Consider the following 56,438-nt stretch of genomic DNA (forward strand, 5'->3'; position numbering starts at 1 on the left):
GGGTGGATCGCCCACCAGCTCACCGTCCAGGCCGGGCCGGACGCCCCGGCGACGGTGGAGAAGGTCGTCGCCCTGCACACGTCCGGCGACGGGGGTGCCGCCGAGGCGGCGCGCGCCGAGGCCGCGGGCGCCGGGTGCTACGGCGAGCTGCGCGAGCGCCACGTCGCCGCGTGGGCGCGGCTCTGGGAGCACGGCCGCCTCGACGTCGGGGGCGGGCCGCCGCAGCGTGCCGTCAACCTGCACCTGTTCCACCTGCTCCAGACGGTCTCGCCGAACACGGCCGGCCTGGACGTCGGCGTGTCGGCGCGCGGCCTGCACGGCGAGGCGTACCGCGGCCACGTGTTCTGGGACGAGCTGTTCGTGCTGCCCTTCCTCAGCCTGCGCCTGCCGGAGGTCGTACGGTCCCTGCTGCTGTACCGCTGGCGGAGGCTGCCGGCGGCGCGCGAGGCGGCGCGGGAGGCCGGGTACGCGGGCGCGATGTTCCCCTGGCAGAGCGGGAGCGATGGCAGCGAGGAGACCCAGCTCCTCCACCTCAACCCCCGGTCGGGCCGGTGGCTGCCGGACAACTCGCGTCTCCAGCGGCACGTCGGCCTGGCGATCGCCTACAACGTCTGGCATCACTACCAGGCGACCGGCGACCTGGACTTCCTGTCCGAGTACGGCGCGGAGCTGCTGCTGGAGATCGCGCGGTTCTGGGCGAGCATCGCCACGCTTCGCGACGGCCGGTACGACATCGGCGGTGTGATGGGGCCCGATGAGTACCACGACGCGTATCCGGGGGCGTCCGGGCCGGGCCTGGACAACAACGCCTACACCAACGTCATGGCGGTCTGGACGCTGTGCCGCGCCCTCGACACGCTGGAGGCGCTGCCGGCCGAGCGGCGCGCCGAGCTGCTCGAGCGGCTGGCGCTGACCGAGGACGAACTGGCGCGCTTCGAGGACGTCAGCCGGCGCATGCGGGTGATCTTCCACGCCGACGGAGTGATCAGCCAGTTCGAGGGTTACGAGGGTCTCTCCGAGCTCGACTGGGCGGCTTATAGGAGCAAATATGGCGACATCCGCCGTCTCGACCGGATCCTGGAGGCCGAGGGCGACAGCCCGAACCGCTACAAGGCGTCCAAGCAGGCCGACGTCCTCATGCTGTTCTACCTGCTGTCCGCCGACGAGGTGTACGCGCTGTTCGAGCGCCTCGGCTGTCCGGTCGACCGGGAGACGATCCCGAAGACCGTGGCGTACTACCTGGCCCGCACCTCACACGGCTCGACGCTGAGCGCGGTCGTGCACGCGTGGGTCCTGGCCCGCTCGGACCGCCCCGCGTCGTGGAGGTTCTTCCTGGAGGCCCTCGACGGCGACCTGTACGACGTCCAGGGCGGGACGACGGGCGAGGGCATCCATCTCGGCGCGATGGCGGGCACCCTCGACCTGGCCCAGCGCTGTTACACCGGGCTCGAACTCCGCGGCGGCGTGCTGCGGCTGGACCCCGTCCTGCCGGAGGGCCTGCCGGTCCTGTCGATGGAGCTGTGGTACCGCGGCGACGGGGGACTGCGGCTGCGCGCCGGCCCGGACGGCGTGGAGGTCGGCCTGCCCGCGTCGGCCCGGCAGCCGATCGAGGTCGTCGTGGACGACGGGCGCGCCACCACACTGCCGCCCGGCCGGTCGCTCCGCTTCGGCCACCGGACCTGAGCTCAGGGGCCGGCGGCCGAAGCGATCGTCTCTCCCAACGACCGCTGGGCGCCCTTCCGCAATGGAAGAACGCCCAGGATCGGTGGAGAAGGAAAAGTCAGCCGTGAGGCTTTCAGCCACGGCGGAGCAGAAGAATCACGAGCACGACAACGAGGATGAGTACGACGGTGCCGATGCCGATATACATGAAATGTGCCTCCGATGTGCTGTTTTGTCTGCCGCCCGGTCCTGCAGCGGCAGGTGTACGACCCGATCTCTACCCTCACGAATAAGTACAAACATCTTTGTTCGCGGCATGCCACGCGGTTTCCGCACATCTCTCGGGGCCGGTTAGGAAGCGGCATCGAGGGCAGGGGGACATCTCGACCAACTCGAGAGAGGACGCCGATGAGCACAGGCGACAAGATTAATAACAAGGTCGAAGAGACCAAGGGCGAGGTCAAGGAGACGACCGGCCGGGCCGTGGGCAACGAAGAGCTCCAGGCCGAGGGCGAGGCCGACCAGGCCAAGGGCAACCTCAAGCAGGCCGGCGAGAAGATCAAGGACGTCTTCAAGAAGAAGTGACCCGCGGGTCTCCGGTGCCGGCGGCGGCCGCGTGTCGCCGCCGGCACCGTTCGTCTGCGCGGCCGCACCGGCTACGGTGCTGACTCCCGGCCCGTACGCACGTAGGATCCGCACCCGTGCCCGACCTCGATGGGCTCGTCGACGTCCACGCGCACTTCACCACCGGCCGTTACGTCGAGGCGGCCGAGGCCGCCGGCCACCGCGAGCCGGACGGCATGCCCGAGGCCCACTGGCCCCGCTGGAACGCGGCCGAGCACCTCGAACTCATGGAGCGCGTCGGCGGCGCGACCGCGATGCTGTCGATCTCCTCGCCGGGCGTCCACTCCGGCGACCTCGGCGCGGCCGGCGTGGTGCTCATGAGCAACAGCCGCGGCGCGTACCTCGGCGACGAGCGGCTGGCCCCGATGCCGGCCGAGCTCGACCGCCGCCGCGCGGCCGTCTTCCTGCACCCCACCTCGGCCGTGGGACACGAGCACGTCGACTGCGGGCGCCCCCGGCCGATGATGGAGTTCCTCTTCGACACCGCGCGCAGCGTCGTGGACTTCGTCCTGTCCGGGCACGCCGAGCGCTATCCGGGCCTGCGGCCGATCGTTCCGCACATGGGCGGGGTCCTGCCCCTTCTCGCCGTACGGGCCGAGCTCTTCCGGCCGCTCCTCGGCGACACCGGGGACGGCCCGTCCGTGACCGAGACCCTGCGCCGCTTCCACTACGACCTCGCCGGGGCGCCGAACGCCGAGCAGCTGGCCGCGCTGGCCTCGATCGCCCCGCCGGAGCACCTGCTCTACGGCAGCGACTACGCCTGGACCCCCGCCGAACTCCTGCCGTACGCGGCTTCGGCGCTGGACTCCCTGATCCCCGGCGGCACGTGGCGGGAGCGGACCGCCCGCAACGCCCGCGCGCTCTTCGGGCGATAAGCGAACCCTGAAGGGGTCCGGGCCGTACGCGGTTGGGAGAATGGGAGCGTCCGTCAACGGCCTGCCGGGCGCGGAGGTGACCTGCATGATCATCGATCTCGCGAACACCGACACGCGGACGATCCAGGACGCGCTGACCGCCGCCCGGCACAGGGTCGGCCAGCCCGCCACCGGCAAGGTGCTGACGCTGGTCATCGTGACGAGCGAGGCGTCGCAGTACGACGCCCTGCGCGCGTCGACCGAGGCGGCGCGGGAGCACCCGTGCCGGATCCTCGGCGTCATCCCGCGCGGCGGCAGGGAGGAGCCCCGGCTCGACGCCGAGGTGCGCATGGGCGAGGGCGGACCCGGCGAGATCGTGCTGCTCCGGCTGTACGGCGAGGTCGCCGAGCACGCCGACTCGGTCGTGCTGCCGCTGCTGGTCCCCGACACTCCCGTCGTCGTTTTGTGGCCCGACACGGCGCCACGACGGCCGAGCGTCGACCCGCCGGGCGCCCTGGCCCAGCGCCGGGTCACCGACACGGCCGCCACCGCGAACCCGCTCGCCGCGCTGAAGCGTCTCGCGACCGCGTACATGCCGGGCGACACCGACCTCGCCTGGACGCGCATCACACCGTGGCGTTCGCTGCTCGCCGCGACGCTCGACCAGCCCCACACCGAGATCACCGCCGGCCGGATCGAGGCCTCGCCGGACAACCCGAGCGCGGCGCTGCTCGCCGGTTGGCTCGCCGTGCGGCTGGCCGTGCCGTGCGAGGTGTGCGACTCCTTCGGCCCCGGCATCACCGCCGTACGGCTGACCACCGATTCCGGGCAGATCGCGGTGACCCGTCCGGACGGCCGGTGCGCGACCCTGTCCGAGCCCGGCGTGCCGGACCGCGAGGTCGCCCTGCACCGGCGGCCGGCCGCCGAACTGATCGCCGAGGAACTCCGCCACCTCGACCCCGACGAGGTGTACGAGGAGGCCGTCACCCGCTACGCCCAGGGCCTGAACGGTGCGCCCCGGCGCGTGAAGGCGGGCAGGCCGTGACGGCTTAGGATGGTGGCCGGTTTCGTCGGTCTCGCGGGGGAGTGTTGGGCCATGTCCGGTCGGCGGATGGTCGGGTTAGCCGTATTCCTGGCGGCCGTGTCCGGATGCTCCTCCGCAGGCGCTCCGGTACGTGCCACCCCCCCGCTTGTGGCCCCGTCCGCGACGGTGCAGTCGCCGGCGGAAGGTGGCCGCGTATGCGTCACCGGCCGTACCTCCTCCGAAGGGAAGAGCCACGGGCTGGTCACCGTCGGAGGGCATCCCACCGCCGTCGTCGCGGTGTGGCTTCCGTCGCTGGAGCAGAGCCCCTGCCGTACGGCGCTCACCCGCGGGGACGCGTCCACCGCACGGCGTCTCGCGAAAGACGTCAGGAAGGCGCCGAAGCCCCCGAGTGGGACGTTCAACTGCCCGAATGACAACGGCCGCGGCGCACGGCTGTACTTCGCGCATGACGGCACCGCGGACCTGGTCGAACTGCGCCTCGCGGGGTGCCGGGGCGTCTCCGCGCCGGGCCGGGGGACCCGTACGCTGACCGACCGGCTGGCCCGCGACCTGGCGCCGATCGCGCCGAGCCCCTGGCACGACGGCCTCGCCCACTGAGTACTCCTACTCATCCGCACCACAGGGGCCGGCTGCCACGATCGCGAGGTGGCTGATCTCAGGACGGATTCCCGGCGGTACGCGCCGGTGACGGGTCGCGTGGCGCTGGCCGCGTGCACGGGCGGCGCGCTGGCGGTCGCGGCGCTCGCGGGGGCGGTCGCGACGGCCGCGCTGGTGCCGTGCCGTGCGCAGGGGCTGGGATGCCTGGGGTACCTCCTGCTCGCCATCGCCGGGGCCCTGTCCGTCGCCGCGATCGCCGCGTGGCCGATCCTGCACGCGCTCAAGGTACGGCCCGCGCTGCCCGTGGCGGTCCTCGGACCGTCCACGGCCCTCGCGATCGGCTGGTTCTGCGCCAAGACGCGCGGGGGCGGCGGGTTCGCGGCGAGCGGAGTCCTCCTGGAGGCCGCGCTCGGGTACGGGATCGCCGCGTTCGCCACCGCCGGTGCCGTCCACTGGTGGTGGCGAGTCGCGGCCGTGGCGGCCGTGGCCGCGCTGGTACCCCTCGCGGGCTGGATCGGCACCCATCGGGCCGACCGCGCGTACGACCGCGAGATCACCGGGGCCGGCGTCCCGCTCCTCGCGCCGGACCTGCCGGGCTACGCGATCGAGAACGCCCACGCCGACCCGTACGCGCGCACCCTGGGCTACGAGCTGACGCCCCGGAGCCTGCCCACGACCGCGCCGGACTACGAACGCGCCGGCCGGACGATCACCGTCCTGGTCACGCCCGTCCCCGCGCGGTTCGCGCCCCCCGCCCGCTGTAACTTCAGTGACGCGTACCGCCCCGACCAGCCCTGCGCCGCCGCCGGCCCGGAGCTGTGGCGCCGTACGACGGCCGGTCCCGAGGTCGACTACCTGACCCGCCGGGGGACCGTCCTGGTCAACGTCTCCCAGGGCGGCGACCTCATCGACGAGCCCCTGCTCCGCCGCGTCGTCACCGGGCTGTCACCGCGCCCCGCGGCCGACTTCCGTCCGCGCTGAGCGCCTACTCGATGCCCTCTTCAAGCGCGTAGCGTACGAGCTGCGCCTTGTTGTGGAGCCGCAGCTTGCCGAGGGTGTTCTGCACGTGGTTCTGGACGGTCCGGTGCGACAGCACGAGACGCTCGGCGATCTCCGGATAGGTCAGGCCCTTGGCGATGAGACGCAGGATCTCGATCTCCCGGGCCGTGAGCCGGGGCACGTCCGGCTCCGCGGAGGTGTCCAGGCGGCGATACTCGCCCAGGACCAGCCCGGCCAGGCCGGGGCTGAAGACCGCCCGGCCGGCCGCCGCGGACCGGATCGCCGCCGTCACCTCCTCGAGCCGCGCGGACTTCAGCAGGTAGCCGGTGGCGCCCGCGGCCACCGCGTCGAGCAGGCCCTGCCGCTCGTCGCTCGCCGACAGGATGAGCACGCGGATCGACGCGTCCGCGGCCAGCAGCCGGCGGGTGACCTCGGCGCCCGGCAGGTCGGGCAGGTGAAGGTCGAGCAGGACGACGTCCGGGCGGGTGGCGCGGAGGAGCCGCAGCGCCTGCGCCCCGTCCTCGGCGGTGCCGGCGAGCGTGAAGCCTCGTTCGGCGAGCTTGTCGGCGAGGCCGTCGCGCCAGATCGGGTGGTCGTCGACGACCAGCACCCGCAGCGGTTCGTCAGTCGCGGGGCACACGGAGCTCCACCTCGGTCCCTCGTCCCGGCGCGGAGACCACGCAGGCCTCCCCGCCCACCTGGTTCATCCGGCCCACGATCGACTGCGCGACCCCGATCCGGCCGGCCTGCGCCGCCCGTGCGAGCCGGTCCCCGGCGAACCCGGGGCCGTCGTCGCGCACGCTCACCGTGACCGTCTCGCCCTCGTCCTCCAGCAGGATCCAGGCCCGCGCCTCCGGACCGGCGTGGCGGCGCACGTTGTCCAGCGCCTCGCGGACCGCGCCCGCGAGCGCCGCGGCGGCCGCCTCCGGCAACGGCACCGCGCCCGCCGGGCAGGAGACCGTGACCCGCTCCCGCGCGAGCGGCTCCAGCAGCGTCCGCAGGTCGACCTGGCCTCCGCCCGCCGGCGGCGGCGCCGCCACCAGCGACCGGAGCGCCGTCTCCTGCTCCCCGGCCAGCCTGCCGAGCTCCGCGGCCTCGCCGCCGATCTCCTTGCCACGCCGGCCCACGAGCGCCAGGACCTGGAGCACGGAGTCGTGGATGTCGCGGGCGATCCGCTCCCGCTCGGCCGTCGCCGCCTCCCGCCGGGCGGCCCGGTCCAGCGTGTCCTCGGCGCGGACCAGGAGCCGTACGACGAGCCCGCCGACGACTCCGGTTATCAGGAGCAGCACGATCCCGTTGAAGGTGTTCTGCGGCAGATCCTGGCGTTCGAGCAGGTCCGCGGCCGAGACCGCGGCGGCGCCGGCCAGCCCCGCCCAGGGCCCGCCCGCGACCGCGCACGCCAGCACGGAGGCCGCCACCCAGGAGACCGGCAGGGTCGCCGCGCCGTGCTCGATGTGGGCCGCCGTGTCGATCCACCGGGTGCTGAGGACCGCCGCGACCGCGACCGCCACGTCCGCGGCGACCAGCGGTGTCCTCCGCGACCGCGGGTAGGCCAGAGCCGTCAGCACGGACCAGCCGCTCATGACCGCGAGGACGAGAATCCCGCCGGCGGGCCGCGCGTAGTCCCCGAAGTCGCGCAGGATCAGCGCCCCGGCGTAGGCGAGCGCGACGAAGCGGAACACCGCAACCGCCCGCCACATCTGCTCGACCACACCAGTGACAGTAAGGCCTCGCCGGCCGGTCTCCCGGCGCGGCCGTCCGCCACGTTACGATCGTGAACGGCGGTGCCGGCCGCCTCTGGGTCCGCGGGCAGAGCTGCAAGCTCACCGGCCTTCGCCTGACGATCGACGGCAGCTCTTTCCAGCCCGGCGTCGCGGACCCGCGGGCGCGGAAGGACTGCCATGCCCGATTCGCCACGCCGGCTTCCCGGCCGGCCGAACCTCCGCCACCTCAAGCTCGAGGCGAAGCGCCGCCTGGCCGCCGGAGAGTTCACCGCACTTCACCAGGCCCAGCTGGCCATCGCCCGTGAGCACGGGCTGCCGAGCTGGACCGCTCTCAAAGAGCTCGTGCTCACGGGCGAAGGCCGGCACGCGTTCGCGCAGGTGATGTGGGTGATCGCGCGGTTCCGCGACGCCGGTTCCGCGGGCTGGGCGGCGCCGGCCGAGGACGAGCTCCGCGAGCACTTCGACGACGGTTACCTGCGCCGCGTCCCGCCGCAGGCGATGGCCGGCGGGCTCGGCCGCGCGGCCGGCCGGCTGGGCGGGGAGCTCGTCATCGCCGGCGAGACGCCGACGCGGATCCGCGCGCAGGTCGCCGACCTGCGCATCGAGGCGGCGGTCGAGCCCTCTCCTCCGCACCGGATGACCGTGCTGCGCGTCTATCCCGGGGGCGAACGTGTCACGGACGCCCGCGTCGCGTCGCCGTCCAGCCGCACGTCCGGGGCGGTGCCGCCGACGGCGGCCGAGGCCGCCGAGGCCTCGTTCGCCGGTCTCGGGCTGGCCGGCCTCGTCGTGGCGGGCGAGGACTGGACCCTCGCCCGGGGGTGGGCCGACCTGTCGCGGAACGAGCCTCTGCGCCCCGGCCACCTGTTCCCGGCGTACGGGGTCACCAAGCTCATCACCGCGGCCGTCGTGCTCCGCCTCGTCGCCGCCGGCCGCGTGGGACTGGACGACCCGGCCGGCGCGTACCTGCGTACGGTCCGGCCGGCCGACGCGTCGGTGACCGTGCGGGAACTCCTCGCCCACATCGGCGGTGTGGACGACCCGGAGGAGATGTTCGCCGACGTCGTGCCCGACGTGCGGTCGCTGTTCGGCCCGGTCGCGGCGTGCGGCGGTCCGCGCGGTGTGTTCGGCCCGGGCAACGGCGGCTACGCCCTGCTCGGGCAGCTGATCGCCGACGTCACCGCGTCGCCGTATCCGGAGGCGGCCAGGCGCCTCGTGCTGGAGCCGCTGGGGATGGACCGTTCGTGGTTCCCCGGCGCCCTGCCGCCGGACCGTGCCGTGGCGGGCCACCGCCTGCGCGACGGCGTGCTGGAACCGGACCCGGTCCGGCTGTGCGTCGTCCCGGCCGCCGGGGGCCTGTGGACGACCGCGTCGGACCTCGTGCGGTTCGGCGCGCGGTGGCGGACCCTGCTCCCCGGCGACCTGGCCCGGGAGGCGCTGCGGCCCCAGGACGCGGACGCGCGGATCGGCCTGGGCTGGCTGCTCGCCGAGGGCGCCGCGGGCCATCCGGGCGGCGGCCCCGGAGCGTCGGTGTCCCTGCTCATCCGCCCGGACGGCGGCCCGGTGACGGTGGCCCTGACGAACCGCCTGATCCCGATCGAGCGCCTGAACGCCCGCGTGCTCTCCGGCCTTCAGCGTCCGAGGTAGCCCTCGGCCACCGCGGCCGGCGCGCACGCGAGCCAGCCGTCGACGACCGCCTCGCGCAGGGCGGTCTCGGCGGCGGCTCCCAGCTCGATGAGCACGGCCGCGTAGCCGTCGAAGTGCGGAATGGTGAAGAACCCGTCATGCCCGGCGGCGAGCACGGCCTCCTTGCCACTGAGATCCTCGACGCGTACGGCGAGAATGGGCCCGTCCGGCGGCGTCGCGTCCCCGAACCGCTTCAGATCCGCCTTGCTGAACGGCCGTACCCACGCGAACGCCTTCCCCCCGACGGACCACGTCCGGTTCCCGTACCGCTCACCCTCGACGACCTCGGGCAACCCCGAAACGATCCGCGCCACGTCCTCCACCGTCACCACACCCGTACCGTACTGCCGAGCGGCGGCGACCCCGCCCGCGCTCAGGTCTGGCGTTTGAGTTTGCGCCAGCCGCCGGCGCGGTTGTCGGCGATGATCTGTTTCAGCATGGCGGTGAGGGCCGGGGCGTTGACCGGGTCGTCGCGGCGGAAGGCCACCGTGCGGGCGGTCTTGTTGTCGTGGCCTCCCGTGATGATGCCCTCCGGGTCGGGGACGATGGCGCCGTCGTACAGGAAGACGTTGACGTGGTCCTTCGCCGCCAGCAGCGCGCAGACGTTGCCCCGCAGCACGAAGTACGGGCGGTCGGTCCGTTTGATCGTCTCGGTGATCTCCTCGTCCGCGGCGTGGACGAGGTCGCGTACCTCGCGGCAGATGGCCTGCTGCCAGTCCGGCAGGCGCTCGATGTAGGCGTCGACGCGCGGGTCGGTAACGTAGGTCATGAGTGGTTCGCCTCTCCGCCGGATCCGGTCACCTTAGACGCCGGCGCATCTGATGGGATTGGCGGCATGAGCACACGAGGACATGACATCGAGGTCGCACCCGCGTCGGATCAGGTCGTGGTGCGGGTCGGGGACGTGGTCGTCGCGACCTCCTCCCGGCCGGTCGTACTCACCGAGACGGGCTGCCCGCCGCGCTACTACCTGCCGGCCGAGGACGTGAAGACCGACCTGCTCCGGTCGTCCGACACGACCTCGCACTGCCCGTTCAAGGGTGACGCCGTCTACTTCTCCGTGGAGACCGACGGCGGTGTGGCCGAGGACGTGATCTGGTCCTACCCGGAGCCGTTCCCGCGCGTCGAGCAGGTCAAGGACCTGTACGCCTTCTGGTCCGAGAAGCCGGGCGTCACCCTCGAGGTGAACGGGCAGGCATAGGCGCCCCTCTCAGTACTCCGCCAGGCGCCCCTCGGACAGCCGCAGCCGGCGCGTCACGTTGATCTCGGCGAGGAACCGTTCGTCGTGGCTGACCACCACGAAGGCCCCCTCGTACGCCGCCAGCGCGCTCTCCAGCTGCGCGACGCTGACCAGGTCGAGGTTGTTGGTCGGCTCGTCCAGCAGCAGGAGCTGCGGGGCCGGTTCGGCGCACAGGACGCAGGCGAGCGTGGCGCGCAGGCGTTCGCCGCCGGACAGGACGCCGACCGGCAGGTGCGCGCGCGCCCCGCGGAACAGGAAGCGGGCCAGGAGGTTCATCCGGTCCGGTTCCAGCATGCCGGGCGCGAACGCGGCGAGGCTCTCGGCCACCGTACGGTCGGCGTCCAGCAGATCCAGGCGCTGGGAGAGGTAGGCGACCCGGCCGTCGGCCCGCCTGGTCTCACCGCCCTCCGGTGCCAGCTCGCCGCCGACCACGCGCAGCAGCGTGGACTTGCCGGCGCCGTTGGGGCCGGTCAGCGCGATGCGTTCGGGGCCGCGGATGACCAGGTCGACGCCGTCGAACAGCGCCCTCTCGCCGTACCGGACCCGCATCCGCTCGCCGAGGAAGACCGTACGCCCGGCCGGGACGTTCGTCCCGGGAAGCTCGAGTGCGATCTTCTGCTCCTCGCGCAGGGCGCGGCCGGCCTCGTCGAGCCGGGCCTTCGCGCCGGCGACGCGGGAGCCGTGCGTCTCGTCGGCCTTGCCCGCCGACTCCTGGGCGCGCCGCTGCATCGCCCCGGCGACGATCTTCGGCAGCCCGGCGCTCTTGATGTTGCGCGCGGCGTTGCCCGCCCGCTTCGCCGCCCGTTCGCGGGCCTGCTGCATCTCCCGCTTCTCCCGCTTGACCTCCTGCTCGGCGTTGCGGATGTTCTTCTCGGCGACCTCGCGCGCACCGCGTACGGCCTCCTCGTACGCGGTGAAACCGCCGCCGTACGAGTGGATCTCGCCCTGGTCGAGCTCGGCGATGCGGTCCATGCGGTCGAGCAGCGCCCGGTCGTGGCTGACGAGCAGCAGGCAGCCGTTCCAGTCGTCGAGCACCGTGTAGAGGTGCCGGCGCGCGTCGAGGTCGAGGTTGTTGGTCGGCTCGTCGAGCAGGAGGACGTCCGGGCGCTTGAGGAGCTGGGCCGCGAGGCCGAGGGAGACGACCTGGCCGCCGCTGAGGGTGTCCAGGCGCCGGGAGAGGGAGAGGTCCCCGAGTCCGAGCCGGTCGAGCTGGGCGCGGGTGCGCTCCTCGATGTCCCAGTCGTTGCCGATCGTGGTGAAGTGCTCCTCGCTCGCGTCGCCGGCCTCGATGGCGTCGAGCGCCGTGATCACCGGAGCGATCCCGAGGACCTCGGCCACGGTCAGTCGTCCGGTGAAGGGCAGGCTCTGGGGGAGGTAACCGAGCACCCCGTCGACGGACACCGACCCGCCGCCGGGCCGGTACTCACCGGCGATGAGTTTGAGCAGCGTGCTCTTCCCGGCCCCGTTCGGCGCGACGAGGCCCGTACGGCCGCCGCCGACGGTGAAGGACAGGTCCTCGAACACGGGGGTGTCGTCGGGCCAGGAGAAGGTGAGACCGGAACAGATGATGAACGCGTCGGACATGTGAGAGCCCTCGAGTGTGAGCCGGGACGCCCGGCAGGGGGGTTCGGTGGGACGACAAGACGGCCACGGCCGCGCGCTCAGGCGCCTGCCAGTGGCCGATCACTTCCGGTATCACCCGGAAATGTCGTCGTCACCTACCACGATCTGATCTCCCTCGTATCCGAACACTCGCGTTTCACCGTAGCAGGAGCCGCCGTCCACGCAAGCCGCAGCGGCACGGGCCAGGTGGTATCACTGGTCGCATGGCCTCTCCCGGTCCGTCCCTTCCCCTCGGCGCCGCTCCGGACTGGGTGCCCGCGGACGTACGTTCGTGGAACGACACGACTCAGGTCAGAAAAGCGGCAGGAAGCCTCAGGGCCAAGGAGAAGTACGACTTCCAGCGGGCGTGCCTTCCGTACCTTCAGACCGTCCTCGACGGCGACGCGATCGAGGTTCCGGAGATGGGCGGATGGGACGCCGCCGGCATCGATCATCTGGCGTGGGCCGAGGACGGCCGGAGACTGAGAGCCGTCGTCCAGTGCAAGGGCTTCGGCGTCGCGCAACACGAGATCGGCGGGGCCCAGGCCGCCCAGTGCGTGAGGAGCATCAGACGATTCCAGGAGTCGGGCCTCACCACGGACGCCTATGTGCTGCTGCACAACCGGGAGAACAAGGACACCGGTTTCCACGACGCGGTGACCTCGGCGCTGATCGCGCTTCAGCGGAGCGGCGCCGCCGGATGGGTGGACCTGTGGGACCGCAAGCGTCTGCTCGGCATGGTCTGCGCGCGTCTTTCGGAACTGGTCGAGAGAGCTTGGCGGAGGCAGAGCGATGACCTCCGGGGCCGGATGAACGCGCTCCTCGGCGAGGACCACCTGACGGAGGTGCCGCTGTCCGCAGGCACCTACCACTTCTCCGGCAACGATCTGGTCGGCGCGTTCGAGGCGACGACGAAGCTCGCGGACCCCGCCCACGAACTCATGAGCGGCGGCGGCGGCAAAGGCCTCCGTCTGCTGCTGGGCGGGTTCGGGTACGGGAAGACGGCGGCCGCGCTGCGGATCTCACAGATACTCGGGCGAGAGGCTCTCTATATTCCGGCGGCACTGCTCCGCGCGGATCACAGCGGCGGCCGTGCCCTCCTGAGGCAGGTGATCGATCCGGTGGCGCTGCTCGAACAGATCCCGGACGCCGACATGCAGGCGATCGAGCCGCTGGCGGAGGTCGTGTCGGAGAAGCTGCTCCGCAGACCACGCGGAGACATCCTGCTCGTGGTCGACGGCCTGGACGAGGCGCCGCTGGCCCATCGTCGCAACGGCGTGGCCCAGATCCTCAACGAGGTCTCCGACGTGCGCGTCCCCGTCCTGCTCACCATGCGCACCGAGTTCTGGCATGCGAAGCACGAGGAACTGGCGGGCGCGCTCAGCCCCCATCCGTACGCCGGTGCCAGGATGTCCGCGGTGGAGCTGCGCCCATGGGCCGATCCGGAGATCCGCTCCCTGATCGCCCGCGCGCGGAGCAGGGCCGGTGAGACCGGTGAGGTGGAGGCCGGGCACAACCTGTCCGAATTGCTCGACCTCATCGGTAGAGAGCCGTTCGCCGCGCTCTATGAGGACATCCCACGCCGGCCCCTCTTCCTCCAACTGCTGATCTCCGATGTCGCGGCCGAGGGCGTCCGCCGTCTCGACCCGGTGACGCTCATGGACAGCTGGGTCGCCCGGAAACTCCGCCGCGACCTGCTGAATCCGGAACTGATCTCTCCCGGAGGCGACCACCGTCCGCCGCTCGTTTCCGCGGGTGAGAGCCTGGACACCGCGCTGGCGCGCTCGTGGGACCTGATGGACACGGCCGCGGGCCAGACCCTGCCCGCCGAGCCGGTCGCCGGCACCGAGCCGGACCTGGGATCGAGCGTTCGATGGGATTCGCTCGTCGCGGTGCTCCCGTGGCTGGAGACCCGTCGCGACCTCGGGGCGGTCTCCACCCAGACGCTCCTCCTTCCGCTCGGGCCGCACAAGGCGGGGCGTGCTCCGCGGCTGGTGTTCGCGCACCGCGCGTTTCAGGAGTTCTTCGCCGCCCGTCACGTGCTGATCGAGGGCCGTCCCCTCGACGGCACGATCCCCCCTGCCGTCAGAGAGTGGACCGGGCGCATGAGCGCGATCGGGTACCCCTGACGCGCCGCCGTACGGGGCCGGCTCGCCGAGGTGGAGGGCGCCGCCGACCAGGCCTGACCGTGCTGGACCGGCGTTTTTCCGGGTAGAGAACGCGATCATGGGCGCGTCATCGCTGTTCGTCCTCGGCCTGGCCATCACGGTCGTGGTCCTGCTCTCGCAGGCCCTGGCCGGGCGGATCGGCATGCCCGAGGCGATCCTGCTCGTGCTGCTGGGCACGGCGGCGGGGTTTCTGCCCGGCGTGCCGGAGACGCATCTGCCGCCGGAGATCGTGCTGTTCGGGTTCCTGCCGCCGCTGGTCTACCACGCGGCGTTCTTCACCGCGCCCCGTGAGGCACGGGCCGACGTGGTCCCGATCACGACGCTCGCCGTCGGCCTCACGCTCGTGACGACCTTCGCCGCCGCAGCGGCGGCCCACTGGGCGATGCCCGCGCTGAGCTGGGCGCTCGCCATCGCGTTCGGCGCGGCGGTGGCCCCGACCGACGCCGTCTCGGCGACCGCGATCCTGCAGCGGCTCGGCGCCCCGCTGCGGCTCGTGACCATCGTGGAGAGCGAGAGCCTCATCAACGACGGCGTCGCGCTCACCGCCTTCGGCCTGGCGATCGAGGCGCTCACGACGAACTACACCCCGGGCCACGTCCTGGTCCGTACGGGTGAGGTGGCGGCCGGCGGGGTGGCGTACGGCCTGCTCGTGGGCTTCGTCCTGGCCCGCGTACGGCGCCGGATCCGCGATCCCCGCAGCCAGCTGGTGGTGTCGCTGCTGACGCCGTACCTGGCGTACGTGCCGGCCGAACGCCTCGGCTTCTCGGGCGTGCTGGCCACGGTCACGGCCGGGTTCTACTTCGGTACGCGCGGGGAGGGCATGCTCCAGCCGGCGACGCGGGTGCCCGGGCAGCTGTTCTGGCGGATGCTGGTCTTCCTGCTGGAGTCGGCGCTGTTCGTGCTGCTCGGCCTGCAGGTCCGCGGCATCGTCGGTGAGGTCGCCGGGCACACCTGGTCGCGGGTGGCCCTCGCCGTGCTGGCCGTCGCCGCGGTGATCGTGTCGCTGCGCCTGCTGTGGGTGTTCCTGGTCTTCCCGCTCGCCCGCTTCCTGCCGGGCCGCCACCTCGGCTTCGACCACCTGCCGTGGCGGGAACGGGTCGTCATCGGCTGGAGTGGCATGCGCGGCGCGATCTCGCTGGCCCTGGTGCTGTCGCTGCCGGTGAGCGTGCACGGCCACGCGCTCGCGGGCCGGGGCGAGCTCATCTTCCTGGCGGCGGCGATCGTCTTCGTGACGCTGATCGGCCAGGCCACGACACTGCCGCTCGCACTCCGCCGGTTCGGCCTGGGCGAGGCGGACCGCGCGCGGATGGAGCAGATGCGCACACACCGGGCGATCATCGAGACGGCCCTGTCCCGGATCGACGAACTCGCCGGGCGGGGCGAGGTGGACGACCGCACCGCGCGGACGTTCCGGCAGCTGTACGAGGACCGCCTGGAGCGGGTCCGCGCCGCCCTGGACGACGAGCCGGAGGAGGAGGGCCTGACCGACGCCCTCATGGTCCGGCGGGAGATCCTGCGGGCCCAGCGGGACAGACTGCGCTCGCTCTATCGCAAGGGCAAGATCGGCATGGACACGAGACGGGCCGTGAGCCGCCGCCTCGACCTGGAGGACCGCGAGGTCCGCCGCGACGTTCACTGACGTGCGCGAGACCCGGGGCGGTACCACAGGCCCGTCATCGCGTCCGACCGGCCGCTGATCGCCAAGTGTACCGGCATCGACCGCGACTACCGGGTACGCGCCCTCGCCGAAGGCGGCTGCGAACGGCTGCTCGACAGCTTCCGCCCGATGATGCGGTGGAACCCACCCGTGCTGGAGGCCGATTATCCGGTCCATCGGGACCAGGTGCCGGCCGGCCGCGGTCTCCTCCTCGTCCCCGGATTCTTCTGCTGGCGTAGACCCATCACACTGGTCGGCCCGGCCCTCCCACCGGTGCCCGTCGACCCGATCGCCCGTGACTGCCGCGTCGTCGAGGAGGACCCGCAGCGCGACCGCTCGCTGGCCGACCTCCTGGGCCGTACGCGCGCCGCCGTGCTGGACGCCGTCGCCGGCGGAGCGCCGGCCTCTTATCGTCATTACGGGCTTGGTGCTGCCTTTCCCGTCGTTTATTTCTCGGCTATATTCTCGCGCCATGGCGACTGGTGTGTACATCGATGTCCCTCAGGATCTGGCCGATCTTCTCGCGGAAGACGGCTTTCGCCGGGCCGGGGTCAAGCGTGGGGTGGAGGTCGTCGACGCCGTCCAGATAGGGGTCGGTCTCGGCGCCAATCTCGTCACCATCCTGCTCGCGAAATATCAGATTCCACAATTCGTCAAACATTGGTGGAATTTCGCGCGCGGAGGTGGACCGGCCGAGCGCCGTAGTGTCAAAATCACCTTTGAGGCCGACGGCGAGCCCGCGGCGCTCACGTTCGAGCACGAGCACGACGGTCCTCCGCCCGAAGTGGTGGTACGAGCGATGATCGCCTGCCTGGAGTCGCTGATCCGGCCCCCCGAGAGCGGTCCCGAGTGAGGGACCGCCGCGAGCCGCCGGGAGCGCCGGGGACGATCAACCTCGACACCGGACGCCTCAAGAAATTGCTCATCGAGAGGAACACGCTCGAATTACGCCACGTCCGAGCAGACGCCGAAGTCGGTCGGCTGACGCAGGAGCAGAACGTCTTGGTAGGGCGGTCGAACGCCACTACCGACCGTCTCCAGCGAGCCAAGCTCGACGCGGAGTACAAGAAACGTACTAAGGATGTCGATAAAAGTCGCGCCGAGCGCGAGAAGATCCTCAAGGAATTCCACCGAAAGGAACTCGAGATCGCCGACGTCGTAGCGGCGCTCTGGGAGGCCGCGCAGGCATTCATCGCGGCGAGTACCAGGAGTGCGGCTCACTCCGACTCCGCCGCGGCCGACGAGCTGGTTCGCCTGGCGGCCACGCTGCACGCTGTTGAAGGCGCGACCACGAAGAACACCAGTGCGATCGCGACGGCCGAAGCCGCCGCCCGCAGCGCCGCCGAGGGCGTCGAGCGCCTGTCCCGGTCGGTCCACGACATCGAGCGGGGCCTCTCCGGTCAGCCGCCACCCGGGCGGAGGCGGATCCTCCAGATCGGCGGAAGGCCGGACGTACCCGCCACCCCGGAGCTCTCGGAGGAGGAGAAGGCGACGCTGCCGGAGAACACCACGGTGTTGCTGTTCGCCTCCGAGCCCCGTGATCTTCCCCGGCCCGACCTGGCTCAGGAGATCACGGAGATCCTGAGGCGGATCGACGAGGCGGAGTTCGGCGACCGCATCGACCTGCGGCCGTGGCCCGCCACGCAGCCGTTCGACCTGCTGCCGAATCTCAACCGGCACAAACCGCACATGGTCCAGTTCAGCGGGCACGGCCGGGAGGACGGGATCCTGCTGATGGGACCGAACGACAGATCCGAGCCGATCGAGGCGGACCAGCTGATCCAGATGCTCCGGTGGACCAACGTCAACCTGCGCATCGTGTTCTTCAACCTCTGTGACTCCGAAGCCCACGCGCGCCTCGCCGCCGAGTTCGTCGACGCGGCCATCGGCCTGCGCGGCGCCTTCTCCGACGCGCCCGCCAGGGAGTTCGCGGCGGCCCTCTACTCGGCGCTCGCCTTCGGCAAGTCCGTCGAACACGCCTTCCACCAGGCGTGCGCGAAGGTCCAGGGCTGGCCGGACGGCGCCTCGCCGCAGCTGTTCTTCCGCGAGGACGCCGACCCGTCCAGAATCGTCCTCGTGAAGCCGTAGCCCGCGGATCATCCGTACCTGAAGCGGCTCGTCACCTCGGACGGCGTGCCCGCCGCGGAGGCGCGGCGGGCAGCGACATCGGCGCGCTACGGCCCGGTCGTACGCGCCATGACCGGCGGTCTCAGCCCATCAGGTGGTCGACGTCGACGGCACCCGGGGGAGCGACGACGTTGAGCGGTGCGTTGTAGTCGAGCAGGTCGAGACCCTGGCCGGGCTTCGGCGGGTCGGGCTCGATGCGCATCGGATACGGAGTCCCGGTCGTCGCGACGTACATCGACGATCCGTCGTTCAGAAGCTGGAGCACCGGGACGCCGCCCAGGGTCGTCTTCTTGCCCTTCGTCACCGTCCCGTCGGCGGTCAGGCTCTCGGCGAAGTCCGCCGGCTTGGTCAGGCCCGCGAGCGGGCCGGAGCGGGTCTTCGACGAGTAGAACCAATGGTCGCCGATCACTCGCGCCACGGCCGCGCCGCCCTCGGCGCGGATCAGCTCAGGACTGCGCATGTACGTTCGCTTGCCGACGCAGCGGACATAAACGCGGGCGTTCGTTCCGTTCGACGGTGATTTTATGCTCCCGTCGCAGGCGTTCTGTCCCATCCGCAAGTCCATCTCGGTGCGTTTGCCGCTCTCGGTGAACGCGCCTTTGATGTGCACGGACCGGGCGTGCGCCAAGGCGTCCTGAGCGGCCTTGACGATGTCGGCCTCGGACTTGGCGGCGATGCCGTTGTCGGCCGGCTGCGCCGATGCCGCCGCGGACGGCGAACCGGCCGCGGACCTGCCGGAAGGCTTACTCGCATCGTTGCAGGCGGTCGTCCCGCCCAGACTTGCGATCACCGCAATGACGGCGATCCCCCGTATTTTCCCCATGAATACCAGACGTTTACCATTCCTTGCCGGTTTACCGGAGATATAGGGACCTGACCCGGCGACGGGCGCGGCGGCGAGGGGCCGCCGCGCCCGCGATACGCCGGGGGTTCAGCTCGTGCTGCAGGAGACCGTCGGCCAGGTCCACGTCCCGTTGGTCTGGACGGTGACGCCCCAGTTGTTGCCGCTGCCGTTGGGCCTGGCGGTGAGCACCTGGGCGCTGGGATAGCTCGCGCTGATGTTCCAGGTCGAAATGATCTTCTCGGGGGAGGGGACGTTCATGGTGACGGTCCAGTTGCTGGAGCCGGTGACCGCGACGTTGAGGTTGTACCGGTCGTTCCACTGCTGACCCGCCGACAGCGTCGCCGAACACGAGCCGCCGCCACCGCCACCGCCGCCACCGCCGTCGGGGGCCACGGCACGGCCGGTCTGCGGGGAGATCATGCCGGCGCACAGGCCGCGAGAGGCCAGCCCCTGCGCGATGCGCGGGATCGCGGCGAGCGTGTTGGCGGGCCACTCGTGCATCAAGATGATCTGGCCGTTGGTGAGCCGGGCGTTGGCCTGCACGATCGCGTCGGTGCTCGCGCCGTTCCAGTCCTGCGAGTCGACGTCCCAGATGATCTGCGTCAGGCCGTACTTCGCCTCGACCGACTGCAGCGTCGCGTTGGTCTCACCGTACGGCGGGCGGAACAGCTTCGGCGTGCCGCCGCCCGCGCCGGCGATGGCCTGTTGCGTACGGGAGATCTCCGAGTCGATCTGCGCCTGGCTCTCCTGCGTCAGGTGCGGGTGGGTGTAGCTGTGGTTGCCCACCCACATGCCGGCGTTGACCTCGGCCTGGACCTGGGAGGGGTACGAGGCGGCGAACTGGCCCTCGTTGAACATCGTGGCCCGCAGCCCGTTCTGCCGGAGCGCGTTGAGCAGGCCCGGGGTGTGGTCGTTGGACGGGCCGTCGTCGAAGGTGAGCCCGACGTACCCGTTGCAGGTGGCGGCGTGTGTCGGAGGCGCGCCGACGGTGACGGCGCTCGCCAGGGCCAGCGCGGCGCCGGCCAGTCCTGCGGCCAGGAGGCGTTTCGTCGGACGTGGTGCGGTTCGCATGCGAGAGGGTCCTCTCCGTGAATGGCCGGGGCTCAGTTCGTGCTGCAGGAGACCGTCGGCCAGGTCCACGTCCCGTTGGTCTGGACGGTGACGCCCCAGTTGTTGCCGCTGCCGTTGGGCCTGGCGGTGAGCACCTGGGCGCTGGGATAGCTCGCGCTGATGTTCCAGGTCGAAATGATCTTCTCGGGGGAGGGGACGTTCATGGTGACGGTCCAGTTGCTGGAGCCGGTGACCGCGACGTTGAGGTTGTACCGGTCGTTCCACTGCTGACCCGCCGACAGCGTCGCCGAACACGAACCGCCACCACCGCCGCCGCCTCCACCGGAGTCGCCCAGCGTGATGTTCGAGCTCCCGCTGCTCTGATAGCCCTCGGTCGCGAGGATCATGTAGTAATTGAAACTGCCGAGGTTCATCCCGTAACGGGCCCACGCGTCGAAATGGTTGCCCGTGGTGATCGTCCCGCCCGTCCTCTTCGACTGCCGGACGCTCCAGTACTGATTGAACGTCCGCGTGCCCTCGACCGAAGGGGCGTTGACGCGCGTCGTCTCGTAGATGTCGTACGTGCCGCCGTCACTGGTGACCGTGCCCTTGTACGTCCCCGTGGGCCGGTAGGTGCCCCAGTTGTCGACGATGTAGTACTCCACGAGCGGATTCGACGTCCACCCGTAGAGGGACAGATATCCGTTGCCGCTCGGATTGAAGGTGCCCGAGTAACTCACGGCCCGGCGTGAGCCGTTGCTCCAGCCCTTACCGGCGACGAAGTTCCCGGTGTTTCTCCACGAGGTGCCGTAATTGCCGGCCGCTCCCAGGTTCATGGAGACCGACCCGGGACTGTCGGTCCAGAACGAGTAGTAGTAGCCGTTGTCGGTGCCGGTCTGGTTCGAGGTGATGGTCGTGTCGGCGACGGCGGCGCCGGGCAGGATCGCCGCGGCGACGACCACCACGACCGTGCAGGCCGCGCGGATGAGCAGCCTGGTGCCGCCGCGCCGGCGGCTCTTGGGGCGGGCTTCGTTCATGTGCGTGCCTCCTCGGACGGCCGATCGCTGGGGCGAGTGTGAGCCGGGCACGCAACAACGTCAACGATAGGTTTCGAAATATTTCGAAAAGGCTGGTCATCGCCTGCTGCAGGAACCGCCTTCTGGCGTGCGTAGTGAAGGTGTCCGTCGGCGAGACACGGCAATGAAAACAGCATGAAAGTCACGCGTGATCACGGCGGAAGCGAAATGTTTCGGGGTGTCTAGCTCGTACGGCGCAGCGGCTTCCGCAGGACGAACCGGTCGAGTTCCCGGTAGTCGGGAGAGCCGAGACCGGCGCCGTAGTGCGTGACCGCGATCTGGGTGAAACCGCCCGGAACCCGGGGCTCGAAGTCGAACGCGGCGAACCCGTACGGCCGCCGCAGGTCGCGGTACGCGGACCACGGCGCGGGCTCGGTGGTGGTGAGAGGCTCGTGGCGGCGCAGCGGGTCGCCGGGGGCGACGTCGTACAGCACGACACCGTCATGCGGGCTGTCGAAGGCGTACCGCGGGGTGGTGTTGGGCTGCCCACCGCCGCCGATGGTCATGTGCACGGTGCCGTGGGAGGTGTCCATGACGGCGCGGTCGGTTCCGCGCGGCGCGGGCGTGAGCAGCGAGGCGCCCGGCAGGACGCCCCTCACGGGGAAGGTCCGCTCGAAGTGGTGTTCGTGGCCGGCGACGACGAGGTCGACCCCGTACCGGTCGAACAGCGGGACGAACTCACGGCGTACGCCGAGGTCGGCGCCGTTGTAGTGCGCGGAGGACATCGCGACCTGGTGCATGCAGACGACGATCCAGTCGACCGCGTCGTCGTCGGCGGCGTCGCGGAGCGTGCGTTCGAGCCAGGCCTTCTGCGCGCCGCCGCTGTAGCCGCGGATGTACGGGTCATAGCCCTTCGACCGGTAGCCGGGCAGGTTGTCGCGCAAGTACGTGTTGAAGCCGCCGTCCTGCAGGCACACGTCGTCGTTGCTGATGGAGATCACCCGGATGGGCCCGGCGGTGAAGGCGTACCAGTTCCCGGCGAACTCGCGCGAGCCGTTGCCGGGCAGGGCGAACCGGGTCCGGTACGACAGGAAGCCCTGCGGGCCGTTGCCGATCTCGTTCTCGTGGTTCCCCAGGCAGGGCATCCACGGGCGGTCGCGGGCCGAGCGCTGGTTGTTGAGGAAGAAGGCGCGCCAGGTGGCCGGCGGGTCGTCGCTGACATTGGCGTAACACAGGTCGCCGTTGAGCAGGTGGAACAGCGGATCGAGGCCGTTGACCGCGTCGACGACGTACCCGGCGTTGGGCGTGACGGGCCCGCGCCCCCGGCCGACCCTGGCCGGGATGCACTGGTCGCCGAAGCTGGTGAAGCGGAACCCCTTGGACCGGCCACGAGGAGCCGTACGGAAGGAGCCGCCCGGCGACGCCGGCGCGCCGCGGTGGGTGACCTGGTAGTCGTGGCGGGTGCCGGCGGCCAGGTGCGGCAGGACGGCGTGGTAGGTGAAGGTCTCCTGCCCGGTGAGGACGTCGGTGTAGACCCGCTCCTCGGCGGGGAACTCCGAGCCCAGCCCGTACCCGGGCCGGCCGAGCCGCACCGCCGGTCCGGCCACGCGCTGCGGCGCCGCCCACGACACCGCCATCTCCGACGAGGCGTCCGGGCCGAACTGCAGGTGCAGTTGCTCAGGAGCCGGGGCCCCCGCCTCCTGCGGCGTGGTCACCAGCGCGGCGGTGCCCGCGCGGGCCAGCAGTGGCGAGGCGACGGCCAGGCCGCCGAGCCCGCCCAGGAGCCGCCGCCGGGAGATACCGCCGGATGATCCGCGCTCGGTCACGCACACTCCTCCGCCCGATCAGGTCGGGACAGCGTACGCGGATCATCCGGCCGCCGTGATCAGGCCCCGAAGAGCGACTTGTAGAGGCTCGCGGCGGTGGTGTTCTGGCGGACGCAGTCGTCGGAGACGGGCCGGTAGAGGTTGGACTCCACCTCGCCCGCCTCACAGTTGTTGAAGTAGTTCTCGTAGGCCATTCCGGAGGCGTGCGCGGCGAACCAGTCGTGCATCCACTGGATGAAGGGCGGGTTCTCGCCGGTGGTGTTGCCGTCGGAGCCCGGCGCGACGCCCCACTCGCCGACGGAGAACTTCTTCCCGTGCGCGGCGGCGAAGGTGTACAGCCAGGTCATCCCCTCGGGCGCCGCCGCGATCTGGTTGAACTGGGCCTGCGAGGCGGCCGACGGATAGTGGTCGTAGTCGTCGATGCCGACGATGTCGACCACGTCGTCGCCCGGATAGCAGTTGGTGCTCACTCCGCCGCACACGTTGCCCGGCGTGGAGTGCGCGTTGATGGTCCAGTCGAAGACCGCCTTCGGGTCGGTCGCCCGGATGCCGAGCGCGGCGTTGCGGTAGCAGTTCATCCACGTCTGGGTGTTCTCGGCCCACCAGGGCATGAACGTCCCGTTGAACTCCCAGCCGAGCCGTACGATCGTGTCCGGGCGGCTCTTCCGCACCATGAGGCTGCCGAAGTTCTTCCAGTCCTGGTTGTGCGCACCACTGGCACAGGCGGCCAGGTCGCCGTGCGCGCCGTTCGGCACCAGGCTCTGGGAGACGACCAGCCGGCCCGGGAAACCCTTGAAGTTCTCGAACACCCAGCCGCTGCCGCTGGTCATGGAAGCCCAGCTCGTACGGTCGGTGTAGGTGTGGGCGACCCCGCAGGCCCGGCGTCGCCAGGTGCAGAAGGCGTTGACGCTGGCGGCGTCGAGGAGAGGGTCACCGTCGACGCCCGACAGGCCGGTGGTCCCCGGCCACGCGGCGGCCGCCCTGGCCGCCTGCGGCGACACGCTGCCGAGCCCGGCTCCCTGGGCGAGGGCGAACACGCTCACGGCCGCCACGGCAATGGCGATCAGTCTTTTTATGCCCATCCGAATCCTCTTTCTCGCGAGTCCGGAACATGGTGGCGTGCGACGGTCGTCTCGGCAAGAAATGCCGGGCGCTCTGCACCAGAAATGACAGATATGGGAGGGTATTGACGTGTTCGACCAGATTGCTTAACTTCATCTCACCAATTGTTGTCAAGCGTCAGAGTCGCCCATGCGTGTTCGCCGAGGTCGTGTCGCCGCACTCGTGTTCCTCGCCGTCGTGCCGAGCGCACGCGTCGCGTCGGCGGACGTCACGCCGAAGGCGGCGGCGGTGTGCTTTCTGTCCTGTGACACGCTCGACCCGTCGAAGGCCGGCCAGGAGACGTTCCCCGTACCGGAGAAGAACGTCAACGGCCGCAGGCTGGTGCTGCACGTGTCCGACGCGGACGGCATGGCGTGGGGCAGCGTCGACAACGGCACCACCGGCGACGCCGTGTGGCTCGACCGGTCCTGGGACGGCGGGAGCACCTGGGAGGGCCTGCTCGGCAAGGCGAGCGTCCCGAGCACGTGGACCGGCACGCGGACGCTCATGTACAACGTCTCCGACCCGCGGAACCACCGCCGCGGCCTGCTGCGTGCCTGCGGCGACGCCGGCGCCGTCGCGTGCACGGACTGGGTCTATCCGGCCGTCTGCGACGTCCGCTGCGACGGCACGGACGCGGGCCAGGCGAACGGCGGCACCGAGCCCGTACCGGCGACGACGCTCTCCGGCCGGGTGATCCGGCTGCACACCGACAAGAACGCGATGGCGTGGGCGAGCATCGAGACGGGCGCCCCGGGTGACGAGGTGTGGCTCGACCGCTCGTGGGACGGCGGCTCGACCTGGCCCGGCGGCTCCTCGCTCGGCCGCGTCCCGGTCGCGAGCGGCGCGGCCACCGCGCGTACGACGATGTTCGCCGTACGGGACCCGCGTGGCCGTCTCTACGGCGGTGCCGTCCGCGCCTGCGGCCGGGCGGTGTCGGGCCAGAACGGCAGCTGCACCGCGTGGGCCCGGCCCGCGCCGGCCCGGGCGTCGGCGGCCGCCGACGCCCTGATGTACTCCTACGATCCCTACACCGGCTGGTGGCCCAGCAGCTGGTGGAACTCCGCGGCCGCGCTCACCGCGCTCACCGGCCGCCGGGACCACCAGTACGACTGGGTCATCGCCCGTACGTTCGACCAGAACAAGGGCACGTTCGCGGCCGGGCAGCGCAGCAGCGACGCGATCGAGGGCAACTTCGTCAGCCGCGCCATCGACGACAGCGCCTGGTGGGGCCTCGCGTGGGTGGCGGCCTACGACCAGACCGGCGACCAGCGCTACCTGACCATGGCGACCACGATCGCGAACTACGTGAACCAGTACTGGGACACGGGCACGTGCGGCGGCGGGGTGTGGTGGGACCGGGAACGCACGTACAAGAACGCGGTGACGAGCGGCCTCTACCTGCGCCTGGCCGCGTCGATCCACCGGCGCACGCCCGGCGACACGGTCTGGCTGCAGCGGACGCGTACGGCCGCGACCTGGTATCTGAACAGTGGGCTCATCAATGGCGCGAACCTCGTCAACGACGGCCTCACCGCGGACTGCCGCAACAACGGCCAGACGGTCTGGACCTACAACCAGGGCCTGGCCGTCGGCGGTCTGGCCGAGGCCTGGCGCGCCACCGGCGACACGAGCCTGCTCGACGCGGCCCGCCGGCTCGCGGACGCGGCGATCACAGGTCTGACGCGCACCGGGATACTGACCGAGTCGTGCGACGTCGGGCAGGGCACCTGTGATGACAACCAGAAGCAGTTCAAGGGCATCCTCAGCCGCTATCTCGCCGACCTGGAGGCGGCGACCGGAACGGCCTCCTACCAGTCCTTCGCCGTGAAGCAGGCGGACTCGATCTGGCTTGACGACCGCGACGCGCTCAACCGGCTGGGCCAGCGCTGGGCGGGAGGCAGCCCCAACGTGTTCGACTGGCGCACCCAGTCCAGCGCGCTCGACGCCCTCGACGCCGCGGGCTGAGATCACTTCGGTCCGGCCACGACGCGGAGATCGGCGTTAGGTTAAGGGTGCCCCTGAAGCCATGTCGTCGCGGAGCTCCAGCGGGCCGGAGTCAAGCGGATCAGCATGGGGGCCTCGCTCTGCACACGCGTGATGACGGCGCTCCAGGAGGCGGCCGGTCAGCTCGCGGCGGGGAAATCGCGTCCGCGTCGTCGGGCATGTCGTTCGGCGAGATCTACCGGCTGATCGCGGACTCGCAGCGCGAATAGGTGGACTACATGGTCCTGTGGTGGCCGGTCATCCGACGAGCTGTGACTTGATGTTGCTCAGGGCCATGTCCAGCGCGACTTCCATGGGCTTCACGTCGCGTGTGGTCTGGGCGAGCAGATAGCCGCCCTGCAGTGCGGCCATGAGGCCCGTGGCGATCTGATCGGGATCGGCGTCGGGCTTGAGCGTGCCGTTGTCCTGCATGCGCCGGAGCCCGTCGGCGATCAGCTTCTGCCAGCTGGCGAAGGTGGCCGCGAGGATGGCCCGCGCCTCCTCGTCGTGATCGGCGATCTCGTTGGCCATGGAGCCGAGGGCGCACCCGTGCGCGCCGTTCTGCGCGCCGTTGAGCTGGACGAGCACGTTGCGCCAGCGCTGGAGACCGCTGAAGGAGCTGAGGCGCTCCAGGTGCTGCTGTTCGCGGTCGAGTACGCGCTGGGCCCACAGGCCGGCGACGGCGCAGACGAGTGCGTCCTTGTCGGCGAAGTGCTGATAAAGCTGTGACTTGCTGGTGCCGCTGGCGGCCCGTACGTCATCGAGAGTGGTCGCGTTGATGCCCTTGATGTGCATGAGGTTCGCGGCCGCCTCGAGAATGCGGGCCCTCGTCGCCGCACCGCGCGCCGTCAGGCGCGCCGCCCGGGGGGCGCTCTTCATCTCGGCCACGGCACAAGATTACCCTGGTGTACGGCGATCCGGCCGCCCTGCGAGCGCGGCTCCGCACCGGACGCCGCGGGCTCCGGTGCCATCGATCGTGAGACCGATCACCTGATGCCGTGCCTCGGGAGCGCTGGCGCCGTACGCCGATCATATTGGACTAAATAGTCCTATAAGGTGAGGGTGTTCCGGTCGGGTGGAAGGGGAACTCATGGTGACCGAGCAGTCAGAAGAGGTGCGGGCGTCGCTGCGTTCACTCGTGCAGGAGCCGGACCTGCTGAGCGCGCTGGAGCCGGTGGTCGATGCCGGCTTCTCGGCCGCGCACCGGGTCGACCTGGACGCGACGTCCTGGATCGAGCACGTGCCGGGCTGGCTCCAGGGCGCCGATCACCTCTTCAGGGAGCTCCTGGAGACCGCGCCGTGGGAGCAACGCCACCGGAAGATGTTCGCGCAGGACTTCATCGAGCCTCGCCTCACGGCCGAGTACCCGATGATCGACCTGGCTCCGCAGCCGCTGCTGCACACGGTGGCCGAGGCGCTGTCCGAGCACTACGGGGTCGCCTACCGGACGCTCTGGATGAACCTCTACCGCACCAACCGTGACTCGACCGGCTGGCACGGCGACCTCATCGGCAAGATCCAGGAGGAGAGCACCGTCCCGGTCCTGAGCCTGGGCGCGACGCGGCGCTTCCTGATCCGCCCGGTCGAGGGCGGCAAAAGTCTCTCGCTCAAGGTCGCGGGCGGTGACCTCGTCGTCATGGGCGGCCGCAGCCAGCGCGACTGGCGGCACTCCGTGCCCAAGCAGACCACCGCGGCGGGCGCCCGCATCAGCGTCAACTTCGCACCGTTCCGCGCCTGAGACCGGAAGCCCGCGATACCGATGCTTCTCACGGGACGGGGCGGTACCGACCGTTATGGCGTTCGCCCAGGTCAAAGCCGCTGTGCTTCGACCATCGTCGAAGCATCACGTGCCTACCATCGGGACAGGGCCGCGCCGTCTCCCGGCCGCGGCGCCGTGAAACCAGGAGGCTCCTGTGAAGATCCAGCACACGCCCACACCCACGCTGGTCATCGAGCACGCCGAGGCCATTCCCGGCTACACCTACGGCACGGCCGAGGCCGCCGCCTCGCCGCTGACCATGGAGGACCTGGAGCGGCTCAAGGCGGTGGTCGGGCTCACCGAAGAGGATGAACGGGCGCTCAGGGACGCCGCGGGCATCCTCGCCGACCAGGCCGACGACATGGTGAGCGCCTACCGCCGCCGGCTCGGTGAACTCCCGTTCATGCGCCCGTACTCCGGGCATCCCGACGGGACGCCCAACCCGGAGTACGGCGCCGCGTCCAAGCCGCGCTTCGACCGGTTCATCATCGACGCCTGCACCCGCCCGCTCGACGAGGACTGGCTGAACTACCAGCAGGAGATCGGCCTGCGTCACACGCGGGCCAAGAAGAACGCCACCGACCACGCCGACTCCCTCGACCACATCCCGATGCGCTACCTGCTGGCGTTCACGGCCGAGGTGATCGCCTCGGCGCGGGGGTACCTCGCCGCCAAGGGTGCCTCGCCCGAGCAGGTCGACCGGATGCACGCCGCCTTCACCAGGTCGGTCATGCTGCACGTCACCGTCTGGACCCGGTCGTACGCGGACGCCGCCGAATGGTGAGACAGATCATCCGCGTCGAGCCGCTGTCGACGTACCTGGAGCGGTGGAAGGCGCCGACCTCGGCCGTCATCCGGAGCGGCGACACCGTGTACGTCTCGGGGTTCCCTCCCTTCGACCCTCGTACCGGCGAGGTCGTCGAGGGCGCCTCGATCGAGCGGCAGACCGAACTCGTCCTGGAACAGATGAAATTGTGCCTGCAGACGGCGGGCTCGTCCCTGGAGAACGTCCTCAAGTGCAACGTGTACTGCACGTCCGTCGAGAAGTTCGCCGCGGTCAACGCCGTGTACGGCCGGTACTTCCCGAGTGATCCGCCCGCCCGGATCTTCGTATGCGTCCCGGCGTGGCCCGGCCCGTTCGACATCGAGGTCGACTGCGTCGCCGCCTTGGACGGCCCCACGACGTAATTCCTTTCCCATGATCGGCGCGACGCGTGGCCATCGGCGGTCGGTCTCCTTATCGTCTCCCCTGGTCAGTGGCCGGGAGGTAAACGAGAAGGGGAGACTCATGAACACCACGGCGAAGCGGCTGCGTCTCAGCGTGATCACCGGCGCTCTGGTCCTGACGGCCGGCGTGGGCGCCGCGGAGGGCGCGAACGCGTCGGCCTCCGGCAGGCAGGTGGTCCACACGACCGGTCCGCAGGCGCCGATCCGCCCGGCGATCGCGAGCAAGCGGAGCGTCGTGATGGCCCGCGCCCGTACCTGGCTCACCGCGCGGGGCGGCGGGCCGGTGCCGTACAGCCAGAGCGACTACCTGGGCGGCTGGCGTACGGACTGTTCCGGGTACGTGTCCATGGCCTGGAACCTGCGGACCGGCGCCTCGCCGACCGGCCGGCCGATCAACCACAACACCGACAGCCTGCTGCGCGGCGGGTACGGCACGCCCGGCCCGGTCGTGAAGCCGATCACCTGGGGCCGGCTCAAGGCGGGCGACGCCATCGGGTTCCTGGGCGCGGGCAGCATCGGCGACGCCGGCCACGTGATGCTGTTCGAGAAGTGGGCGAACCCGGTGCACACCTCTTACTGGGTGTACGAGCAGGCCGGCGACGGCGGCACGCACCACCGCACGCACCCGGTCTCGTACAACGGCTACAAGCCCTACCGGTACAACCTGATCCTCGAAGGCTGACCGCGCCGCCTGCGCGCGGAGGCGCCGGCCGAACCGGCCGCCCGCGGCCACCGTGGCGGCCTTCTCACCGGCCGGCGTGGAGGGCGTTCTGTGACGAGCGTGCACTCGATCCCCGTACAGATGCCGGCGGCTCCGTGCGAGTCGGTCTCGCGGCCGCCGCACCCGCGGCTGCGGTCGCTGCCCGGCGCCACCGCGATCCGCGCCGACCAGGAGGAGCCGGTTCGCCGAGGTCAAGAGATCGGTGTTTCGGGGGGAGACCAGCCCGCTGGCAGGCCGTCGTGTGGGTGGTCGGTGTGGATCACTCGGGGGTGGCGACCGTGCCACCACCCGGAGTTGAGGTCACCTGGGTCGGATGGCGGCCGGCCGGAGGTCCGGATCAGGACGGTCACCTCGCGGTAGCGGTCGTCGAGGGCTTGGAGCTGCGGTCGGCGTAGTTCCTGGATCCGGTGGGTGAGCATCGGCCAGGCGGCGTGGAGCCAGTCCCGGCAGCGCAGGTCATGGTGCCACTCGTAGGCGAAGGTGCCGTCGTACCCCTCTTGAAGGTCCTCTACGAGGTCCTGCCAGGCGTCCAGCATCTGGTTGAGGGTGAACGCGCGGCGCCACCCCTGCTCGGCCAGCGCGTGTCCGGCTTGGTGGATGGACCTGTAGTCGTCTTCGCTCAGTCGCTCGTGATGGTTCATGAGCTCAGAGCCCTCGATGACCAGCAGCCGGGAACCGGGCGTGGCGGATCGTGCGGAGAACGCGGACCGTGTCGCCGTCGCTCCAGTCGCGCAGGACGAAGCTCAGCAGACAGACGTCGGCGGCGGGCGCCTCCGCGAAGAAGCCGCCACCGACCGTCTCCACCCGGTCGGCCGGACCGCGAGCGTACATCGCCTCGGCCGCGATCGGCGCGACGGCGGGCTTGCCGAAGACGACGCCGTGCCGGTCCGGGTGGCTCGTGAGCAGCTCGGCGCGCAGGCTGCCGTCGGCGACCACCTTGCCCGGGGGCCATCGAACAGGCCCGTACGGGCCGGTGACGCCGGCCATGGCGCGGGCGGACAGGGCGGCGCGCTCCGGGTCGGCGGAGATCCAATGAAGGGCGGCCCGCCGAGATAGTGCTCCGTGGCCGGTTCGCCGGAGCGTACGGGGTGCGGGAGGTCGCTGAACGGCGGACACTGCTGCTCCATCCACATCTCGGCGACGTCGGCCTGCGTATGGGGGTGGCCGGGGGACAGCGGCGTGGTCGCCACGCGGCCGTCCTCGGTGGTGCGGAACAGTCCGAGCATGGCCAGCGTACGGATCACCCGGCCGACGAGCAGCGCCTGTCGCTGCGGCGACCCGGCCGGTATCTCCCCGGCCTCGCCGCGGACGACGAGCGGCCCCAGCACGCCGGCCCTCATGGGCTCACCGCCTCGCGATCTTGCCGGCCGGACCTGGCCTGCGAGGCTTAGAGCACGCCGGCGTCGGCCAGCCACTGCCATAGGTCGTCCTGCTGGACGATCGTGACGCCGAGCTTCTCGGCTTTGCCGGTCTTGGACGCGCCGAGGTTCGCGCCGGCGAGGAGGTAGTCGGTGTTGGCCGAGACCGACGAGGCGGTCGTCGCCCCTGCGTGCTCGACGAGGCGCGTGACGTCCGGGCGGCTGATCTTCGCGCCCGAGCGGGGGTCGGTGAACGCGCCCGTGATCACGGCGGACCTGCCCTTCAGCGGCGAGTCGCCCGCGGCCGCCGCGTCGAGGGGCCGGTCCTCGTCCAGCACGTCGAGGTCCACGCCGCGCTCACGCAGCCTGATGATCTCCTCCTCGACGTCGGTGCGGGCGAAGAAGGCGACGACGCTCGCGGCGGCCTTCGGGCCGATGTCGCGGATCGCCACCAGGTCCTCGGCCGTCGCCGCCGCGACGTCCTCGACGCGCTCGTAGCCGGCCAGGCACAGGCGCTTGGCCGTGCCGTCGGACGCCATCGGGATCGCCAGGCCGATCAGCGCGCGCCGCAGCCCCATGCCCTTGGACGAGGCGATCGAGTCGACCATGTTCTTGGCGCTGACCTCGCCCATCCGCTCGTACGCGAGCAACCGCTCAGCCGTCAGGTCATAGAAGTCGCTGCGGCGCTTGAGCACACCGTCCTCGGCGAGCTTTTCGATCCAGACGTCACCGACGCCCTCCATGTCGGCCGCCTGCCGCGAGGCCCAGTGCATCAGCCGGCGCGTCGCCTGCGCCGGGCACTGCAGGTTCACACACCAGCGCTCCTCACCGGTGCCGCGGACCTCCAGCTCCGAACCGCACGACGGGCAGTGCGCCGGCGGGACGATCTCGACCTCGGTCCCGTCGCGCTCCTCGGGCAGCGAGCGGCCCGCGAACGGGATCACGTCGCCGCGCCGGACGACCGCCACCGTGTCCCCGATCCGCAGGTCCCGTTCACGGATCAGTCTGGGGTTGTGGAGGGTGATGTTCTCCACGGTCACTCCGCCGACGAACACCGGCGCGACCCTCGCGCGCGGTGGGACCCGGCCGATCTTTCCCACCGGCCACTCCACCGACAGCAGCTTCGTCAGCTTCTCCTCCGGCGGATACTTGAACGCGATCGCGCCACGCGGCTCGGCGCTGTTGAACCCCGCCGCGTCGAACGCCGCCGGCTCGTGCAACCGTACGACCGCGCCGTCGATGTCGTAGTCCAGCCCGTCGCGGCGGCCGCCGATCTCCTCGATCGCGCCCAGCACCTCCTCGACGCTCGCGCACACGAACTGGCTGACCGGCTCGAAACCCACCGGGATCTCCAGCGCGGCGCCGTCACGATCGGCGCCGAAAGCGAAGAACCGCAGCAGCCGCTTGGCCTCCGCGGCCGCCGCGGGATCCTTCAGCACCAGGGTCCCCGCCGCGCCCGACCGCGGGTTGGTCAGCGTCCGGTCGGGGTGCGCCTCGTTGTAGGCGGCCCACACCGACCGCAGCATCACCGCCTCACCGCGGACCTCCACCCGTCCAGCGGCCTCGATCTCGACCGGCAGGCCGGGAATCACCTGGCGCACCTTGTCGGTCACCAGCTCACCGACCGTGCCCGTACCGCGCGTGGCCGCGTAGTCCAGGCGCCCGTTGACGTAGACCACACTGAGCGAGAGCCCGTCCAGCTTCTCCAGCACGCGGAAGACCTGGCCGCCGAAGCGCTCGCAGAAGGTGCGGATCTGCTCCTCACCGGTCGCCTTGGCCAGCGAGAGCATCGGACGCGCGTGCCGCACCGTCGGGCCGGTCAGCTCCGCCGGTGCGTTGACCTTGCCGAGCGGGCTGTCGGCCGGCTCCAGCTCCGGGTGCCCGGCGACCAGCGCCGCCAGCTCGTCCTTCAACGCGTCGTAGTCGGCGTCCGGCAGCGGGCTGTCGCCGGTGCCGTAGTACAGGTCGTTCAGGCGCTTGACCTCGACGGTCAGCTCAGCGATGCGCTCACCTATGTCCACCCCTCGATTAAACGCCACGCCACCGACATCCACGCCGTACGGCGGTCCGGTCCGGGGACGGTCACCGGGCCGGCGCGGGCCGGTCGGGTGCGGCGGGCTAGATGTTCTTTCCGGCGATGTAGCCCTGACACAGGGCTCGGGGGAGTCCGTGCATGCTGAAACCCCCGGCGGTCTCACCGCAGGCGTAGAGGCCGTCGATGATATCGCCGCTCAGGTCGATGACCTGGCATTCAGCGTTGATTCGAAGGCCGACCCGTGTGTCGTGGACGACCGGGGTGGACCAGGCCGCATAAAAGGGAGGCTTGTTGATTTTCCACTTCGGCCCGGGTTTGGCGAAGTCGGCGTCGCGCCCGGCATCAACGAAACCGTTGTATCGGCCGACCGTGTCGACGAGGGTACGGCCGTTCATGGGGACCCGCTGGAACCTCATCCTGATCTTCGCGGCGAGCGCGCTCAGCGTATCGGCCTGGAAGAAGAATCCACCCGTGACGTCCACGTTGGGCGGCCGGGGATCCCAATTCTCCCGGGCGACGGCATCGGAGTCGAAGACGGCCCAGATCGGCCCACCGCCGTTATGCGTGTCACCGATCCCGGCAAGAGCGGCGTTGATCCAGTTGTTGGGGTTGTACTTGACGTTCTTGGCGTTGAGGTAGGAGTCGGGTATGTAAGGGTCGATGGAGTCGTAGTTGTTGGCGGTGAACTGCGGCCCGGTCTCGTCGTAGAAACGGTTGCCGAGCATGTTGACCAAAATGACGTCCTGCCAGTCGGCGACCTTCAGCCCGGTGGCTCCGACGCGGTCGAACACGGGGCTGCCCGGCATCCAGCTGAGGTTCACGTAGCCGTACCGGGTACCGATGGAGCCCGGCTTGGTGATCCCGAAGCCGAACTCCCCGGTCTCGTTGAACCCGCCCCAAAGCGAGGCTCCCAGCGCCATGGCGGCCAGCTCTCCGCCGGCGTCCTGGTCCGACCACGGTTGCCCGGCCACGCCGCAGTACTCCTCGGTCAGGCGGACGTCGAACTGACGCCGGAACGCGACGTTGCTGCTGGAGCCGCCGGTGCCCAGGATCACCCCTTTACGGGCCCGGATGTTCACCGTACGGCCGTTGTGCTCGGCCGCGATCCCGATGACCCGGCCCGGGCCGTCCCGGTAGAGCGAGACCATCTTGTGCTCCAGGAGGATCCGCACGCCGGCCTTGCGCGCTGCCGCCTCCAGCGGCCGGATGAGACCGTTGCCGGACGACGTCGTCGTCCGCACCGAGGGATCGGCCGGCTTCCCGGTCTGAACCATCGGCCAGTCCATCACCGCCGCATGGCTGACCCGCGGCACCGAGTTGCCCACCGAGGTGCCTCCCTGGGTGTCGGGCGCCTTTTCCACGAAGACCACACCGTGAGCTCTCAGCCATTCGAATGTCGCCACACTGTGGTCGGCGAAGGCGCGGACGATCTCCCGGTCGTTGTAGCGGTAGTCCGGGAATCCGTTGGGTTCCACGACGGACCAGTCCGTGAGATCACGGAAGAACAGGTCGGGGGAGTCCTTGATCCCGTACTTCTTCTGCATGCTGTTCCCGCCGCCCAGCGGAATGTTCCCGCCGCTGCAGATACCGTGCCCGCCGATATGAGGCTGGACCTCCACCATGAGAACGGAAGAGCCCGCCTCGCAGGCGACGATCGCGGCCGGAAATCCCGAGGCCCCGGTCCCCACCACGACGACGTCGGCGTCGTGATCCCATTTCCTCGGCCGCGTGCCCGCGCTCGCCGGCGTGGATCCGCCGGAGACCAGCGCCGCCACCGCCGCCCCACTGCCAGCCATAAGGATCTTGCGTCGCCCGGTGTCGATGGCGCATCACCTCTTTCGCCTCAGAGGAGATCTTTCCTCTGACTCCCAGCATTACTCGATCGCAAGACGAAAGTGGGTCCGCCAAATCGCGCGGAACGTTATGAAGTCACCTTTCAACCGCGAACCATCAATCTGCCCCCGGAAACGGTGTGCGGCGGCCGCCTCGGGCGCCTCCCTCGACCAAGGCCGCGCCCGAGCGGGTACGGCTTCCATTACCTCCCCCGTAGCCGGGGTGGGTCGCGCAAGGTCGAGTTGAGTCGGATGGAGAGCCTCTCACCTGCAGTTACGCCCTGAGGGGGCTGCGGTGAGTCTGGGGGAGCCGAGAGGCATTGGCTCCCCTGAGTGGCTCCCCGTGGCTCCCTCTCCAGGGCGGAGAGGAGTTCCTATGACCAACGATGAAGCGAACGTCCGACCGTTTCCCGATGACAGTGCGGTGCTGGTCTGGTATCCGCCCTATGGCGTCGACGCTCGCGATCGGAGTGCATGGGCATGGCTGCCCGGCTCGATTGTGAGCCAGTGCTGCTTCGACGAGTGGTGCGTCGTCGTGGAGGCCCCCGAACTCGCCGAACCTGACGAGAGCCTGCCGGATGGTGACGCGCCGGAGAACCTCCTCTATCCCTTGTGCTTCCGCGACTCCAGCGAGATCCGCGCGGTCACCGTGTGGCCGCAGGCGCGGGGGGAGAGGCACCGATGATCGATCGCCTGATACGCACTACGACGGCGCTGGCGGTGATGGCCGTAGCGGTGATCGCCGCGGTCATCTCGTATCGCCACGCCTACGAACTCGTCATGACGCATGGGGAAGTCGGAGCGACGGCCCGGCTGGTGCCGCTTACAGTCGACGGCCTCATTTGGGCCGCGTCGATGGTGATGCTCGACGCCAACCGTCGGCACCAGCCGGTACCAACGCTGGCGAAGTGGAGCCTGGGCGTCGGCATCGTCGCCACGGTCGGCGCCAACCTGGCACACGGCATGGGCCACGGAGCCGTAGGCGCCCTGGTCAGTGCGTGGCCAGCTGTGGCTCTGGTCGGCTCGTACGAACTGCTAATGGCCCTCATCCGAGCTGAGCACCGCGTAGGGGTCGCTCCCGTCTCGGGCGTCGCTGACAGTCCCGATACGCCGGCTGCCCAACCGGACGTACCAACTGCGGCGCCAGAAGCACCAACGCTGGAACAGGTGGTACGTCGGCGGCACGAAGCAGGTGATAGTCAGAGAGCCATCTCGCGAGATCTAAATATGGACCGCCGCAAAATAAAACGAATCATCGAGCAGGCTGCTTGATAAGAGGTCCGGTGCCCCGACTCCCAAACGGGGCACCGGACCTCTTACGTTGCCTATCCCGGTACTACGACATATCCCGCTTGTAAGGACGAAGGTCCAAACGAAAAGCTTCAACTGTTGCAAAGGAGCAGAGCACCCGCTGGGTGTGGGGACAACCGGCCCCGAAGGCACTGTACGTCAGGAACGGAACCCTCCCGGGCGTGGGGACGACGCCTTGGCGACGACCTCCAGGCCCTCGACCTGCGGAACACCCCCCCGTGCGTGGGGAGGACCTCCCCGCCGGCCTCACCGAGGGCGCGGTCTACGGCACACCCCCACGGGCGTGGGGAGGACTTCGGGGTGGCGGCCTTCCGGTCGCCGCCGGGCGGCACACCCCCCCCACGGGCGTGGGGAGGACCCAAACGTCTGCCAGTAGTCCGGTTTCGCGTACGGCACACCCCACGGGCGTGAGGAGGACCGCTTGACGTTCCCGAGCTGCGGGACGCCCTGCGGCACACCCCCACGGCGTGGGGAGGACCCCTTTCAGGACGGAATGAGGGAGGTGACCCACGGCACACCCCCACGGGCGTGGGGAGGACCCGAGAAAGGGCAAATTTAGCCCCGGCGACCGAGGCACACCCCCACGGGCGTGGGGAGGACATCTCCAGAACCCGCCACCGGCCCCGGCTCATGCGGCACACCCCCACGGGCGTGGGGAGGACACGAGCGCATCGTCAATCCGCGACCCACCCGACGGCACACCCCCACGGGCGTGGGGAGGACGTGTCGACGAATTGCGTCGCCCAGATCTTCCACGGCACACCCCCACGGGCGTGGGGAGGACTTGGGAATCTTCACCAGCTGGTCGATGTATTCCGGCACACCCCTACGGGCGTGGGGAGGACGCCAGACGTCCGACCCGGTTCTGGTCGACCGCCGGCACACCCCCACGGGCGTGGGGAGGACCGATGAGCAGGCACGCGTGACGAGGCACACCGGCACACCCCCACGGGCGTGGGGAGGACTCCTTCAACCAGTCCGGATCAGCGTCACTGATCGGCACACCCCCACGGGCGTGGGGAGGACCAGCGCGCCGGGCAGATCGTCCAGCACCGCGACGGCACACCCCCACGGGCGTGGGGAGGACGAAGTGGATGAGCTCGCCGGCGACGGCGTCGGCGGCACACCCCCACGGGCGTGGGGAGGACTGAGGGCACGGTTTGCCTTGTGACGGATACGCCGGCACACCCCCACGGGCGTGGGGAGGACATGGCTCGACTACGGCCTCGGCTGGACCCTGCGGGCACCCCCCCACGGGCGTGGGGAGGACGCCGTGATGACGGCGGCGGACAGGACGTGGTACGGCACACCCCCACGGGCGTGGGGAGGACTCTCCGAGCATCAGACTGACGCCCCCATACGGCGGCACACCCCCACGGGCGTGGGGAGGACGTGCCGGCGTCCGCTTTGACCTCGCGGATCTGGGCACACCCCCACGGGCGTGGGGAGGACTCGGAGCTAACGGATTTCTTCCCTGATGGCCCCGGCACACCCCCACGGGCGTGGGGAGGACGCCATCAGCTTTTGAAGACCGACAACGGCCGGCGGCACACCCCCACGGGCGTGGGGAGGACGGCCCGTGCGTCTGGATCCGGACACCGCTCTGCGGCACACCCCCACGGGCGTCGGGAGGACATCGACCGCCACGCGTACGCGGACCGATGCTCCGGCACACCCCCACGGGCGTGGGGAGGACCCCGGCGCGGGTGCGCCCTGCGGCCGCGGTTGCGGCACACCCCCACGGGCGTGGGGAGGACAGGGTGACCGGCATCCGGTTTGTCAGGAGCTGCGGCACACCCCCACGGGCGTGGGGAGGAGGACTACGGCACCCGCACACTCTCCCGGACGACCCGCGGCACACCCCCACGGGCGTGGGGAGGACGAGCAGCGTCACTGGTCCTCGCCTTCCTTCTTCGGCACACCCCCACGGGCGTGGGGAGGACGCGCTGCGTCACCTGGATGAGGTCGCCGCCCACGGCACACCCCCACGGGCGTGGGGAGGGCGTCCCGGTGTAAGCGCGGACCATGTTGCTGCTGGGCACACCCCCACGGGCGTGGGGAGAACGTACGGGTCCAGTTCGATGTCGACCGCCTGAACGGCACACCCCCACGGGCGTGGGGAGGACGCCTTCTGTTCGCGGCCGGCCCGGGAGTAGTGCGGCACACCCCCACGGGCGTGGGGAGGACGCTTGCGGCGCTCGCCGCCGGCGTGTCCGTGGCGGCACACCCCCACGGGCGTGGGGAGGACGGTCAGCGACGCGTTCTGGCGGCTCTACTTCGTGGCACACCCCCACGGGCGTGGGGAGGACTTCCGCTGAAAGTCGCGGTACGCCTCGGTGGCCGGCACACCCCCACGGGCGTGGGGAGGACCGGTTCCCCGGGCGGCAGAACCCCGAACAGCAGGGCACACCCCCACGGGCGTGGGGAGGACACTTCACGACCTGCGGTTTGTTCGGCGGTCCGTAAAACCCCGACAACTTTTTGTCGGGGTTTCTGGGCCGTGTTGCTGACGCGTATCTATCTGTCGGCGTTCACGTGCTGTCCGTAGTCGGCCATCGTTGGCCGAGTGTAGGGGTTTGTCACTGTGGGCTGATTGGATTCCGTCTCACTCGGGGATCTATGGGGGGCGAGTGAGCGACGGCGGGATCGATCTTCGGATCTGGGGAAAGGAAAAGGGGCTGCCACGCCCCTATCCGCTGGCGTGGCATCTGGCCGACACGGCCGCAGTGGCGCGTCTGCTCTGGACGCAGTACCTGACGGTCGGCGCACGCAGGACGATCGCGGCAGCACTGCGTACGAGTGTCGAAGAAGCCGGGGCGCTCATCGTCTTTTGGGCCGCCCTCCACGACATCGGCAAAGCGATCCCCTGCTTCCAGGCACAATGCCCACACCTGTACGAGTCGCTGCGCGCCGACGAGCGCTTCCCAACGCCGATCATGCCGCAGGACATGCGGCATGAGGAGGCTGCCCACCGGGTGTTGATGCGGATGTTCGCGGAGCAAGGCTACGGAGTCGGCAAGTCAGACGCACCCGCATACAGGGTGGCTCAACTGCTTGGTGGGCACCACGGACGGTTCCGTAGCGAGCCCCGCCAGAAGCTGAAAGAACCTCTGGCGCACTTCCCTGGACTGGGTGCCGACGGCTGGCAGAAGCAGCGTTCAGCTCTCTTCGAGGCGATGTACGAGACGACGGGCCGACCCGTCCCGCCGACTCGGGTCAGCGGAGCCGCCGCCGCGATGACTACAGGAATCCTAATCCTGGCCGACTGGCTGGCGAGCCAGGAGTCATTTCTCCTGGAGAGGATCGCGTCCCTCGGCGATACCCACCGCGCCGTCGCCGAGCGGTTCCACGCGACGTACAGAGTGGCTCCCGGCTTGCTCGACGCTGCTGGCCTACGACCCGTTGGGCTACGGGATGCAGGGTTCGCCGAGAGCTTCGGGTTCGAGCCGAACGCACTCCAACACTCATTGCTCGAAGAACTGCCTGAGCACGTGACCGGTCCGGGGATCCTGCTGATTTCCGCGGCGACCGGCGACGGCAAGACCGAAGCGGGTCTGAGCGCGGCGAGGCTTCTCGGCGAAGCGTCGGGAACCCCGGGGCTGTTCTTCGCGCTGCCCACAATGGCGACCGCCGATGAGATGTACGGGCGCGTGATCCGATACGTACGGTGCTTGGTCAAGACGCCGACTCCCGTCGCGTTGCTGCACAGCATGGCGTGGCTGCGTGACGCCTTCGAATCGGAGGATCAACCCGACGGCTCGGAGGTTCTGTCGGCCGACGAGGCGACGATGGTCGCCGCGCCTCAATGGCTGAGTGGAGCCAAGCGTGGCCTGCTGGCTCCGGTCGCCGTCGGGACGATCGACCAAGCGCTGATGGGAGTGCTTCAACTCAAGCACAACGTCCTTCGCCTGCTGGGCCTTTCCGGCAAGGTCTTCGTGGTCGACGAGTGCCACGCCTACGACCCGTACATGCAGGGCCTGTTGCGACGGCTGCTCACCTGGCTGGGCGAACTGCGATGCCCGGTCGTATTGATGTCGGCGACCGTACCGGCCTCGATCGCGCGGAGCCTCGTCGCGGCGTACGTGTCCGGGACGAGCGCCTCTCCGCGACCGGACGCGTACGTGCTCGACTACCCCGGATGGCTGTACGTCTCTGCGGACACCGGGGCTCCAACGCAGGTGTCGGCCTCCGCGCGCGCGAAGATCGCGGCCCACCGTACGGCGACGCTCGCCGTCGACCTGGTGCCCGTACGGCACGGGCCGGAGAGTGTCTCGCCGGACGGACGTCTGACCGCGCTGCGTGCTGTCCTCGAACCGATCGTCTCCGAAGGCGGATGCGCGGCGGTCGTCTGCAACACGGTCGCCGACGCACAGGCGACCTACGCGGCGCTGCGTAGCTGGCTCGATCGACCTGAGGGCATCGTCCCGGTTCTGGATCTGCTGCACTCCCGGTTCACCGCCGCCGACCGGGCGCGTCGTACGAAGGAGATCGTCGGCCGGTACGGCAAGACCGGGACCCGTCCGACGTCGGGAGGAATCACCGTAGCCACGCAGGTCATCGAGCAGTCACTCGACCTCGACTTCGACCTGGTCATCAGCGACCTCGCGCCGTTGGCGCAGCTCCTCCAGCGCGCCGGTCGCGGTCACCGGCATGAACGCGCGGACCGGCCCGCATGGGTGAAGGATCCGCGCTTGGTCGTCCTCGTCCCGGTGAACGCCCACGGTGCTCTGCGTCGCCCGCCGCACTGGGGGACCGTCTACCCGGAGTTCCTCCTCGCCTCGACCCACCGCACGCTGGACGAACGCCGGTCGAAGGCGATCGAGATCCCAGGGGACGTCAGCGAGCTGATGGAACGCGTCTACAACCCGCCGACGGCCCGACCTGGTGAGTCCTTCACCGAAGACAGTGCCCTCGCCGAGCACTGGATCGACTATGAAGGCGAGACCCTCGCCCAACAGGGACTCGCCGAACTGGTCGCCGTCCCGCCGCCTGCCGACGTCCGTGAGTTGAGCGCGCTCAGTCGCGACGACCTCACAGAGACGCAGGCGACGACGCGCATGGGCGCCGACTCCGTACGGGCGCTGGTCGTCCACCGAGATGTCTCGGGTGCTCGGTTCCTCGACCCTGATCACGAAAGCCCGCTACCGGAGTCGGGGAACGGCGTCGATGGCCGGTTCACGAGGGTCGATATCGCTGAGCTGCTCGCGGAGACAATCCCCGTACCGGAGAACTGGGTACGCGATCGAGCCGCCGACAACCAGCCTCCCGAGCGATGGGAGACGAGTCCATGGCTCCGTGAACTCGTCCTGCTCCCACACGACCCCGACGATACGGGTGCCCTTATCGGAGGACGCTACCTCCGCCTTGATGTTGAAGTCGGGCTGATTCGTGAATAAGAAACAATGCGGTCAGAAACGTACAAATCTTCGATTCAAAGCCACCTTTGCTCAAGAAGTCTCAGAAGTGGATCTCTGAATGACATACGGTCGACGCCATGCAAATTTACTCCTGTTCCATCGAGGTCACTGTCCGGGCTTGCATCCGCCTTGGCTCGATCGGCGTCGTTGCTTTGGTGATGGCAGTGATCGTCGTTTGGACTTCCTGAGCGAGGTCAGGCGAGCTTGAGCTCGCCTGACCTCCACCACAGATGTGGGGACAATGTTGATTTGGTGTTGTGGTTGATTGAATGCCACCGGAACACCCCCACTGAATTCATCTAAGATGGGACAGTACCCAATGGGGGACGCTGATGGCGTGGCTATACAGTTTTGATCTTCGCGAGCGGAAGTGGATACCGGTTCGCCGGAACGGCGAGGTGGAGCGCGTGGGATTGCGGGATCTGTTCCTACACGCCCATGAGATAGAGGATCTGGCCGTGCCAATACCGCCGGCGGCGTCCGGGCTATGGCGGATCCTCTACGCCATCGCGGCGAGAACCACGCGCCTAGACTCCCAGACTCCGCGAGTCGACGCGTGGCTGGAACGGCGTGACACGGTCTTCGAGGCTGGAGCGTTCGACGCGTCGGAGGTGGACGCGTACTTCGAGCGCTGGGCCGACAGGTTCGACCTGTTTCACCCCGAATACCCCTTCGGTCAGGATCCTCGTCTGCGGCACGAATGTGCCAAGACAGCAGGGGTCAACAAGCTCGTCTTCTCCCGTCCGGTCGGGCAGAACCCCGTGTGGTTCGGCCACTTCACCGACCTGGATCCGGTCCCGGTACCGACGCACGAGGCAGCCTGGAACCTGATCGCCCAGTTCTACTACGGCGCGGCTGGGCGGTGCGCCAGTCGTACGGTCAACGGCGCCAGCGCGGCGAACAGCAACGCGGGGCCTCTACGCGGTGCGGTCTCCTATCACTTGGCAGGCTGCACGGTTTTCGAGTCGCTCCTGGCGGGCCTGCCCGCCCCGTCAGGTCCGGTCGACGCGGCTAACGACGTGTGCTTCTGGGAGCGAACAGGGTCGACAGACCCGCAAGGCATGCCGCCGAAACCGGGTTGGCCCGGTGGCCTGCTCACGGGACGATCGCGGCACGCGATCCTCCTCGTACCCGGCGCGGACGGAGAGACGGTCAACGATGCCTACCTCACCTGGGCTTGGCGAGGCGAGGCATGGCCGGCCGAGGATCCTTACCTCATCCACCGGTTCAGCAAGGAGGGGACGCTGTTCGTCCCGGCGGCGAACGCCTCGCGTGCCCTGTGGCGTGACCTCGACGCGCTTCTGCGCGACCAGCCGGACTCCCGCCGTCCAGCGATATTCAACGGGCGGAACGACCTTCCTGACGACCTACTCGACGCGCTTCGCATCCGTGCCTACGGATTCGACCAGGATCGTCAGGCCAAGGACCGGCAGTGGTTCACCGCGACCACACCGCCCGTGTTGAAGTACCTGGAAGAACGCGCCCCCATGGAAGCGGCGGCGATGGCCTTGGTTCACAACGCAGCCGAGGAGGTCTCGGTCCGGCTGCGGGTGGCACTTCGCACCGCATGGCGTGACGTCATCAGCCCCGATTCGTCCGGCCCAGGGACGAGGGCACCGGACGGTCCATGGCCGGCACGCGCCGAGGAACTTTACTGGCCGCAAGCGGAAACGGTGTTCTGGCGGCGCTTCCACGAGCTGACGTCGTCGGACGATCCGCAGCGCTTCGCACTCTCTCCCTTGCCGGAGCTGGTATCGCTCGCGATCACTGTCATCGACCAGACCATCGAGGCTCGGGAGCGACCGCGCTTCGCCAAGGCCGCCGCACATGCCCGTGCCATCGTTCGCAGGCTGCTCAATCCCAAGGAGGCCGTGGCATGACGCCAGCCGCTACGAAGGCGTACCGGGGAGTCTCCCGGGTGCAGGCCGACCGGTACGTCGAATGGATCACGGACCTTTGCGTAAGGGACAAGGGCGCCGGATCCGCGCTTCGCCGTGGACTCCGCCGTACGCCCGATCAGGCGGTCACGATGCATCGCTACGTCGCCCGCTGGACCGAGTCCCTCGGCCCGGATGAGTGGGCGCACTACACCGTGGCAGCCCTGATCGCGGCGCAACCACGCAAGATGCGGAAGTCTCCGGCGGTCGACGGGGAGGACGAGATACCGGCGGGAGACACCGGGGAGTCCGCCGAACCTTGGCGCCCGAACCTCGGTGCCACCCTGGCAGGACTGGGCGGGAGCTCGGACCGTGTCGACACGGTCGAGCGGCGCCTCCACCTGCTTGTCCGGCAGGGCGTTCCGGGCATGCAACGTCACCTTCCCGGTGTGATCCGTCTCCTGGCGTCGGCACAGATCGCCCCTGACTGGGGAGTGCTGCTGTGGGACCTGTCGCGCTGGCACACGGACCGCAACCGGGTCGCCCGCCGCTGGCTAAAGGACTACTACCGCGACCGCTTCCGCGAAGAGCCCGCCACCGAACCCCCTGGAGAATGACCATGTACCTCGACGTCCACGTCGTTCAGAGCATTCCTTTCGCGAACCTGAATCGCGATGACCTGGGCTCGCCTAAGACCGTCTTCTACGGCGGCGGCACTCGTACGCGAGTCTCCAGTCAGTGCTGGAAACGCGCCGTACGGCTGGCCATGGAAGAGCGCCTCGGCGATCCGGCGATGCGGACCCGCCGCCTGGCGTCGCTGGTGTCCAAGGCGCTTCGCGACGCGGGCTGGCAGGAGGAATTGGCGGCGTTCGCAGGGGGACAGGTCGTGACGGCGGCCAAGGGTAAGGAGCCCCTCAAGCTGGAAGAGAATGGCGGTACGTCCGTCCTGCTGTATCTGCCGCGGGCCGCCGTCGGCCGCCTTACGTCCCTGTGCGAGGAACACCGCGAGGCGCTGGTCCAAGCCGCGGCGGCGGCTCCGGCCAAGGGCAAGGCCAAGGCCAAGGCAGCCACGTCGGTTCTGCCCACCGAAGCCGTCAACGAGATCGTCACCAGCCGTAACGGGATCATCAACCTGTTCGGGCGGATGCTCGCCGAGCTACCCGGCGGCCGGGTCGACGGCGCGGTGCAGGTCGCACATGCCTTCACCACACACAACTCCGAGCCCGAGGTCGACTTCTTCACCGCCGTCGACGATGTTGCGGAACTGGCGACGGACGCGGGCAGCGGTCACATGAACGCCGCCGAGTTCAGCGCCGGCGTCTTCTACCGCTACGCCAGCATCAACATCGCCGAACTGCACGCCAACCTCGACGGGGACGCGGCTCAGGCACGCGAGCTGGTCGAGGCGTTCTGCTCGGCGCTCATCGAGTCGCTGCCCGGGGCGAAGAAGAACTCCACCGCGCCGTTTACGATCCCCGATCTCGTGTACGTCGCCGTCCGCCGTGACCGGCCCGTCTCGCTTGCGTCGGCGTTCGAGTCTCCCGTGCGGCCCGCTTTGGACGGTGGTTGCTCCGAGCCGTCCCGCCGGGCGCTCGCCGACTACACCGGACAGGTGTACAAGCTGATCGGCACCGACGGCCTGGCGCATCACGCGTATGCCGAGGTCGGCGTGGAGAAGCGCGCCGCGCTCGGCGTACGAGCCGAGTCCTTCCGTGAGCTGGTCGGTGCCTCCGTCGAAGCGGCCTTCGGGGAGGGCAAAGCGTCATGAGCGGCCTGCTGCTGCGGCTCTCCGGGCCTCTGCAGTCGTGGGGTGAGCACAGCACGTTCGACAGGCGTGACACCTTGTCTCATCCCACGCGCTCGGGGCTGATCGGGCTGTTCGCCGCCGCCCAAGGACGCCCGCGAAGCGCCGCACTGGATGACATGCGGGCGCTGGAACTGACCGTACGGGTCGACCGGCGGGGACGGCCGCTGAGCGACTTTCACACCGTGGGCGGCGGCCTGCCGCGCGCCCGAACGGTGCCGACCGCCGAGGGAAAACGCCGCCCAGAGGGCGGGACGACGCTCGTGTCTCGTCGCCACTACCTCGCCGACGCCTGCTTCACCGTCGCCGTGGCCGGCCCAGACGACCTGATCGCCGAGCTCACCTCCGCTGTGCGAGCACCGGTATGGGCGCCCTACCTCGGGCGCCGTTCCTGCCCACCAGATGCGCCGTTCCTGCTGGCGGATGAGGTGGCCGACCCTGCGGGAGAGCTGGAGCGCATCCCGCTGAACCGTATGCCGCCGCGCTCAGAGGACTCGGTCACCGTCGACTTCCTCTACGAGCGACAGCCCGCCGACGCTGAGCAGGCGAAGCGCGGCGAGGTCGCCGACGTCCCGTACAGCTTCGCGCCCGACAACCGTGAATACCGTACGCGGCCGGTCTTCACCGTCTCCCGGATGCTGCCCGCCCTGCTGTGCGCCGGACGCGGCGAGGGTTATGTGAAAGCGCTCGCCACGTACCTGGGAAGGGAGACACGATGAGCGTCTGGCTCACGCGACTGGTCCTGGACACCCGGCACCGCGCCGTACGGGCGGATCTACGCGACGCGGTCAACCTCCACAAACGGGTCATGATGCTCGTCCCTGATGACCTGGGAGCACACGCGCGAGCCCGTACCGGCGTCTTGTTTCGGCTGGAGGAGGGCCGGTCCGGGCTGTCTCTTCTCATCCAGAGCCAGTGTCGGCCTGAGTTGGACCGGCTGCCGGATGGCTACGGGACGGCTGCGGTCAAGGACATCGACCCGTTGCTGACGCGATTGCGTCCGGGCCTGCCCGTTCACTATCGGATCGCCGCGAACGCCTCGAAGAGGCTGGCCAAGGCCGATGGGAACCACAAAGCCAAGCAGGTGGTGGCCTTGTCAGGGTCGGCCGCTGATGAGTGGTGGAGCCGTAAGGCCACCGAGCACGGTTTGGCGCTGTCTTCGCTGCTATCCACACCGATGCCGACCGCCACCGGCAAGGCCGGCCAGGGTCAGCGCGTAAGTCACTCTCTGACCCGCTTCGACGGCCTTGCCGTCATCACCGACGCCGAGCGACTTCGTGCCGCGATCGTCGAGGGGATCGGGCGTGGCAAGTCGTACGGCTGTGGGCTGCTCAGCCTCGCCGTCGCCAGAACATGAGCAGGGACGCGCGGCGCAAACTCGCCGCTCCGACTCTGGCGATGCTGCCACGGGTCGCGGATTCACTGTCGTTTCTCTACCTGGACGTCGTTCGTATCGTCCAGGACGACACCGGTGTCTGTGCCCAGGTCGAGACCGCGCAAGGCATCGATCGCGTCTACATTCCGACCGCCGCGCTCGCCTGCGTGTTACTCGGTCCCGGTACGTCGATCACCCAGCCTGCGATGTCGACGTTGGCCCGGCACGGGACGACCGTCGTCTGCGTGGGCATGGGCGGCGTTCGGTGCTATGCCGGGATCCTGCCTGATTCGCTGACCACAGCGTGGCTGGAGAAGCAGGTACGCGCCTGGGCGGATGAGAGCTCTCGCCTCGATGTCGCGGTCCGTATGTACGAGAAGCGCTTTCAGACGGCGCCGCCGCCGGGGACGACGTTGGCGCAGCTTCGGGGTATGGAAGGGCAGCGGATGAAGGCGCTGTACCGGATGCTCTCCGACAAGTACCGCATCGCTCGGTTCCGGCGTAACTATGACCCGGCCCAGTGGGAGTCTCAGGACCCGGTGAACCTGGCCTTGTCGGCGGCGAACGCCTGCATGTACGGCATCGTTCATGCCGCGGTCCTCGCCCTCGGCTGTTCCCCGGCGCTCGGCTTCATCCACTCGGGCACGCAGCATGCCTTCATCTATGACGTCGCCGACCTCTACAAGGCCCGAATCACCATTCCGCTCGCCTTCTCGCTGAACGACTCGCCACAACCGGAACGGGACGCCAGAGTCCGGCTACGCGAGGAGTTCCGGCTACTCAAGATCCTTCGCGAGGTCGTCAGCGATATTCAGAGCCTGCTCGATCCGGGTGTCGATGTCGGCGACGGGGAATCGTTCGAGGACATCGTCCACCTGTGGGACCCGGTCAGCGGTCCGATGCCCGCTGGCGTTAACTACGGAGACGAAGTCTGGTGAGCCGCCGATGGCGTCGATGACCGTGCTGTCGACAACAGCCGTCCCCGACCACCTGCGTGGCGCACTCAGCCGCTGGCTCATCGAGGTCATGCCGGGGGTGTACGTCGGCACGGTGTCCGCTCGGGTGCGTGACGAACTCTGGAACGCCGTTGTCGGCACCATCGGCGACGGTGCGGCGGTCCTCGTCCACCCTGACAACACCGAACAGGGCTTCTCTCTACGAACCGCTGGCGAACGCCGCCGAAAACCCGTCGATTTCGACGGCCTCACCCTTGTCCGCATGACCGCTGCAGGCGATGGCCCGCCATCAACGCCTGTGTAATCACCGACAAAACACCGACATCCTTCACAACCCCGAAGAGATCACTGCAGGTCGCGAAGTGTCCTCCCCACGCCCGTGGGGGTGAGCCGTCGTACAGGCCGCCGGCCGGATGCTCGGCGGTGTCCTCCCCACGCCCGTGGGGGTGAGCCGCACTTCGCCGGCCACGACCGGATCGTTGTCGTGTCCTCCCCACGCCCGTGGGGGTGAGCCGGCGAGGGCGTCCACGAGGTTGAGCCCGCGCCCGTCCTCCCCACGCCCGTGGGGGTGAGCCGCCAAGAGCCGGAGGAACGTCGCGGCCGGCCTGGTCCTCCCCACGCCCGTGGGGGTGAGCCGGATGCTTCCCCATGCCTCACGTCCCCACGTCCGTCCTCCCCACGCCCGTGGGGGTGAGCCGCCGTTCCACCGGGGGTCGATGACGCGGGCGCCGTCCTCCCCACGCCCGTGGGGGTGAGCCGCCCGTGAACGTATCCTTGGCCTTGATCAGCCAGTCCTCCCCACGCCCGTGGGGGTGAGCCGGTCTGGACGATCCCCGCGACCGGAGAGAAGGAGTCCTCCCCACGCCCGTGGGGGTGAGCCGCGCCGCAAGAAGTGCTCCGCTGAGGTGGAACTGTCCTCCTCACGCCCCGGGGGTGAGCCGAAGGCCCAGGGCTGCGGCCGAGGACCTCCGTCGGGGGTGCTCTCCACGTCCTCCCCACGTCGTGTCGTAACGAGGCTGAGCTGGCTAAGGCTGCTCATCGGCTCCTCTCCACACCTGTTCGAAGCTGGCCATGTATGTGTCGGCCATATCGCCAGGCGTGGTGTGACGGACATGGATGACCGGAGCGTGGGAGGCCGTAGCTCCGTAGGCGTGCATGTTGACTAATAGATCGTCGTCGGCTCGGTAGATCGATGCATAGAGCGTCGTTGAGTGAAGCCGAATCTCTGCGGTATCGATCTTGGCGAGAGATCCATAGAGCGTCAACGAGTTACGGATCTTCGCCGCGATTGCGTCGGCGACTCCTTCATCGGATCCCCGTTCAATGACATGGCGGCTGTCGGGTTCGCCGAGCAGGATTCGTACGCGGACGCCTGTGCGGGCCTTGTCTGCAAGAATTCGGAGGATTCCGTCATCTTCTGCGAGGAATAAGGCCGCATAGGCCAAGATGCCGATCTCCCGTTCGGCTGAGCCGAAGAGCTGCACCCACACCTTGCGCGGCACGGCCCATCGATGGGCGTAAGCGGCTTGAATTTGTACAGCTTCTTGTGTCGGTTGTGTCTGCCGCTGTGCAAGGCACGGCCAAAGCTCGTACTCATCGACGTCGAGGAGGTCGGCGAGCGAACCTCGGTGACGTGGGTAAGGGACGCGGCCGGCAATCCAACGTTCCACGGTCAGACGTCTACTCCAAGATGGGCCGCTACCGAACTTCCGTCGAATGCCGAGGATTCGAGCGCTTCGCGCAACCTTTCGTTCACCGATTCCCTCCCATGGGCGTCCGGCGGACGCCCCCGTCTCTACGTCCCAATCGAGGTTAGGTAACGCGATAGGGACGTCTTAGGACGCACTTGAGTCGTCTACGGACGTCTACGAGGGGATTCAAGAAATCCTGAGACGTCCCCGGGTGTCGGTGGAGACGTCAGGTGCTGAGCGGAAGGCTCTTTCGCACGTGACGGCCGCTTGCCTCACGTGCGAGAGGTCGCCGAGTAGCGAGGCGGACGAAGTGAGTCAACCCCCACGATTGAACTGCATGCTGATGGCCGCCTTGCCGTCGTCGGTAGCTCAAGCCCGGATGTACACGCGCTGGGTGCTGGATGCGTGGCAGATGTCTGAGCTGGCGGACACCGTCGAGCTGCTCGTCAGCGAGTTGGTAACGAACGCCGTGAAGGCCACCGGACCCAAGAAGAAGCCGGCGCATGAACGCTTCGTGTTCGACACGGTGAATCCGGTCTACCTGGGCCTATCAGTATCGGCCGACACGCTGCTGATCGAGGTCAGGGACGCGAGCGTCACTCCGCCACTGCGCCGCGTCGCGGCAGAGAACGACGAGACCGGTCGCGGTCTGATGCTCGTGCAGACCCTGTCGAAGGAATGGGGCTGCGAAGTACTCGAAGGTGGCGGAAAGATCGTTTGGTGCAAGTGCTTGATAGGAGAGGAATTTTGACCGGCGCTGAGCAGTGCCCCAAGTCTCTCAGCTTGGAGACGATAGAAAAATCTGTCGAGGACGATATAAATCGTGCCTCGAATGAAGACCTCTTAAGACCGCGTGAGGTGGCAGAGCTGTTCGGGGTCAGAGTATCGACCGTTACTCGATGGGCGGAGATCGGAAGACTGAGGGTGGCCGTATCGACTCCCGGCGGCCACCGACGATACCGACGCGCGGACGTGCTCTCGCTCCGCGACGGCCTTAAGAAGGAAGTCGATGCCGTTCGGGAAGAAATGGAGAGCGACGCTGTACGTCTCTATCAGCAAGGTTAGAATATTCGGCAGGTCGCGGAGAAGTTTGATTGCAGCTATGGCGTCATGAGAAGGATTCTCATGGAGCGGACCGCTCTCAGAAGTCGAGGTGGTTATGAGGCGCCGCCCGAGAGAACACAGCTGGTCACCCAGTTCCTGCGCGAGCACATTGAATCCGGTAAGTGGAGGCCGTACAACCGTATTCCGTCGCAGGACGAACTCGCTAACAAGCTCCGTGTCCCCACTCGCGTTGTCGCGCACGCGACAGCAGCCCTACAGCAGCAGGGCTACCTATGGTCGCTGCCGCACAAGGGCAGCTACGCGCGGCCGGCCAAGGACTGGCAACGGGAGACCGAGTGAGCGCCGTCGAAGATCGGCTGCAACGGTCGCTCGCGGAGTTCTACGCCATGCTGGACTCGATGCACTTCACCGGCGCATCGCAAGTCGTTGAGGTTCAACAGCTCAAAATCTTGATCGGTAGGTACCCGGATCACGCGCGGTACTACCTGGCCGCTCGGGATCGAGCTGTCGAAACTGATACGACGGTCGAGCAGCAGGGAAATCAACGCGACGGCACGGCTCGACGGCAGGGGGTAGACGGTGAGCACGCGACGGACAGCGTCGGGCGTCTACGCCCGGACCGCGGACGTCTTCCGGGCGCGCATCGCCGATGGTGAGCTTGAGCCGGTGCCATGATGCCGTCGGGGTCCACGCTGCGTCAGGCGTTCGCTGCCATCAGGGCCACTGTGCGCCGCGTGCTCGCCGTGCTGGGGAGCGAGGAACTGGTCAAGATGCCTCCCTGTAGGGGACGCGTCGTACGCGGAGACGCACCGACTCCGCACGTGTATCGGTAGATCACCGTGATCCCAGGCGCAGGTCGAGAGTGGAGAGCTTCGGCCTGGTGACGTCCTGCCGAGTGAGGCGACGCTTGTCGAACGGGACGGCGCCGGGCGTTCGCGGACCTCGACAGAACCCGGCCTCATCGACACCTGGCACGTCTGGGGACGTCTTGTACAGAGACGTCCCCAGACGCCACCGACGTGTCCGTGGACGTCCGACAGTTCGCGTCTAGCGTCAGGGCCATGGGACAAGCCGACTGGGCGCGCGAGATCGCCCGTACGCTGCTGGAAGCACCGCTGCCACGTCGCTGGGCGCACGTCCAGGGAGTCGCCCGCCAAGCGCGGTCGCTGGCCCCGATCCTCGGTGATGACGCCGACGTCCTTGAAAGCGCCGCGTGGCTCCACGACATCGGCTATACACCTGACCTGGCCGTAACCGGCTTCCACCCTCTCGACGGCGCCCGCTATCTACGCGACTGCGAGCGTGCGGATCCCGTCCTGTGCGGTCTGGTGGCGTACCACTCGTGCGCGATCAACGAAGCGCGGGATCGCGGGCTCGCCGACGTGTTGGCCGAGGAGTTCATCCCCGCCAACGGCTTCTTGTCCGACGCACTCACCTACTGCGACATGACGACGACACCAGACGGGCAACCCGTCGCCGTCGAGAATCGCCTTAACGAGATACAGACCCGGTACGGGGCAGGACACCTCGTTACCCGTTTCATTCAGCAGTCGTCGACACACCTCATCGGAGCAGTACGGGCAATCGAGCGCGTACAGGTGGGAACTGCGTAATCTGGGTGGCCCGGCGCGTGAGAAACCCCGACAAGAAACTGTCGCTAATCAAGTTGCCTCTCTATCGCCGCAGGTCGCGAAGTGTCCTCCCCACGCCCGTGGGGGTGTTCCCAGCGAGGACTGACGTGGCTGAGTCCCGAGAAAGTCCTCCCCACGCCCGTGGGGGTGTTCCGACGACAGGGACGACGCTCCTGGCCGACGCATGGTCCTCCCCACGCCCGTGGGGGTGTTCCCTTCCGCCCCGAGCTTGACGAGCGCGCCGATGCGTCCTCCCCACGCCCGTGGGGGTGTTCCTCCCTAGCCCGGCTCGGCGGCCACCACACCGACGTCCTCCCCACGCCCGTGGGGGTGTTCCGGGGCCCGTCAACGCGGGCACCTACGGTGGCGAGTCCTCCCCACGCCCGTGGGGGTGTTCCTCGCTGGTCAGTGCCCGGTTGTAGTCGCAGCCGGTCCTCCCCACGCCCGTGGGGGTGTTCCGATCCGGGTCGGGCTGTTCAGCGGCGCATGGCGGTCCTCCCCACGCCCGTGGGGGTGTTCCGGTGATGTCGGGGATGTCGAGGGCGGCGAGGTCGTCCTCCCCACGCCCGTGGGGGTGTTCCGGGCCAGTTCGTGATGAAGGGCGTCTCGTACCCGTCCTCCCCACGCCCGTAGGGTGTTCTAGATCGGGCGCGTATTTTGAAGCCCGCATCGCGTCCTCCCACGCCCGTGGGGGTGTTCCGGCGTCCATCGTGCCGAGCATCGCGCCGGCGCGGTCCTCCCCACGCCCGTGGGGGTGTTTCGCCAGGCACCCCGGCGGATTCGCGCGTCGCCATGTCTTCCCACGCCGGTGGGGGTGGTTCCGTGCTGGTGCGGAGAGAGTCCCTATCGGAGGATGATCGAGGCTCTTAGGATGGGAGCTACGTGATCTCGGGCGTGTTGTCCGGCGACAGGTAGCGCTCTATCCGTTTCCGCATCGCTTGATCCATCTGGTAGCCGTCGACCTGTGCGGCTGGCACCCAGCGGGCTTCGCTTGATTCGCTGCTGGGTGTTGGTCGGCCGCTGATCGGGCGGCCGGTGAGGACGATGGAGAACTCCTGGCGTACCTCGTCGTTGCTCGTGTAGTGGATCAGGTGGCGCGGGTCGGTGTAGATGCCGACCAGACCGGTGATCTCGCAGGTGATGCCGGTCTCTTCTTGCGTTTCGCGGATGGCGGCTTGAGACGCTGATTCGCCGAGGTCGATCGCTCCGCCCGGCAGCGCCCAGTTGTTGTTGTCCGTACGGCGGATCAGCAGGATGTCGCCCTCGTCGTTCACTACCACGACGTTGACCGACGGGACCATGCTGTTGGGCTTGGGGGCGTTCGGGTCGTCGTGGTAGTCGATCCTGCCTGGCATAGGTCTCAGCCTCCCGTGAGCGGCTTGGCGCCGTCCCAGACGCGTTCGAAGCTGTCGCGGTACAGCGCGACCATGTCTCCGCCGGCCACGCCGCGTAGGTGGAAGACCGGGGCGTTGGAAGCCGCGTTGCCATAGACGTGGGTGTTGACGAGTAGCTCGTCGTCGGCGCGGTAGATGGAGTTGTACAAGATCGTGTCGTGGAGCCGGAACTCCACGCCGTCGATCTGGCGAAGCGGCCGGTACAGGGCGATGGCATTCCGTGCCTTGGCGCCGATGGCGTCGCCGATACCTTCCTCCTCGCCGCGCTGGGCGACCGCGGAGCCGTCAGGCTCGCCGAGCAGTACGCGGACGCGTACGCCGGCTCTTGCCTTCTCCTCCAGCAGGCGCTGGATTCCGGTGTCCTCGGCGAGGAACAAGGCGACGTAGACGAGGATGCCGATCTCTTCCTCGGCCTGTGAGAAGAGACGTCCCCACGTGTCCCTGGGCATGGCCCAGCGGTGTGGGTAGATGTTGACGATCTCGCTCTCGGAGGCTGTGGCGACCTGCTGGCGGGAGATCGCGTCCGGCCACAGGTAGGTCTCTTCAACGCCGAGGTGCGTTGCCGCAGCGTAGCGGTGACGTCGGTACGGCGTTCGGCCCTGGGTGATCCAGCGCTCGATCGTCTTCTCGTCGACGCCGATCGCTTCGGCGAAGGCGGCCAGGGTCAGGCCGCGTTCCAGCATTGCCGCTCTTAGGCGCTCGTTTGTCATCTACCCGACCGGATCGCAGGACGTCTTAGGACTACTTGACCTTAGTAAGACGTCATCAACACGTCCAGCCAGGCTGGTGCTCGTCTCGGCCTAAAAGCGCATCTTTGTGGGCGTAAGAGAAACCCCCGATTCGCTTCGAGCCCCAACTCTCGGCCAATAAGCCACACCGCGCGAGCTGGAATTCACGCGCGATTTTCTTCCGTACATGTACAGACATGTATAGAAGAAGGCCGGGACATGGGGCTCCGAGAGGAGTGCCGATGAACCTCTATTACAGCCCACTCGACCCGTTGCCCTGGCGCTGCCCCTGCGGGGCGCACGCCGAGAAGAAGTACGGCCTCTGCCGTAAGTGCAACTCCCGCGACGCGTGGCAGCGGCATGTCGCCCGTCCTCGTCGCGTTCGTCGTACGTTCCGCCGGCTGTTCCAGGCGGTGAGCAAGTGATGACCATCGCATTCGTCGCTCTCGGCCTTGCCGCGCTCGTCGTCGTTCTCATCCTGCTCGTCCTCATCGGCGCTCACCGTGAAGCGCCGTGGACCGCCCTCGACGCGGAACCTCCGACGCGGCTCGCCGGCTTCGCTCGCGCCGTCCTGGGGGTCCACGTCCAGAAAAACGGCGAGACCACGCGAACCGCTCCGCTCGTGAACGGGCGGAGGTGATCTAACTGAAGAGGATCCCGGACGGCTTTTACGTACGCCGCTGCATGTGCGGCTCTCTCATCGAATGGGGCAACCGGCGCTGCCGCAAATGCCGCTCTCGCGCTCGCTGGCAGCGCCGTAAGTCCCGCAACGACGACCTCTGAAAGGAGGTGATCCATCAATGACGGTCTCGATACCGCTCGTGGCGCTTCTCGGCGCAGGCGCCTACGTCGCGTGGCGGTTCATGGGCTTGCGCGTCTGGCACGCGGTCCTGTGCCTGCTGTTCGGGTTCTTCCTCGCCGCGACCGACGCCGCACCCCAGATCCGCCAGCTCGTCGCCGGAGTCGTGCAGTGGCTCACCGGCGCCTGACCACCCGTACCCGACCGAAGGAGGGGATGCCCAGTGCCCAACAGCGCACCGAACATCAGGCTTGATCTGCAGGAGGTCACCACCCGAAACGACGCCGCGCGACGGATCATCGCCGGATTCTCCAACACGCTCCCGACCCTCGCCGGCTACTGGCACATCATCGACACCGCACTCACCGACATCGAAGAGCTGACCGCCGCCCTCGCCCGTACCCGCCTCGACTACGCCGACCTGCTCGCCGCCGCACAAGCGACCCTCGGCGCACACCACGACGGCGAAGACGACCCGCTGTCCTACCTACGCGACGAACTCCACGCCCAAGCGCAGAGGCGGGCCGGACGATGAAGGCCCGTCAGATGCGACGCCAAGCCCGCAAGATGAGCCGCAACGGCGTACAGCCCATGATGCTCATCACCTCAGGCGACCAGCTACCCGACATGATCGGCGTACTGATCGGCCGCTGGCTGTGGCGCTACCGCTCCGAACTCGCACCTGCCTACGCCGCCGGGCTCACCGCGCTCACCGGCTGGCTCCTCCACGCCACCCACCCCGGATGGTGGCCCGGCATTCTCGCGACAACGATGATCGCCGCGTTCGCGCTCCTACGCCTCGGTCACCGCCTGGGCCTGACCCGGACCAGCGAACGGCTGTACGCCGCTGCGGTCCTCACCGCGGAGGGCGCCTGGACAGCCGCAGCGACAGCGGAGGGATGGGGACAACGACCGCTGCCGCAACTCCTGCTCGTCGGCGGGGCACTGCTGTCGATCCCCTGGTGGGCACACCGTCGCAGACGCGCACGCGTCCGGGTAGAACGCACCCTCGCCGGCTGGCCACAGACCGCCGAGTCCATCGGCCTGACCGGTTCGCGTGTGATGTCCGCCGTGGTCGACGCCTGGGGCTGGACCGCTCGCATCGCGCTCCGCCGAGGCCACACCGTGGCCGACGCCCTCGGCAAGCTCGCCGCGATCGAATCCGCCCTCGGCACCAGACCCGGAGCCGTACGGATCGAACCCGACCGGGACCGCGCGGACCACTTCCTCATGCGCGTCCTGCACACCGACCCACACTCACGCCCCGTGCCATGGCGCGCACCCGATACGACCTCGATCACTCAGCCCATCCCGCTGGGCGTCTTCGAGGACGCAAGCCCGGCTACCGTCCTCCTACTCCGCCGCAACGCGCTCGTCGGAGGCGTCGTCGGCTCCGGCAAGTCCGGCGTCCTCAACGTCATCCTCGCCGCACTCGCCGCATGCGAGGACGTCGTGATGTGGGGCATCGACCTCAAAGGCGGCATGGAACTCCGCCCCTGGGCACCCTCCCTCGGCCGCCTGGCCACCACCCCCGAACAAGCGGTCGGTGTACTCAGAGAAGCCGTCACCGAACTGGACCGGCGAGCCGCCGAGTCCAGCCAGGTCGGCGCACGCGTCTGGGAACCGACCAGGAGCAAGCCGGCGCTGGTGATC

55 protein-coding genes and 3 CRISPR repeat arrays (2 of these 58 only partly in view) are annotated in these 56,438 nt (G+C 69.2%); of the genes, 37 read left to right on the top strand and 18 right to left on the bottom strand.

Going from position 1 to position 56,438, the window contains the following annotated elements; all coding sequences use genetic code 11:
• The 6 genes from QWU11_RS24685 to QWU11_RS24710 all read left to right on the top strand — a co-directional run.
• On the top strand, positions 1–1,683 hold the 3' portion of the coding sequence (locus QWU11_RS24685) for a glycosyl hydrolase family 65 protein (RefSeq protein ID WP_290116771.1). It extends 690 nt beyond the left edge of the window; the window shows 1,683 of its 2,373 coding nt (coding positions 691–2,373); the start codon falls outside the window, past its left edge; the stop codon is at positions 1,681–1,683.
• Between the two features lie 387 nt (positions 1,684–2,070).
• A complete protein-coding gene (locus tag QWU11_RS24690; RefSeq protein ID WP_290116772.1) occupies positions 2,071–2,247 on the top strand; it encodes a CsbD family protein in 177 nt (58 codons plus the stop codon).
• Between the two features lie 116 nt (positions 2,248–2,363).
• Complete coding sequence (locus QWU11_RS24695; RefSeq protein WP_290116773.1) at positions 2,364–3,161, top strand: amidohydrolase family protein; 798 nt, start codon at positions 2,364–2,366, stop codon at positions 3,159–3,161.
• Between the two features lie 85 nt (positions 3,162–3,246).
• Complete coding sequence (locus tag QWU11_RS24700) at positions 3,247–4,185, top strand: glucose-6-phosphate dehydrogenase assembly protein OpcA (protein WP_290116774.1); 939 nt, start codon at positions 3,247–3,249, stop codon at positions 4,183–4,185.
• 147 nt (positions 4,186–4,332) lie between these two features.
• Positions 4,333–4,782 carry a hypothetical protein gene (locus tag QWU11_RS24705; RefSeq protein WP_290116775.1) on the top strand — a complete coding sequence of 150 codons (450 nt, stop codon included), beginning with the start codon at positions 4,333–4,335 and terminating at the stop codon, positions 4,780–4,782.
• A gap of 48 nt (positions 4,783–4,830) precedes the next feature.
• On the top strand, positions 4,831–5,763 hold the full coding sequence (locus QWU11_RS24710; RefSeq protein ID WP_290116776.1) for a hypothetical protein: 933 nt from the start codon (positions 4,831–4,833) through the stop codon (positions 5,761–5,763).
• Positions 5,764–5,767: 4 nt separating this feature from the next.
• Here QWU11_RS24710 and QWU11_RS24715 read toward each other — a convergent pair whose 3' ends face one another.
• Both QWU11_RS24715 and QWU11_RS24720 read right to left on the bottom strand, forming a co-directional pair.
• A complete protein-coding gene (locus tag QWU11_RS24715) occupies positions 5,768–6,421 on the bottom strand; it encodes a response regulator transcription factor (RefSeq protein WP_290116777.1) in 654 nt (217 codons plus the stop codon).
• Positions 6,405–7,493 (bottom strand): DUF5931 domain-containing protein, encoded by a 1,089-nt coding sequence (locus tag QWU11_RS24720; protein WP_290116778.1) that lies wholly within the window; start codon positions 7,491–7,493, stop codon positions 6,405–6,407. The genes QWU11_RS24715 and QWU11_RS24720 overlap by 17 nt, the downstream gene beginning before the upstream one ends.
• A 189-nt stretch (positions 7,494–7,682) precedes the next feature.
• Here QWU11_RS24720 and QWU11_RS24725 point away from each other — a divergent pair, with 189 nt between their 5' ends.
• A complete protein-coding gene (locus QWU11_RS24725) occupies positions 7,683–9,149 on the top strand; it encodes a serine hydrolase domain-containing protein (RefSeq protein ID WP_290116779.1) in 1,467 nt (488 codons plus the stop codon).
• Here QWU11_RS24725 and QWU11_RS24730 read toward each other — a convergent pair.
• Both QWU11_RS24730 and QWU11_RS24735 read right to left on the bottom strand, forming a co-directional pair.
• The gene (locus QWU11_RS24730; RefSeq protein ID WP_290116780.1) at positions 9,134–9,520 is read right to left on the bottom strand and encodes an MmcQ/YjbR family DNA-binding protein; all 387 of its coding nucleotides are present in this window, start codon (positions 9,518–9,520) and stop codon (positions 9,134–9,136) included. The two genes, QWU11_RS24725 and QWU11_RS24730, sit on opposite strands and share 16 nt — an antisense overlap.
• A gap of 41 nt (positions 9,521–9,561) precedes the next feature.
• Complete coding sequence (locus QWU11_RS24735) at positions 9,562–9,957, bottom strand: DUF1801 domain-containing protein (protein ID WP_290116781.1); 396 nt, start codon at positions 9,955–9,957, stop codon at positions 9,562–9,564.
• Between the two features lie 66 nt (positions 9,958–10,023).
• Between QWU11_RS24735 and QWU11_RS24740 the strand changes: the two genes are divergently transcribed.
• Entirely contained in the window at positions 10,024–10,389 is a 366-nt protein-coding gene (locus QWU11_RS24740; RefSeq protein ID WP_290116782.1) for a DUF427 domain-containing protein, read from the top strand.
• Between the two features lie 9 nt (positions 10,390–10,398).
• Here QWU11_RS24740 and abc-f read toward each other — a convergent pair whose 3' ends face one another.
• Positions 10,399–12,012 carry a ribosomal protection-like ABC-F family protein gene (gene abc-f / locus QWU11_RS24745; RefSeq protein WP_290116783.1) on the bottom strand — a complete coding sequence of 538 codons (1,614 nt, stop codon included), beginning with the start codon at positions 12,010–12,012 and terminating at the stop codon, positions 10,399–10,401.
• A 242-nt stretch (positions 12,013–12,254) separates the two neighbouring features.
• Between abc-f and QWU11_RS24750 the strand changes: the two genes are divergently transcribed.
• The 4 genes from QWU11_RS24750 (at position 12,255) to QWU11_RS24765 (ending at position 17,943) form a co-directional block, all read left to right on the top strand.
• Positions 12,255–14,159, top strand: a complete 1,905-nt coding sequence (locus QWU11_RS24750; protein ID WP_290116784.1) for a hypothetical protein — start codon at positions 12,255–12,257, stop codon at positions 14,157–14,159.
• 97 nt (positions 14,160–14,256) lie between these two features.
• A complete protein-coding gene (locus tag QWU11_RS24755; RefSeq protein ID WP_290116785.1) occupies positions 14,257–15,837 on the top strand; it encodes a Na+/H+ antiporter in 1,581 nt (526 codons plus the stop codon).
• A gap of 490 nt (positions 15,838–16,327) precedes the next feature.
• Entirely contained in the window at positions 16,328–16,708 is a 381-nt protein-coding gene (locus tag QWU11_RS24760) for a hypothetical protein (protein ID WP_290116786.1), read from the top strand.
• Positions 16,705–17,943 carry a hypothetical protein gene (locus tag QWU11_RS24765; protein ID WP_290116787.1) on the top strand — a complete coding sequence of 413 codons (1,239 nt, stop codon included), beginning with the start codon at positions 16,705–16,707 and terminating at the stop codon, positions 17,941–17,943. The genes QWU11_RS24760 and QWU11_RS24765 overlap by 4 nt, the downstream gene beginning before the upstream one ends.
• Positions 17,944–18,064: 121 nt before the next feature.
• On the opposite strand, the gene QWU11_RS24770 is transcribed toward QWU11_RS24765, so the two are convergent.
• The 5 genes from QWU11_RS24770 to QWU11_RS24790 all read right to left on the bottom strand — a co-directional run bounded on the left by QWU11_RS24770 (position 18,065) and on the right by QWU11_RS24790 (position 23,800).
• A complete protein-coding gene (locus QWU11_RS24770) occupies positions 18,065–18,772 on the bottom strand; it encodes a hypothetical protein (RefSeq protein WP_290116788.1) in 708 nt (235 codons plus the stop codon).
• A gap of 141 nt (positions 18,773–18,913) precedes the next feature.
• On the bottom strand, positions 18,914–19,897 hold the full coding sequence (locus QWU11_RS24775; RefSeq protein ID WP_290116789.1) for a polysaccharide deacetylase family protein: 984 nt from the start codon (positions 19,895–19,897) through the stop codon (positions 18,914–18,916).
• A 32-nt stretch (positions 19,898–19,929) separates the two neighbouring features.
• On the bottom strand, positions 19,930–20,913 hold the full coding sequence (locus QWU11_RS24780) for a glycoside hydrolase family 11 protein (RefSeq protein ID WP_290116790.1): 984 nt from the start codon (positions 20,911–20,913) through the stop codon (positions 19,930–19,932).
• Between the two features lie 221 nt (positions 20,914–21,134).
• The gene (locus QWU11_RS24785; protein WP_290116791.1) at positions 21,135–22,718 is read right to left on the bottom strand and encodes a metallophosphoesterase family protein; all 1,584 of its coding nucleotides are present in this window, start codon (positions 22,716–22,718) and stop codon (positions 21,135–21,137) included.
• A 59-nt stretch (positions 22,719–22,777) separates the two neighbouring features.
• Positions 22,778–23,800: a glycosyl hydrolase gene (locus QWU11_RS24790; protein ID WP_290116792.1), complete on the bottom strand. Its 1,023-nt coding sequence runs from the start codon at positions 23,798–23,800 to the stop codon at positions 22,778–22,780.
• Positions 23,801–23,969: 169 nt separating this feature from the next.
• Between QWU11_RS24790 and QWU11_RS24795 the strand changes: the two genes are divergently transcribed.
• Positions 23,970–25,787 carry a glycoside hydrolase family 76 protein gene (locus tag QWU11_RS24795; RefSeq protein ID WP_290116793.1) on the top strand — a complete coding sequence of 606 codons (1,818 nt, stop codon included), beginning with the start codon at positions 23,970–23,972 and terminating at the stop codon, positions 25,785–25,787.
• Positions 25,788–26,063: 276 nt separating this feature from the next.
• Here QWU11_RS24795 and QWU11_RS24800 read toward each other — a convergent pair whose 3' ends face one another.
• Entirely contained in the window at positions 26,064–26,684 is a 621-nt protein-coding gene (locus QWU11_RS24800) for a TetR/AcrR family transcriptional regulator (protein ID WP_290116840.1), read from the bottom strand.
• Between the two features lie 211 nt (positions 26,685–26,895).
• Here QWU11_RS24800 and QWU11_RS24805 point away from each other — a divergent pair, with 211 nt between their 5' ends.
• From QWU11_RS24805 to QWU11_RS24820, 4 genes are all read left to right on the top strand, one after another.
• Positions 26,896–27,543, top strand: coding sequence for an alpha-ketoglutarate-dependent dioxygenase AlkB (locus QWU11_RS24805; RefSeq protein WP_290116794.1), 648 nt, complete (start codon positions 26,896–26,898; stop codon positions 27,541–27,543).
• Between the two features lie 175 nt (positions 27,544–27,718).
• Entirely contained in the window at positions 27,719–28,348 is a 630-nt protein-coding gene (locus QWU11_RS24810; protein ID WP_290116795.1) for a protoglobin domain-containing protein, read from the top strand.
• On the top strand, positions 28,342–28,752 hold the full coding sequence (locus QWU11_RS24815; RefSeq protein ID WP_290116796.1) for a RidA family protein: 411 nt from the start codon (positions 28,342–28,344) through the stop codon (positions 28,750–28,752). Before QWU11_RS24810 ends, QWU11_RS24815 begins: the two co-directional genes overlap by 7 nt.
• A 100-nt stretch (positions 28,753–28,852) precedes the next feature.
• Entirely contained in the window at positions 28,853–29,473 is a 621-nt protein-coding gene (locus tag QWU11_RS24820; protein WP_290116797.1) for a hypothetical protein, read from the top strand.
• 230 nt (positions 29,474–29,703) lie between these two features.
• On the opposite strand, the gene QWU11_RS24825 is transcribed toward QWU11_RS24820, so the two are convergent.
• From QWU11_RS24825 to QWU11_RS24840, 4 genes are all read right to left on the bottom strand, one after another.
• Positions 29,704–30,153, bottom strand: coding sequence for a hypothetical protein (locus QWU11_RS24825; protein ID WP_290116798.1), 450 nt, complete (start codon positions 30,151–30,153; stop codon positions 29,704–29,706).
• Between the two features lie 4 nt (positions 30,154–30,157).
• The gene (locus QWU11_RS24830) at positions 30,158–30,628 is read right to left on the bottom strand and encodes a methyltransferase (protein WP_290116799.1); all 471 of its coding nucleotides are present in this window, start codon (positions 30,626–30,628) and stop codon (positions 30,158–30,160) included.
• A gap of 271 nt (positions 30,629–30,899) precedes the next feature.
• Positions 30,900–32,891: an NAD-dependent DNA ligase LigA gene (ligA, locus tag QWU11_RS24835; RefSeq protein WP_290116800.1), complete on the bottom strand. Its 1,992-nt coding sequence runs from the start codon at positions 32,889–32,891 to the stop codon at positions 30,900–30,902.
• Between the two features lie 97 nt (positions 32,892–32,988).
• Complete coding sequence (locus QWU11_RS24840; RefSeq protein ID WP_290116801.1) at positions 32,989–34,701, bottom strand: FAD-binding protein; 1,713 nt, start codon at positions 34,699–34,701, stop codon at positions 32,989–32,991.
• Positions 34,702–35,113: 412 nt separating this feature from the next.
• Between QWU11_RS24840 and QWU11_RS24845 the strand changes: the two genes are divergently transcribed.
• The 10 genes from QWU11_RS24845 to cas2e all read left to right on the top strand — a co-directional run bounded on the left by QWU11_RS24845 (position 35,114) and on the right by cas2e (position 47,781).
• The gene (locus QWU11_RS24845) at positions 35,114–35,422 is read left to right on the top strand and encodes a hypothetical protein (protein ID WP_290116802.1); all 309 of its coding nucleotides are present in this window, start codon (positions 35,114–35,116) and stop codon (positions 35,420–35,422) included.
• Positions 35,419–36,009, top strand: a complete 591-nt coding sequence (locus QWU11_RS24850; protein ID WP_290116803.1) for a DUF2637 domain-containing protein — start codon at positions 35,419–35,421, stop codon at positions 36,007–36,009. Before QWU11_RS24845 ends, QWU11_RS24850 begins: the two co-directional genes overlap by 4 nt.
• 182 nt (positions 36,010–36,191) lie before the next feature.
• Positions 36,192–38,479: direct repeats of the CRISPR family, unit length 28 nt; unit sequence GGCACACCCCCACGGGCGTGGGGAGGAC.
• Between the two features lie 199 nt (positions 38,480–38,678).
• Entirely contained in the window at positions 38,679–41,444 is a 2,766-nt protein-coding gene (cas3, locus tag QWU11_RS24855) for a CRISPR-associated helicase Cas3' (RefSeq protein WP_290116804.1), read from the top strand.
• A gap of 353 nt (positions 41,445–41,797) precedes the next feature.
• Complete coding sequence (gene casA / locus QWU11_RS24860) at positions 41,798–43,345, top strand: type I-E CRISPR-associated protein Cse1/CasA (protein ID WP_290116805.1); 1,548 nt, start codon at positions 41,798–41,800, stop codon at positions 43,343–43,345.
• A complete protein-coding gene (gene casB, locus QWU11_RS24865) occupies positions 43,342–43,959 on the top strand; it encodes a type I-E CRISPR-associated protein Cse2/CasB (RefSeq protein ID WP_290116806.1) in 618 nt (205 codons plus the stop codon). Before casA ends, casB begins: the two co-directional genes overlap by 4 nt.
• Before the next feature lie 2 nt (positions 43,960–43,961).
• Positions 43,962–45,110 carry a type I-E CRISPR-associated protein Cas7/Cse4/CasC gene (gene cas7e, locus QWU11_RS24870; RefSeq protein ID WP_290116807.1) on the top strand — a complete coding sequence of 383 codons (1,149 nt, stop codon included), beginning with the start codon at positions 43,962–43,964 and terminating at the stop codon, positions 45,108–45,110.
• Positions 45,107–45,865, top strand: a complete 759-nt coding sequence (gene cas5e / locus QWU11_RS24875) for a type I-E CRISPR-associated protein Cas5/CasD (protein ID WP_290116808.1) — start codon at positions 45,107–45,109, stop codon at positions 45,863–45,865. Before cas7e ends, cas5e begins: the two co-directional genes overlap by 4 nt.
• Entirely contained in the window at positions 45,862–46,503 is a 642-nt protein-coding gene (gene cas6e / locus QWU11_RS24880; RefSeq protein ID WP_290116809.1) for a type I-E CRISPR-associated protein Cas6/Cse3/CasE, read from the top strand. The genes cas5e and cas6e overlap by 4 nt, the downstream gene beginning before the upstream one ends.
• Entirely contained in the window at positions 46,500–47,459 is a 960-nt protein-coding gene (gene cas1e, locus QWU11_RS24885; protein ID WP_290116810.1) for a type I-E CRISPR-associated endonuclease Cas1e, read from the top strand. The genes cas6e and cas1e overlap by 4 nt, the downstream gene beginning before the upstream one ends.
• A gap of 7 nt (positions 47,460–47,466) precedes the next feature.
• Complete coding sequence (gene cas2e, locus QWU11_RS24890; protein ID WP_290116811.1) at positions 47,467–47,781, top strand: type I-E CRISPR-associated endoribonuclease Cas2e; 315 nt, start codon at positions 47,467–47,469, stop codon at positions 47,779–47,781.
• A 60-nt stretch (positions 47,782–47,841) separates the two neighbouring features.
• Positions 47,842–48,419: a CRISPR direct-repeat array (repeat unit 29 nt; unit sequence GTCCTCCCCACGCCCGTGGGGGTGAGCCG).
• Between the two features lie 83 nt (positions 48,420–48,502).
• Here cas2e and QWU11_RS24895 read toward each other — a convergent pair.
• Positions 48,503–49,147: an XRE family transcriptional regulator gene (locus tag QWU11_RS24895; protein ID WP_354670895.1), complete on the bottom strand. Its 645-nt coding sequence runs from the start codon at positions 49,145–49,147 to the stop codon at positions 48,503–48,505.
• 358 nt (positions 49,148–49,505) lie between these two features.
• On the opposite strand from QWU11_RS24895, the gene QWU11_RS24900 reads away from it, so the two are divergent.
• The 5 genes from QWU11_RS24900 (at position 49,506) to QWU11_RS24920 (ending at position 51,846) form a co-directional block, all read left to right on the top strand.
• The gene (locus QWU11_RS24900; protein ID WP_290116812.1) at positions 49,506–49,919 is read left to right on the top strand and encodes an ATP-binding protein; all 414 of its coding nucleotides are present in this window, start codon (positions 49,506–49,508) and stop codon (positions 49,917–49,919) included.
• On the top strand, positions 49,847–50,233 hold the full coding sequence (locus QWU11_RS47425) for a helix-turn-helix domain-containing protein (protein WP_354670896.1): 387 nt from the start codon (positions 49,847–49,849) through the stop codon (positions 50,231–50,233). The genes QWU11_RS24900 and QWU11_RS47425 overlap by 73 nt, the downstream gene beginning before the upstream one ends.
• A gap of 60 nt (positions 50,234–50,293) precedes the next feature.
• On the top strand, positions 50,294–50,572 hold the full coding sequence (locus tag QWU11_RS24910) for a GntR family transcriptional regulator (RefSeq protein WP_290116813.1): 279 nt from the start codon (positions 50,294–50,296) through the stop codon (positions 50,570–50,572).
• A complete protein-coding gene (locus tag QWU11_RS24915) occupies positions 50,569–50,889 on the top strand; it encodes a hypothetical protein (protein ID WP_290116814.1) in 321 nt (106 codons plus the stop codon). The genes QWU11_RS24910 and QWU11_RS24915 overlap by 4 nt, the downstream gene beginning before the upstream one ends.
• Before the next feature lie 405 nt (positions 50,890–51,294).
• A complete protein-coding gene (locus QWU11_RS24920) occupies positions 51,295–51,846 on the top strand; it encodes an HD domain-containing protein (protein ID WP_290116815.1) in 552 nt (183 codons plus the stop codon).
• 83 nt (positions 51,847–51,929) lie between these two features.
• Positions 51,930–52,686: direct repeats of the CRISPR family, unit length 28 nt; unit sequence GTCCTCCCCACGCCCGTGGGGGTGTTCC.
• 56 nt (positions 52,687–52,742) lie between these two features.
• On the opposite strand, the gene QWU11_RS24925 is transcribed toward QWU11_RS24920, so the two are convergent.
• Together QWU11_RS24925 and QWU11_RS24930 are read right to left on the bottom strand one after the other, a co-directional pair.
• Positions 52,743–53,219: an NUDIX domain-containing protein gene (locus QWU11_RS24925; protein ID WP_290116816.1), complete on the bottom strand. Its 477-nt coding sequence runs from the start codon at positions 53,217–53,219 to the stop codon at positions 52,743–52,745.
• Positions 53,220–53,224: 5 nt separating this feature from the next.
• The gene (locus tag QWU11_RS24930) at positions 53,225–53,968 is read right to left on the bottom strand and encodes an XRE family transcriptional regulator (RefSeq protein WP_290116817.1); all 744 of its coding nucleotides are present in this window, start codon (positions 53,966–53,968) and stop codon (positions 53,225–53,227) included.
• A 260-nt stretch (positions 53,969–54,228) separates the two neighbouring features.
• On the opposite strand from QWU11_RS24930, the gene QWU11_RS24935 reads away from it, so the two are divergent.
• The 5 genes from QWU11_RS24935 to QWU11_RS24955 form a co-directional block, all read left to right on the top strand.
• A complete protein-coding gene (locus QWU11_RS24935) occupies positions 54,229–54,411 on the top strand; it encodes a hypothetical protein (RefSeq protein ID WP_290116818.1) in 183 nt (60 codons plus the stop codon).
• Positions 54,411–54,626: a hypothetical protein gene (locus QWU11_RS24940; protein ID WP_290116819.1), complete on the top strand. Its 216-nt coding sequence runs from the start codon at positions 54,411–54,413 to the stop codon at positions 54,624–54,626. The genes QWU11_RS24935 and QWU11_RS24940 overlap by 1 nt, the downstream gene beginning before the upstream one ends.
• A gap of 160 nt (positions 54,627–54,786) precedes the next feature.
• Positions 54,787–54,975, top strand: a complete 189-nt coding sequence (locus QWU11_RS24945) for a hypothetical protein (RefSeq protein ID WP_290116820.1) — start codon at positions 54,787–54,789, stop codon at positions 54,973–54,975.
• 33 nt (positions 54,976–55,008) lie between these two features.
• The gene (locus QWU11_RS24950) at positions 55,009–55,320 is read left to right on the top strand and encodes a hypothetical protein (RefSeq protein ID WP_290116821.1); all 312 of its coding nucleotides are present in this window, start codon (positions 55,009–55,011) and stop codon (positions 55,318–55,320) included.
• A gap of 11 nt (positions 55,321–55,331) precedes the next feature.
• Positions 55,332–56,438, top strand: partial view of an FtsK/SpoIIIE domain-containing protein gene (locus QWU11_RS24955; RefSeq protein WP_290116822.1) — the 5' portion only. The gene runs 618 nt beyond the window's last position; only the first 1,107 of its 1,725 coding nucleotides appear in the window; it begins with the start codon at positions 55,332–55,334; its stop codon lies beyond the right edge, outside the window.

The organism is Actinomadura sp. DC4 (assembly GCF_030406325.1).
Classification (GTDB): Bacteria; Actinomycetota; Actinomycetes; order Streptosporangiales; family Streptosporangiaceae; genus Actinoallomurus.

Bases quoted from the DNA above. Each gene is read 5' to 3' on its own strand.
- QWU11_RS24760 (WP_290116786.1), top strand. From the start codon at position 16,328: ATGGCGACTGGTGTGTACATCGATGTCCCTCAGGATCTGGCCGATCTT.
- QWU11_RS24750 (WP_290116784.1), top strand. From the start codon at position 12,255: ATGGCCTCTCCCGGTCCGTCCCTTCCCCTCGGCGCCGCTCCGGACTGG.
- QWU11_RS24940 (WP_290116819.1), top strand. From the start codon at position 54,411: ATGACCATCGCATTCGTCGCTCTCGGCCTTGCCGCGCTCGTCGTCGTT.
- QWU11_RS24920 (WP_290116815.1), top strand. From the start codon at position 51,295: ATGGGACAAGCCGACTGGGCGCGCGAGATCGCCCGTACGCTGCTGGAA.
- QWU11_RS47425 (WP_354670896.1), top strand. From the start codon at position 49,847: ATGGGGCTGCGAAGTACTCGAAGGTGGCGGAAAGATCGTTTGGTGCAA.
- QWU11_RS24775 (WP_290116789.1), bottom strand. From the start codon at position 19,897: ATGCGAACCGCACCACGTCCGACGAAACGCCTCCTGGCCGCAGGACTG.
- cas1e (WP_290116810.1), top strand. From the start codon at position 46,500: ATGAGCAGGGACGCGCGGCGCAAACTCGCCGCTCCGACTCTGGCGATG.
- QWU11_RS24780 (WP_290116790.1), bottom strand. From the start codon at position 20,913: ATGAACGAAGCCCGCCCCAAGAGCCGCCGGCGCGGCGGCACCAGGCTG.
- abc-f (WP_290116783.1), bottom strand. From the start codon at position 12,012: ATGTCCGACGCGTTCATCATCTGTTCCGGTCTCACCTTCTCCTGGCCC.
- QWU11_RS24930 (WP_290116817.1), bottom strand. From the start codon at position 53,968: ATGACAAACGAGCGCCTAAGAGCGGCAATGCTGGAACGCGGCCTGACC.
- QWU11_RS24910 (WP_290116813.1), top strand. From the start codon at position 50,294: ATGGAGCGGACCGCTCTCAGAAGTCGAGGTGGTTATGAGGCGCCGCCC.
- casB (WP_290116806.1), top strand. From the start codon at position 43,342: ATGACGCCAGCCGCTACGAAGGCGTACCGGGGAGTCTCCCGGGTGCAG.
- QWU11_RS24845 (WP_290116802.1), top strand. From the start codon at position 35,114: ATGACCAACGATGAAGCGAACGTCCGACCGTTTCCCGATGACAGTGCG.
- QWU11_RS24795 (WP_290116793.1), top strand. From the start codon at position 23,970: ATGCGTGTTCGCCGAGGTCGTGTCGCCGCACTCGTGTTCCTCGCCGTC.
- QWU11_RS24825 (WP_290116798.1), bottom strand. From the start codon at position 30,153: ATGAACCATCACGAGCGACTGAGCGAAGACGACTACAGGTCCATCCAC.
- QWU11_RS24820 (WP_290116797.1), top strand. From the start codon at position 28,853: ATGAACACCACGGCGAAGCGGCTGCGTCTCAGCGTGATCACCGGCGCT.
- QWU11_RS24725 (WP_290116779.1), top strand. From the start codon at position 7,683: ATGCCCGATTCGCCACGCCGGCTTCCCGGCCGGCCGAACCTCCGCCAC.
- QWU11_RS24900 (WP_290116812.1), top strand. From the start codon at position 49,506: ATGCTGATGGCCGCCTTGCCGTCGTCGGTAGCTCAAGCCCGGATGTAC.
- cas2e (WP_290116811.1), top strand. From the start codon at position 47,467: ATGGCGTCGATGACCGTGCTGTCGACAACAGCCGTCCCCGACCACCTG.
- QWU11_RS24945 (WP_290116820.1), top strand. From the start codon at position 54,787: ATGACGGTCTCGATACCGCTCGTGGCGCTTCTCGGCGCAGGCGCCTAC.
- QWU11_RS24925 (WP_290116816.1), bottom strand. From the start codon at position 53,219: ATGCCAGGCAGGATCGACTACCACGACGACCCGAACGCCCCCAAGCCC.
- casA (WP_290116805.1), top strand. From the start codon at position 41,798: ATGGCGTGGCTATACAGTTTTGATCTTCGCGAGCGGAAGTGGATACCG.
- QWU11_RS24735 (WP_290116781.1), bottom strand. From the start codon at position 9,957: ATGACCTACGTTACCGACCCGCGCGTCGACGCCTACATCGAGCGCCTG.
- cas5e (WP_290116808.1), top strand. From the start codon at position 45,107: ATGAGCGGCCTGCTGCTGCGGCTCTCCGGGCCTCTGCAGTCGTGGGGT.
- cas7e (WP_290116807.1), top strand. From the start codon at position 43,962: ATGTACCTCGACGTCCACGTCGTTCAGAGCATTCCTTTCGCGAACCTG.
- QWU11_RS24815 (WP_290116796.1), top strand. From the start codon at position 28,342: ATGGTGAGACAGATCATCCGCGTCGAGCCGCTGTCGACGTACCTGGAG.
- QWU11_RS24840 (WP_290116801.1), bottom strand. From the start codon at position 34,701: ATGGCTGGCAGTGGGGCGGCGGTGGCGGCGCTGGTCTCCGGCGGATCC.
- QWU11_RS24690 (WP_290116772.1), top strand. From the start codon at position 2,071: ATGAGCACAGGCGACAAGATTAATAACAAGGTCGAAGAGACCAAGGGC.
- QWU11_RS24790 (WP_290116792.1), bottom strand. From the start codon at position 23,800: ATGGGCATAAAAAGACTGATCGCCATTGCCGTGGCGGCCGTGAGCGTG.
- QWU11_RS24935 (WP_290116818.1), top strand. From the start codon at position 54,229: ATGAACCTCTATTACAGCCCACTCGACCCGTTGCCCTGGCGCTGCCCC.
- QWU11_RS24740 (WP_290116782.1), top strand. From the start codon at position 10,024: ATGAGCACACGAGGACATGACATCGAGGTCGCACCCGCGTCGGATCAG.
- QWU11_RS24700 (WP_290116774.1), top strand. From the start codon at position 3,247: ATGATCATCGATCTCGCGAACACCGACACGCGGACGATCCAGGACGCG.
- QWU11_RS24755 (WP_290116785.1), top strand. From the start codon at position 14,257: ATGGGCGCGTCATCGCTGTTCGTCCTCGGCCTGGCCATCACGGTCGTG.
- cas6e (WP_290116809.1), top strand. From the start codon at position 45,862: ATGAGCGTCTGGCTCACGCGACTGGTCCTGGACACCCGGCACCGCGCC.
- QWU11_RS24800 (WP_290116840.1), bottom strand. From the start codon at position 26,684: ATGAAGAGCGCCCCCCGGGCGGCGCGCCTGACGGCGCGCGGTGCGGCG.
- QWU11_RS24805 (WP_290116794.1), top strand. From the start codon at position 26,896: ATGGTGACCGAGCAGTCAGAAGAGGTGCGGGCGTCGCTGCGTTCACTC.
- QWU11_RS24850 (WP_290116803.1), top strand. From the start codon at position 35,419: ATGATCGATCGCCTGATACGCACTACGACGGCGCTGGCGGTGATGGCC.